A 57,671-nucleotide genomic window follows, 5' to 3' on the forward strand; every position below is an offset into this window, starting at 1 on the left:
CGTAATTGAATGACGTTCTAGAAGGAGACCGTATGGGCACGCCCGTGATCGTCGAAGCCGTCCGCACTCCGCTCGGCAAGCGCAACGGCTGGCTCGCGGGCCTCAAGGCCCAGGCCGTCATGGCGCACACGTACAAGGCGCTGATGGAGCGGTCCGGCATCGACCCGATCGAGGTGGGCCAGGTCTTCACGGGCTGCGTGACGCAGGCCGGCGAGCAGGGCGGCCACGTGGGCCGCTACGCCTGGCTGTACGCGGACCTGCCCTGGCAGACCGGCGTCACCACCATCGACGCCCAGTGCGGCTCGGCCCAGCAGGCCGTGCACCTGGCCGCCTCGCAGATCGCGGCCGGCGTGGTGGACGTGGCGATCGGCGCCGGCGTCGAGGTCATGAGCCGGACCCCGCTGGGCGCCAACGTGTACCCGCACAACCCCAAGCCGGACGACTGGTCGCTGGACATGCCGTCCCAGTTCGAGTCCGCCGAGCGGATCGCCAAGCGGCGCGGCCTGACCCGCGCCGACCTGGACGCGTTCGGCGCCGCCTCCCAGCAGAAGGCCGCCAAGGCGTGGGCCGACGGCCGCTTCGAGCGCGAGATCGCGCCGATCGAGGCGCCCGTGCTGGACGCCGAGGGCGGCCCGACCGGCGAGACCCGGACGGTCACCCGCGACCAGGGCCTGCGCGAGACCACCGTCGAGGGGCTGTCCAAGCTGCGGCCGGTGATGGAGGGCGCCATCCACACCGCCGGCTCGTCCTCGCAGATCACCGACGGCGCCGCCGCCGTGCTGGTCATGGACGAGGCGAAGGCGCGCGCCCTCGGGCTGCGCCCGCGCGCCCGGATCAAGGCGCAGGCGCTCGTCGGCGCCGAGCCGTACTACCACCTGGACGGCCCGGTACAGTCGACCGAGGCGGTGCTGAAGCGGACCGGCATGGCGATGTCCGACATCGACATCACCGAGATCAACGAGGCGTTCGCGTCGGTGGCGCTGTCGTGGGCGTCGGTGCACGAGCCCGACATGGACACCGTGAACGTCAACGGCGGCGCGATCGCGCTGGGCCACCCGGTCGGCGCGACCGGGGCGCGGCTGTTCACCACCGCGCTGCACGAGCTGGAGCGGCGGGACGCGTCCACCGCGCTGATCACGATGTGCTGCGGCGGCTCGCTGTCGACCGGCACCATCCTCGAACGCGTCTGAGCGGCCGGGCGACCGAAGAAAAGGGCGGAGACGAGATTTGCGCGTGCGACCAGATCCCGAGGACCTCGGCGGGGGCGTGTGGAGCGTCCCGGTGCCGATTCCCGGCAACCCCCTCGCGTACACGCTGGTGTACGCGCTGGAGAGCCCTCGCGGGCCGGTCCTGGTGGACGCGGGCTGGCACCACGAGGACGCCTGGGCCGCGCTCAAGGACGGGCTCGCCGCGTTCGGCATGGACGTGGCGGACGTGCACGGGGTGGTGGTCACGCACTTCCACCCCGACCACTCCGGGCTGGCCGGCCGGGTGCGCGAGGCGTCGGGCGCGTGGATCGCGATGCACCGCGACGACACCGCGGTCGTGCGGCGGTTCCACGACACCAACCGCCTTGAGGACGGCGGCCGCGCGTTCCACCTGGACTCGCTGCGCCAGGCGGGCGCGGACGAGTCCGACCTGGCCGAGTGGACCGGCGCGGGCCACATGGTGGACCCGCCGGCGCTGCCGGACCGGGAGCTGGCCGACGGCGACCTGGTGGACCTGCCCGGGCGGGCGCTGCGCACGGTGTGGACACCGGGGCACAGCCCGGGGCACATCTGCCTGCACCTGGAGGACGCGGACCGGATCTTCACCGGTGACCACGTGCTGCCGCGGATCACCCCGCACATCTCGCTCTACCCGTTCGACGAGGCGGACGTGGACCCGCTGGGCGACTTCCTGAAGTCGCTGGAACGGGTCGGCGGCCTGAACGTGGGCGAGGTCCTGCCCGCCCACCAGTACCGCTTCAACGGGCTGACCGACCGGGCGCGGGAGATCGCCGAGCACCACGAGGAGCGGATGACCGAGATCGCCGGGCTGCTGACCGCCGGCGAGCCCGCCACGCTGTGGCGGATCGCCGCCGGGATGGAGTGGCGCGGCGCCTGGGAGGACATGGAGATCGGCTCCCGGCGGATGGCCACCGCCGAGGCGGCCGCGCACCTGCGCACGCTCGAACGGCGCGGCGTCGTCCGCCGCGCCGGCGACGGCGACCCGATCAGCTTCGTGCTGGCCGGCTGACCGGCGCCTTTCCCGACCCCGTACGCGGACCGCGTGCGGGGTCTTCGGCGTGCCCCGGAACGGCCGCCCGAAGGAGGGCGGAACGCGGCGGGGTGACTCACGTCACCCCCTCCCGCCCCCTTGTTGAGACTGGAGTCTCATGTTAGAACGTGTTCTAGATTGCCTGCCCGAGCAAGCGCTCGACTCCAGGATCATGGAACGAGGTATGCCGTGACCGACCCAGATGTGAGCCTGGACGGGCGGGTGGCCGTGGTCACCGGCGCCGGCGGCGGGCTCGGCCGGGCCGAGGCCCGCGCGCTGGCGGGGGCGGGCGCCCGCGTCGTGGTCAACGACGTCGACGCCGGCGCCGCGCACGCCGTGGCCGAGGAGATCGCCGCGGCCGGCGGCGAGGCCGCCGTCCACGCCGGCGACATCGGCGCCTGGGACACGGCCGAGGGCCTGGTCGCGACCGCCGTCGGCACGTTCGGCGGCCTGGACGTGCTGGTCAACAACGCCGGGTTCACCCGCGACCGGATGCTGTTCAACATGTCCGAGGAGGAGTGGGACGCGGTGATCCGCGTCCACCTCAAGGGGCACTTCGCCACCTCCCGGCTGGCCGTCGCGCACTGGCGGGCACGGTCCAAGGAGACCGGCGCGCCGGTGTACGCGCGGATCGTCAACACCGCGTCCGAGGCGTTCCTGCTCGGCTCGGCCGGCCAGCCCAACTACGCCGCCGCCAAGGCCGGCATCGCCGCGCTGACGCTGTCCACCGCCCAGGCGTGCGGCCGGTACGGCGTGCGCGCCAACGCGATCTGCCCGCGCGCCCGCACGAACATGACCGCCGGGGTGTTCGGCCCCGCCCCCGAGGACGGCCCGGACCCGCTGTCGGTCGACCACGTCACCCCGCTGGTCGTCTACCTCGCCTCGCCCGCCGCCGCCGACGTCACCGGCCAGGTCTTCGTCGCGTACGGCGGCCGCGTCGCGGTCATGGCGCCGCCCACCGTCGCGCACCTCGCCGCCGCCGACGGTGGCGCCTGGACGCCCGCCACGCTCGCCGCCGAACTCGGCCCCAAGATCTCCACCGGTGCCGCCGGGTTCACCGCCGCCGGCGACCTCGCCGCCGCCTTCGAGCAGTGACCCCGCCGGCCGTACCCGCCGTTCCGCCCGTTCCGCCCGTTCCGCCCGTCCCGCCCCACGAACCGACGACCCGACGACCCACCCCCGGCACGAAGGATCGTTCCATGGCCCCTGAGCTCGGCCTCGTTCCCGACATCGACGTCATCGACCCCGGCGTGTACGAGCGGGACGGCATCCCGCACGACACCCTCGCGTGGCTCCGCGAGCACGACCCGGTCCACTGGCACCACGACCCGAACGAGGGCGTGCCCGGCTTCTGGGCGGTCACCCGGCACGAGGACGTCATCTACGTGTCGCGCCACCCCGAGCTGTTCTCCTCGCACACCCGGACGGCGATGTTCGAGGAGTTCACCGAGGAGGACATCGCCCTGTACGGGCAGATGATGCTCTTCCAGGACCCGCCGGACCACACCCGGCTGCGCAGCATGGTCAACAAGGGCTTCACGCCGCGGATGATCAAGAAGCTCGAGGACCACATCCGGCAGAGCTGCCACGAGCTGATCGACACGGCCGTCACGCTCGGCCGCTGCGACTTCGTCGAGCACTTCGCCGTCCCGCTGCCGCTCTACACGATCTGCGAGCTGCTGGGCGCGCCGATGGAGGACCGCGAAAAGATCTTCCACTGGTCCAACAAGCTGGTCGCGTTCAACGACCCCGAGTTCATCGGCGACCGGTCCGAGTCGGCCGCCTGCGCCGCCGAGTTCGCCGTCTGGGCGGGCGAGCTGGCCGCCGCGCGCGCCTCCGACCCGCGCGACGACATCGTGACCAAGCTGCTGTCGGCCGGCCCGGACGGCGAGCGGATCAGCGACGAGGAGTTCCAGCTCTTCGTGATCATGCTGTCGATCGCCGGGAACGAGACCACCCGCACCGCCACCGCCGGCGGCATGCAGGCGCTCTTCGAGCACCCCGAGCAGTGGGAGCGGCTCAAGAAGGACCGGAGCCTGCTGCCCACGGCCGTCGAGGAGATCGTGCGCTGGGTCAGCCCGATCAACCAGTTCCGCCGCACCGCCACCCAGGACACCGAGCTGGGCGGCAAGCAGATCAAGGCGGGCGACAAGGTCGTGCTGTTCTACGGCTCGGCCAACCGCGACGAGAAGGTCTTCGACGACCCGTTCCGCTTCGACGTGGGCCGCGACCCCAACCCGCAGATCGGGTTCGGCGGCGGCGGGCCGCACTTCTGCCTGGGAACCCACCTCGCACGGATGAATCTCCGGATCATCTTTGAGACGATTCTGGACCGGGTGCCCGACATCCGGCCGGCCGGCGAGCCCCGCCGGCTGCGCTCCAACTTCGTCAACGGCGTCAAGGAACTCCCCGTGGAGTTCACCCCCAGCGCCTCCGGGCGCACCTGACCCTCGCTCCGCCCGTGCCGACGAGGAGGTCCGCGGCGATGACCACCACCCCCGAGGTCCCGCTCACGAACATCGAACTGGTCGATCCGGACGTCTACGAGCGCGGCGGGATCCCGCACGAGCAGCTCGCCGAGCTGCGCGAGCGGGCGCCCGTCCACCGCCACCACGCCGATCCGAGCCGGGGCAACCCGGAGTTCTGGGCGGTCACCCGGCACGAGGACGTCGTCCACGTGTCCCGGCATCCGGAGGTGTTCTCGTCGTACGCGCGGCTCGCGCTGTTCGACGAGCCGGACCCGGAGCACCTGGACCTCCAGCGGATGATGATGCTCAACCAGGACCCGCCCGAGCACTCGGGCAAGCGGAGCATCGTCAACCGGGGGTTCACGCCGCGGGCCATCGGCCTGCTGGAGGAGCACATCCGCGACATCTGCCGCGACCTCGTCGGCGAGGTGGCGCAACGGCTGGAGGCGGGCGGCGAGGCGGACTTCGTCCGGGACATCGCCGCCCCGCTCCCGCTGTACGTGATCTGCGAGCTGCTCGGCGCCCCGGTCGAGGACCGGGACAAGATCTTCCACTGGTCCAACACGCTGATCGGCGCCGAGGACCCCGAGTTCCAGACGTCGCCGGAGGAGGGCCAGGCGGCGGCGACCGAGCTGTACGCCTACGCCGAGGAGCTGGCCGCGCAGCGCCGGGCCGAGCCGCGCGACGACATCGTCACCCGGCTGCTCCAGCCGGACGCCGAGGGCAACGAGCTGACGGGCAACGAGTTCGAGCTGTTCGTGATGCTGCTGTCGGTCGCCGGCAACGAGACCACCCGCAACGCCGCGTCCGGCGGGATGCTCGCGTTCTTCGAGCACCCGGACCAGTGGGAGCGGCTGCGCGCCGACCGGAGCCTGCTGCCCACGGCCGTCGAGGAGATCGTCCGGTGGGTGACGCCGGTCAACCTCTTCCGCCGGACCGCCATGCGGGACGTCGAGCTCGGCGGCGCGAGGATCGCGGCGGGCGACAAGGTCGTGGTCTTCTACGGCTCGGCCAACCGGGACGAGCGGGTGTTCGACGACCCGTTCCGCTTCGACGTGGGCCGCGACCCCAACCCCCACCTGGGGTTCGGCGGCGGCGGGCCCCATTTCTGCCTCGGTGCGCACCTTGCCCGGCTGGAGCTGAGTGTGCTTTTCGAAACACTTTTGGACTCCATGCCCAATATCGAACTCTCCGGTAACGTGCGGAGGCTAAGGTCTAGTTTCATCAACGGCATCAAGGGCATGCCCGTGCGGCTGCGCCCGAGGTCCCGTTGATCCGTCCTTCGGGCGAAGCTCCGGGGAGCCGGGGGTCCGCCCCCGGGGACGACACGAGTGACAGGAGTGGTGCGTGAGCAGGGACTGGCGTGGCTGAGGCAGGCGAGCCGTCGAGCGGCCCGCCGGAAGGGCCCCTGCGCGTGGCCCTGCTCTCGTACCGGAGCAAGCCGCACTGCGGCGGCCAGGGCGTCTACCTGCGGCATCTGAGCCGCGAGCTGGCCGACCTGGGGCATTCGGTCGAGGTGCTGTCCGGGCAACCGTATCCGGAACTCGACCGCGACGAGATCAGGTTGACCAAGATCCCGAGCCTGGACCTGTACCGGGACGAGGACCCGTTCCGCAACCCGGCCCTGGGCGAGTTCCGCGACTGGATCGACGTCCTGGAGTACGCCCACATGCGGACCGGCGGCTTCCCCGAGCCGCTGACGTTCAGCATCCGGGTGCTGCGCGAGCTGCGGCGCCGCCGCCGCGACTTCGACGTGGCCCACGACAACCAGGTGCTCGGCCTCGGCAACCTCGGCATCGGCCGGCTCGGCCTGCCGCTCGTGACCAGCATCCACCACCCGATCAGCGTCGACCGGCGGATCGAGCTGGAAGCGGCCAAGGGCATCCGGCAGCACCTCGGCAAGCGCCGCTGGTACGGCTTCGTCACCATGCAGAGCCAGGTGGCGCGGCGGATCGGGCCGGTGCTGACGGTCTCGGACTCCTCCAAGGTCGACATCGTCAAGGACTTCCGCGTCGACCCGCGCGACATCGAGATCCTGCCGCTCGGCGTCGACACCCGGATCTTCCACCCGCGCGGCGAGCGCGTCCCCGGCCGGATCGTCGCCATGGCCAGCGCCGACGCCCCGATCAAGGGCGTGGACGTGCTGCTGCGCGCGGTCGCCAAGGTCGCCACCGAGCGGGACGTGCACGTCGTGGTGGTCAGCAGGCCCAAGGAGGACGGCCCCACCGCCAAGCTCGTCCGCGAGCTGGCGCTGGGCGACCGGGTCCGGTTCGTCAGCGGCATCACCGACGACGAGCTGGGCGAGCTGCTCGCCTCCGCCGAGACCGCCGTGGTGCCGTCCCGGTACGAGGGATTCTCGCTGCCCGCGGTCGAGCACATGGCGTCCGGCACCCCGCTGGTCGCCAGCCGCGCCGGGGCGCTGCCCGAGGTCGTCGGCGACGCCGGGATCCTGGTCGAGCCCGGCGACGTGGAGGAACTGGCCGCGACGCTGCGCCGGCTGCACGACTCCCCCGCGGAGCGCGGCCGGCTGAGCGAGGCGGGCCTGGCCCGGGTCGAGACGCGCTTCGCGTGGCCGGCGGTGGCGCAGGCCACGGTCGGGCACTACCGCGAGGCGATCGCCCAGCAGCGCTACCGGCGGCTGGCCGCGGCCCGCTCCCGCCGGCGCGCCTGACGGGCCCGCCGCGGGGCCGGGCAGCCAGACCACAGCGGGACGAGATCCAGGGACCCGCGCCGCGCGCGGCGTCCCCCGTACGGAAGGAGCACCACCCTGCTGACCGTTGATTTCGGGCGGTTCCGCGTGAAGCCCGGAGAGCGCGTCCTGGACATGGGATGCGGCGCCGGGCGGCACGCCTTCGAGCTGTACCGCAGGGGTGCGCGCGTCGTGGCCTTCGACATGGACGCCGACGAGCTCGCCGGCGTCGACACGATGTTCAAGGCCATGCGGATGGAGGGCGGCCTGCCCGAAGAGGCCGCCGCCGAGACCGTGCAGGGCGACGCCCTCGAACTGCCGTTCCCCGACGACCACTTCGACAAGATCATCGCGTCCGAGGTGCTGGAGCACATCCCGGACGACATGCGGGCGATGCGCGAGCTGCTGCGGGTCCTCAAGCCCGGCGGGCAGCTCGCCGTGACCGTTCCCGCATGGCTGCCCGAACGGGTCTGCTGGGCCCTCTCGGAGGACTACCACACCGCCCCCGGCGGCCACATCCGCATCTACACGCGCGCGGAACTGGAGGCCAAGCTCAAGTCCATCGGCTTCCGCGTCGGCCCGCACCACCACGCGCACGGGCTGCACGCCCCGTACTGGTGGATCAAGTGCGCGGTCGGCGTGAACAACGACGACCACGTCGCCGCCAAGGCGTACCACCAGATCCTCGTGTGGGACATCATGAAGCGGCCGCTGGCCACCCGGCTCGCCGAGCGGGTGCTCAACCCGCTGATCGGGAAGAGCGTCGTCGTGTACTTCGCCAAGCCCCCCGCGACCGGTGCCGCCCCCGCGCCGGCGGAGGAGACCGCGGATGCGGTCTGAGCCCGCCGCGCCCCCGGCCGTGCCGGGCGTGCTCACCTCCGCCGAGATCGTCGCGACCGCGGGCAGCATCGCGGCCCAGCAGGAGGAGTCCGGGGCCATCCCGTGGTTCACCCCGACCGGCGGGGTGCCCGGGCACGTGGACGCCTGGAACCACGTGGAGGCCGCGATGGCCCTCACGGTGGCCGGCCTGCGCGAGCCCGCCCGCCGCGCGTACGAGTGGCTGCGCTCGGTCCAGCGCCCCGACGGCTCCTGGCCCGCCAAGTGGGTGCTGGGCGAGGTCACCGAGCCGGGCGGGGAGTCCAACCACGCCGCGTACATCGCCGTCGGCGTCTGGCACGAGCTGCTGATGACCGGGGACGAGGCGTTCGCGCGGCACATGTGGCCGTCCGTGCGCCGCGCGATCGACTTCGTGCTCGGGCTCCAGACCCGGCGCGGCGAGATCATCTGGATCCGGCACGAGGACGGCGCCGCGTCCGACCACGCGCTGCTGACCGGCTGCTCGTCGATCTACCAGTCACTGCGCTGCGCGGTCGCGCTGGCCGAGCACCTCGGCGAGCCGGAGCCGGAGTGGGAACTCGCCGCCGACCAGCTCGGCCACGTCGTGGCCGCGCACCCGGAGGCGTTCGCCGACAAGAGCCGCTGGTCGATGGACTGGTACTACCCCGTCCTCTCCGGCCCCGTCCGCGGCGCGGCCGCCGAGCGGCGGCTGGCGGAGCAGTGGGACACCTTCGTCGTCCCCGGCCTGGGCTGCCGCTGCGTGTCCGACCAGCCGTGGGTGACCGCGGCCGAGAGCAGCGAGCTGGTGATGGCCCTGGACGCCGCCGGCGACCGCGAACGGGCCCTGGAGCTGTTCGCCACCATCCAGCACCTCCGGCACGAGGACGGGTCGTACTGGACCGGCTGGCAGTTCGAGAACCGGCGGCACTTCCCCGGGGACCGCTCCACCTACACCGCGGCCGCGATCGTCCTGGCCGCCGACGCCCTGGAGGGCACCTCCCCCGGCGCCCGCATCTTCAAGGAGGTCGCCGGCCGCCCCCTGGGCCCCTCCGGCCCGGCCGACCCGGAGGCCTGCGGCTGCTCTCTTGTCATTGTGGGGTGACGACCCCCCACACCCCCCGCCCCGGGGTGGGCGCCCTGCGCTCGTTCCTCGCTCCGGGCACCCTCCCCGGGGCAGGGGACTCCGTCCCCCGCACCCCCTGCTGGGGGCTCCGCCCCCTCGTCCCCCCCGGGGCGGGGGCGGGGGCGGGGTGTAAGTCGCGGCTCAGTCCTTGGCGGTGATCGGGTCGGCGTCCGTGGTCCGCTCCAGGACGCGCAGGGAGCCTTCCACGCGGCGTTGGGTGAAGGCGCCGCTGCGCAGGGCCCGCTGGTGGACGTGGTACGGCGCCTGGCCGCCGTCCGCGGGGTCGGGGAAGACGTCGTGGATGACGAGCGCGCCGCCGACCGCGATCCAGGGCGCCCAGTTCTCGTAGTCGGCCTGCGCCAGGTCCTCGGCGTGGCCGCCGTCGATGAACAGCAGGGCGAGCGGGGTGTTCCAGAACGCGGCGACGGTACGGGACGTGCCCACGATCGCCACCACATGGTCCTCCAGGCCCGCGGAGCCCAGGGTGCGGCGGAAGGTCGGGAGCGTGTCCATCCGGCCCGTCAGCGGGTCGACCAGGGACGGATCGTGGTGCTCCCAGCCCGCCTGGTTCTCCTCCGAGCCGTGGTGGTGGTCGACGGTGACGACGGTCGTGCCGGTCTCCCGCGCGGCGGCGCCGAGGTAGATCGCCGACTTGCCGCAGTAGCTGCCGATCTCCAGCAGCGGGCCGGGCAGGTCCGGGCGCGCGCCGTACTCCAGCGCGGTCTCGTACAGCGCCTGGCCTTCGGGCTCCGGCATGAACCCCTTGGCCGCACGCGCGGCGCGGAGCAGGTCGCGCGGCATGGGCGCGGCCGGGGCGGGGGGTGGGGTCGTCCCCGGGTGGGTGGACGCCGTGGTGTTGGTCATCGATCTCCTCCGCCGGGCACTTTATCCCGATCTATCCTGGCCTGATGCAGGGTGTGCCCGGAACAGGGCCCCCCGATCCTGGCGCGGACGCGGCATCCGGATCACTTGAATGAGACTCCAGTCTTGCCGGACAAGACTGGAACGTGTTCTACTTTTCCGGTGAGCAAGCGTACCGAGATCGCACTGACCGAGGAGGAGACCCTCGGCCTCGTCGGCGGCCAGCGCAAGCTGCAGCTGGGGACGATCAACCCCGACGGCACCCCGCACATGGTCACCATGTTCTACGCGATGGTCGACGGCAAGATCGCTTTCTGGACGTACCGGAGCTCGCAGAAGGCCCGCAACATCGCGCGCGACCCGCGGGTGACGTGCCTGGTCGAGTCCGGCGAGGAGTACTTCGAGCTGGCCGGCGCCCTGATCTACGGGCGGGCGGAGGTCCTGACGGAACCGAACGACGTTCTGTATGTTGGCCGCGAGGTGGTCCGGAAGATGACCGGCCTCGAGGACGAGGAGGCCGTCACGGCCTTCGCGGAGGTCACCGCCGCCAAGCGGTACGCCTACCTCGTGGAGCCGGGCCGGGTCGCCTCCTGGGACCACAGCAAACTCGCCGGCCAGTGAAACGGAGACAGTGGCGATGAAGGTAAGCGTCGACCCCATGGTGTGCGAGGCCAACGCCGTCTGCGTGGGGCTCGCCCCCGAGGTCTTCGACCTCAACGACGACGACGAGCTCGACATCCTCAAGCCGGAGGTCCCCGCCGAGGAGGCCGACCGCGTCCGGCACGCCGTGCGGTCCTGCCCCAAGGCCGCGCTCACGCTCGACGAATAGCAGCTAAACCCACCCTTCCAGGGCGCCGTGCCCCGGCCGGCGCCCCATCCCACTGTGGAGGCATCCATGGCACGTGCCGCGGTTCTGCACGCGGTCGGCGACGCCGAGCTCGACCTGCGCGACGACGTCCGCACGGTCGACCCCGGCCCCGACCAGGTCAAGGTGAAGATCAAGGCGACCGGGGTCTGCCATTCCGACCTCTCCACCCTGACCGGCGTGCTGCCGTCGATGCCGCCCACGGTGGTGGGGCACGAGGGGGCGGGGATCGTCGCCGAGGTCGGCGAGCGCGTCACGAACGTGGCGGTCGGCGACCACGTCGTCGTCAACTGGACGCCCGACTGCGGCACCTGCCCCGAGTGCCTGCGCGGCGAGCCGTTCCTGTGCATGACGTACGTGGTGCAGTCGTTCAGCGTCCACAACTTCACGCTGGCCGACGGCAGCCCCGCGTACGGGATGGCCGGCACCGGCACCTGGGCCGACGAGGTCGTGCTCCCCGGCCGCGGCGTGATCAAGATCGCCGAGGACGTGCCGTTCGAGTACGCGGCGCTGCTGGGCTGCGGCATCCCCACCGGGGTCGGCGCGGCCATCAACACCGCCAAGGTCCACCCGGGCGCCACGGTGGCCGTGGTGGGCGCGGGCGGCGTCGGCCTGTCGGTCATCCAGGGCGCCAGGATCGCCGGCGCCTCCACGATCCTGGCGATCGACCCGAACGAGGCCAAGCACCCCCTCGCCAAGCAGTTCGGCGCCACGCACACCGCGACGCTGGACGACCTGGAGGAGGTCAAGGGGCTGCTCACCGCGGGCGCCGGCTTCGACTACGCCTTCGAGGTCGTCGGCAAGTCCGCCGCGATCACCACCGCGTGGAACTCCGTCCGGCGCGGCGGCGACGTCATCGTCGTCGGCGCGGGCGCGGCGGACGACGACTTCGAGATGAGCGCGTTCTCGCTGCTGTTCGAGGGCAAGAACATCAAGTCCTCGCTGTACGGCGGCTGCGACATGAAGCGCGACGTGCCGCGGTTCGTCGACCTGTGGCGCGCGGGCCGGCTCGAACTCGACGGCATGATCTCGCGGCGGATCCGGTTCGAGGACCTCAACGACGCCGTGGAGGCCCTCAAGGGCGGCGACGTCATCCGCCAGGTCGTCCTCTTCGACTGACACCGACTGACACCGACCGACACCGACCGACCCGGCGGGCCGTCTCCCCTGGCCTCCCCCCTGAGCCCACGGTTCCGGGGCCGGTACGCGCCACCGGCCCCGGAACCGTGTCCCGCAGACGGCGATTTCGCCCGACGCGGTATGTCATCCTTCTTCGTGTCCATTGGGCCGCGCTCTAGTACGAGATGGAGCTTGGGTGGCGTACGAAGGTGAGCCGGGACGGGCCCGGCGTACCCGGCCGGTCCGCGCGCTCGCGGCCGGAGCGTTCCTCGTCCTGCCGGTGGTCTGCGGGCCCCTCCTGGCGGCCCCGCCGGCCGGCGCCGCGGCACCGCCCGAGCGGCGGATCCGCGACATCCAGGGGGCGGGGCACGTGTCCCCGCTGAACGGCCGCACCGTGACCCGCGTCCCCGGCGTCGTGACGGCGGTGGCGGGCACCGGATTCTGGATGCAGGACCCGAGGCCCGACCGGAACGACGCCACCTCCGAGGGCGTCCACGTCTTCACCCGCGAGCGCCCCGCGGTCGCCGTCGGCGACTCCGTCCGGGTCGACGGCCGGGTCACCGAGTACCGGCCCGGCGGCGTCCGCTCGGCCGCCCTCGGCCGGACCGAGATCGACGCCGCCCGCACCGCCGTCGAGGCGCGCGGCGTCCCGCTCCCGGAGCCGGTGCTCATCGGCTCCCAGGGCCGCCGCGTCCCCGGCACGATCATGACCGGCCCCACCTGGGGCGCGGCGCGCGACATCGAGCGCGGCGGCCGCTTCGACCCGAAGCGGAACGCGCTGGACTTCTACGAGACGATCGAGGGCATGCGGGCGGGCGTGCAGAACGCGGTCGCCGCCGGCCCGTCCCGGTACGGCGAGGTCCCGGTGCTGCCGGCCGGCGGCGCGGGCGCGGGCGCGCGCACGTCCCGCGGCGGCGTCCTGGAGACCGCCACCGACGCCAACCCCGAACGGGTCGTCCTGGACGACACGCTCGCGGCGCTCCCGCGGATGAACGCCGGCGACCGGCTGCCCGGCGTGGCGGCCGGGGTGCTCGACTCGGCGTACGGGGCGTTCAAGCTGCTGGTCACCGCGGCCCCGCGGCACCGGGACGGCGGCGCGAAGCCGGAGGAGACCCGGGCGGCGCGGCCGGGCGAGCTCGCCGTCGCCACCGCCGACCTGGGCGGCCTCAGCCCGGACGCGCCGCGCGCGCGGATCGACGCGCTGGCCGCCGACCTCGTCTCCGGGCTCAAGTCGCCCGACCTGATCGCGGTCACCGGGCTGCGCGACAACAGCGGCACCCGCGACGACGGCACCGTGGCCGCCGACCAGACCGTCGCCGAGCTGATCACCGCGATCAGCGCCGCCGGCGGGCCCGGCTACGACTGGCGGTCCGTCCCGCCGCGGGACAACGCCGACGGCGGCGAGAAGGGCTCCAACGACCACGTCGGGTTCCTGTTCCGCACCGACCGGGGCCTGTCGTTCGTCGACCGGCCGGCGGGCGGCGGCGAGGGCGACGAGACCGCGGCCGGCGACGGAGCCGGGGCCGCCGAGACCGGCCCCGTGCGGGCGGTGCGCGAGCGTTCCGGCGTCCGGCTCAGCCTGAGCCCGGGCCGCGTCGCCCCCGGCGACGCCGCGTGGAGCCGCACGCGCAAGCCGGTCGCGGGCGAGGTGACCTGGAAGGGCAACCGCATCATCGTGGTCGCCAACCAGTGGTACCCGCGCTCGGGCGACGACCATCCCGCCTTCGGGCGCTACCAGCCGCCGACGCGGCCGACCGAGTGGCGCCGCATGGAACAGGCGAAGGTGATCGCGCGGTTCGTCCGGTCGGTCCGCGCCGCCGACCGGAACGCCGACATCATCGTGGCGGGCGACCTCGGCGAGCCGGAGCACGCGACGCCGGTCCGCGCCCTCGCCAAGGAGACGGGCCTGCGCGACCTGCCCGCCGCCCTGCCGGCGAAGGACCGCTACACCACCATCACCCAGGGGAACGCGCGGGCGACCGACCACATCATGGTGAGCCCGTCGCTGGCCGCGCGGAAGCACGAGTACGACATCGTCCACCGCAACGCCGACTTCGCGTCCCGCGCGGGCGACCACGACCCGGCCGTGCTCCGCATCGACATGTCCGGCGGCCGCACCGGCCGCTGAGAACGGCTCCGGAAGGCACCCGAAGGCACCGGGAAGCCACGGTGGCCGGCGAGCGCTGCCCAAAGTGCCGCCGGCCACCGGAGCGACAATCCGATTATCGCCGCGCGTGGCGGTTCCGCTACATCCGGGCGGGTTCTCTCCCCCGACGAAACGGCGGCGCCATTTCGGGACGGCCCGAAGGAACGCGGCCGGAACGGCCCGAATAGGGCCAGAGTTTCATTCGCGACGGTCCGGGCACCGGCCGTACGTCATGAGTCCCACCCCTTACGTGCGTGAGGAGAGAGCCCCCCATGGCGTCCAGGTACCGGCCCGGCATCAGCATCGTCGGGCTGATCTACATCATCATCGGCGTGTTCGTCGCCTGGGACCGCGGTTACATCGACGCGGAACTGCTGCGGCAGGTCGCCAGCGCGCTGCTGGCCATATTCCTGTGGTTCCTCATCCTGCTGGGAGTCGACCTGCACATCAACACATGACCAACACATGACCGCCGCGTGATGCCGCCGTCGCGGTGGCGGTCATAGACCGGCGAATCGGCCGAAGGTTACGTTCCGACCATGACACAAGGTGGATGCAGTTGTGGTCACGGCGGGAACTGCTCGTGCGCGAAAGGCTGCTCCTGCGGCTGCAACGGGTGATTCCGGCGAAGGCGAGTCCGGCCGGCGGGAGACCGCCGGCCGGTGGCCTGCCAGGGGCCCGCCCGTTCAGGGGGCGGGAGTGCGCCACAGCATCGGGACGTCGCCCCGGTGGCCGGTGCTGACGCCCGCGCCCACGACATCGTTCCCGGCCGGGGCGAGCGCCGTCAGGCGCTGGTCCCCGGGCCCGTCCAGGCCCGTGCCCGCCGCCGCCACGCGGCGCCAGGCGGCGCCGTCCGGGGACGCCCACAGCACGACGTCCTGACGGCCCGCCGCGCCGTCGGCGCCCGCGATCAGGAAGCCCTTCGCGGTCGCGGTCGCGGCGGTGAGCGCCGCCGTGGCGGTCCCGCCGGGCAGGGCCGCGGGCCGCCAGGTGCGGCCACCGTCGGCCGAGTGCGCGGCGAAGGCCCGCGCCGCGGCCGGTGCGCCGGGCGCGGCGGCGGCACGGCCCGTGCCGAGCGCCACCAGCGCGCCGCCGCGCGCCACGACCCGGGTGAACGCGCCGGACGCGACCCCGGCCGGGAGGGCCGGCGGCGCGGCGGCCGTCCACTTCTGCCCGTCGGGCGAGGTCCACACGGCGGGCAGTTCGCCGGGCGGCGGGCCGCCCTTCGCGGGGCGGGCGGCCTGCCGTCCGCCGACCGCCACGTACGCCGTGCCGGTCGAGGCCACGTCGCGCATCGCGGCCGGGCCGGCGAGGTCGCCGCGGCCCGCGCCCGCGCCGCGCCTCCAGCGCGCGAGGTCGGCGGACCGCCAGGCCGCGGGCACGTTCCCGGCCTGGCCGACGACGACGTAGCCGCCGGGGCCGGCCGCGGCGCCCGAGGTGGCCCGGCCGCCCGGCACGCCCGTACGGCGCCAGATCCGCCCGTCCTGGGACGCCGTCACCAGCGGGGCGGGCGTACCGTTCGGCGCGGCGGCGCGGCCGACGGCGAGCCAGCCGCGCGGGCCGTGGGCGACGGCGGTCAGCCGCGCCCCCGGCGCGGGCGCCGGCCCGCGGGTCCACGTGCCGGCCGCGCCCAGGTGCCAGGCGGCCGCGGCGCCGCCGGTGCTGCCGACCGCCATCGCCGTGCCGGCCGCGCCGGGGGCGAGGGCGGTGACCGCGCGCTCGGGCCGGACCGCGCCGGGGATCCGCGCGAGGTCCACGGGCGCGGCGGGGCCGCCCGCCGGTCCCGCGACGGCGAGGAGGCCGTCCTGGCCGCGCTGCCCGCCGGCCACGGCGGTTCCCCCGGCGGCGACGGCCAGCCCGCTCAGGGCCGCGCCGGGCACGGACCCGCCGGGCCGCCACGCGCGGCCGTCCGCGCTGTGCAGCACGGTGGCCGCCGGGCCCTTGCCCCGGACGATCGCCGCGAGCCCGGCGGGGGTCCCGGCGAGCCGCTCGACCCGGGCGTACCCCGGCGCGCCGAGCCGTCCGGCGGGCGCCCACGCGGCGCCGTCCCGGGAGCCGAAGACCACGCCGTACCGCGTCGTCCTGCGCTTCTTCTTCTTGCCCGTCGTCGTCCTGCCCTCGCGCACGGCGTGGAAGCCGCCCGGCCCGGCGGCCAGGCTCCGGACGGGGCCGTACGAGCCCTGCGCGTGCGGGACGGTCACCGGCGCCCAGGTGCGGCCGCCGTCCGCCGAGCGCCACAGGCCCTCGCCGCGCACGGTCGTGGTGACCTTCCGGGTGCCCTTCTTCTTGCCCTTGCGCTTGACGTTCTTCGTGACGGTACGGGCGTACGTCCCGTGCGCCACCAGCGTGTCACCGGACGCGGCCAGCAGGCCGAGGCCGGCGACGCCGAGCGGGGCGAGGTCGGGGCCCCGCCGCCACACCCTGCCCTCGGCCGACGTCCACACCACGCCGCGGGTGTCGCCGGCGAACTTCCCGCTCGGGGAGGTGACACCGGCAGCGACGAAGCCGCCGCTCGTGCGGGCGAGCGCGTTCACCCGGTCGTTCGGCGTGAACGGCAGGCCGGTGCCGGGCTCGCGGGTCCACTCCCCGGCGTCCACGCTCGTCCACAGGGCGGCCTCGCCGGGCACGGCGGTCTGCCCGATCGCGGCCCACGCGCCGGCGCCGCCGGCGAGCAGCCGGGGCCGGGCGCCCGGCGCGGGCTCGGCGCCGTCCGGCGCCCGCACCGCCGCGAGCCGCCAGGACCGGCCGGCGTCCTGGGAGACGAGGAACTCGGCGCGGTCCCGGCCCGGCGTCCCGTCGCCCGCGGTCTCGGTCCCGGTGGCCACGACCGTGGAGCCGGCCGCCGCCACGGCGGCGACGTTCTGGACGAGCCCGTCGGTACGGGCCGCGGGGTCGAGCGTGAACGCGCCCTCCGCGGGCTTCGCCGCCGCGACCTCCGATCGCGGCGCGGCGGCCCCCTCGTTCGCGGACACGGCGTACGCCCCGGCGGCGACGGCGACCGCCCCGCAGGCGGCGACCGCCACGACCGCGTGCCTGGGCCGCCGCAGCCCCCCGCCGGGCCGCCGGCCCGTGGCGGCGGCGTCACCGGCGGCCGACGCGGTCTCAGGGGCGGATGCCGGGCGGGCCGCGCCCTTCACAGCGCCCGCGGCGCTCATGGCGCCTGCGGGCTTCACAGCGCCCGCGGGCTTCACGGCATCCGCAGCCTTGGGGGCGTCCGCGGGCTTTCCAGCCTCCGCGGCGCCCGCGGCTTTCACGGCGCCCGCCGCCTTCACAGCGTCCGCGGCGCCTGCGGGCTTCATGGCATCCGTGGCCTTCGGGGCCTCCGTGGGCTTCCCAGCGTCCGCGGGCTTCTTGGCGTCCGCAGGCTTCTTGGTCGCCTTGGCGCTCGCCGTTTCGGGGGTGCGCGCCGGGCGCTCGGGGGCGCCTTCGGAGGGGGGCCAGGGGACGCCTGCCTGCTGCCAGGCGTTCTGGGCGCGCTGCCACGGGGACGGGGGCCTCTTCCCGCGCCTGCCCTGCGGGCGGGCGGGCTCCTCGCCGAGCGCCTCGGGGGTCCCGAACGTCAGCCGGCGGCGGATCCGCCGGGACGCGAGCGGGCCGGTGAGCTCGTCCCCGTCCTCCGTCGCCGGCGGGGCGCCGTCCTGCTCGGGGGTCCTTGCGGTCACGAACGCTCCTTCACCGACCGGCATGCCGTCTCGCGGATGACACACCATCAAACCGCGCTGAAACCACCGCTGTGCGGACATCGGCGCGATCTGTGCTGGAAATGGGTGCGGGAGCGTTTATATCGCCTCAGGACAGGCGAAGATGATCTATTACCTCGATCGGTCCTTTATAGGCGATCCCCTGCACGTGCACCACCGGTGCCGAGGGGGACGGCGCGCCACGGACCTCCGTGGAGACGCCCATGCCGCCGGCCTCCACCCGGACGCCCGGCGGCACGATGATCCGCACCGGCGACTTGTACGACACCACCCGGACGGTCGTGACGCGCGCGGACAGCTCGGCCTCGCGCAGGTCCAGCTCGCAGCCGCCCTTGTAGAGGACGGCCGTGTAGCGCTCGGGGAGCCGCCAGCGGCCGCCCCTGCGAAGCCTGCTCTTGTACGCCATCTGGAACCGCCCGGACGGTTCCGGGGCGGCCGCCTCCGGCCGTACGGCGGGCTCCTCGCGGGCGGGCAGTTCGGCGGCCAGGCGGCCGAGCTCGGCGGTCGTGCCGGCCGCCAGGACCAGGTCGATGCGCTCGTCGAGCTCGCGGTCGTCCAGCAGCCCTTCGGCGTACGCGGTGTGCAGCCGGACGAGGACCTGGTCGCGGTCGCGCTCGGAGGCTCGCGGGGCGGGGCCGGTCCGCTCTGTCATCATCACGTCCTCCTTCGAGGGGGTCGCCCCCGAGCCTGGAGCCTGCCGCGACTGGAAGGTCAAGTCGCGATGTATCTTAACCCGCTTCTCCTCCCTTTTGGAGAGAAGGCAGACGAAACGCCCCACCCGGCCACACCGTGCCGGGCGCGGCGGTCCAGTAGATTCGGACGGCAAGATCATCGGCGAGGGGGACGCCAATGGGTGCGGTGGCTGGGCACGCGCACGGCCCGTACACGCTCTACGATCTCGACGCGCTGCCCGACGACGGCCTGCGGTACGAGCTGGCCGACGGGTGGCTGACCGAGCTGCCCGGCGACCTGTGGCACGACCACGCCGCCGAGCGGCTGCGCGGCCTCCTGCGCGACGCCGCCGCCCGGGCCGGCGCCGACGTGCACGTCGGCGGGCCGCCCCGGGACGTCGGCACCGCCGCCGGGATCCGCCGCCCGGACGCGTTCGCGGTGGGCCGGGACGTGGCGCGCGCCGCGCTGGAGAGCCAGGCCCGCACCTACTACGGGCCCGACCTGCTGCTCGTCGCCGAGGTCGTCACGCCCCGCACCGGCAGCGAGCGGACCGACCGGGTGCGGAAGGTCGCCGAGTACGCGGCGACCGGCATCCCCCACTACTGGATCGTCGACCTGGAGCCCCGGGCCGCCGTGACGCTGCTGGAGCTGAGCCGGCCCGGGGCGGCGGACGCGCACTACCGCGTCCGCCGCAGGGTCCGGGCCGGGGAGGACCTCACGGCCGAGCGGCCGTTCCCGATCCGGTTCGATCCGGCGCGGCTTTCGGAGATGGAGTAGGCCCCGCCGGAGTACGCCCCGCTGGCAGGAGGCCGCGGCGGCGCAGGTAGTACGCGACCGTCACGATCGCCAGCAGCGGCCCCCAGGCGAGCGCCGGCAGGTAGCACAGCAGCATGATCCAGCGGGCGGCGCCCTGCGGCGCCTCCGGGTGGCCGAACGACTCGGGATCGTTCCAGCTCCCCGCGATCGGCATGCAGATGGCCATCACCGCGACCGCGCCCAGCGCCGCGACGCTCACCGCGCCGAGCGTCGGCACCGTGCGCCCGCCGATGACGGGCATCCAGCGCGGGAACACCTCGCCCCACGGCCGGACGAGCCCGAGCGTCAGCAGCGCGGCCCCCTCCGCCAGCAGGCTGAGCAGGATCACGTACGGCGTGAGCACCGGATCGGGCGCGTGGTAGAGGTCGGCCATCTCGCCGGAGAAGCCCACCGGCACGCCGAGGCCGAGGGCGAGCCGCCAGATGCCGGACGGCAGCACGGTCAGCGGGACCGCGCGGGCCGTCCAGTCGATCCAGCGCGGTGCGGGAAGCGTTGTCGTGTTCATGCCGCAATGCTGGCCGTGCCGCCACTTCCGCCACTTCCCTCGCGGGTTCCGATCCGCTCCCCCGGCAGGGGGAGGCGGGCGGTCCGGGGAGCGCGGCGGAAGGCCCCCGCGTCGCGGCGGCGATCACGACCCGCCCCGGCCGGCGGGCCGCCGCATCCCCCGATCCGGCCGGCCCGCCGCACAAGACGGCACGGCCCTGAACGCGGTGGCGGATTCCGCGGCGAACCCCGCGAACCCCGCGGACACCGGCACCGCGGCCCGAGGACCGTGCCCGACACACCCTGCCGTGCGCCGATCAACAGCCGATCAACGTCCGATCAACGGCCCCGGGGCCGCGTCAGTCGCTGGAGAACGCCGCGTCGAAGGACGCGTCCGGCAGCTCGATCGTGGCCAGCTCCCGGATGAACTCCAGCGACTCCGGCGCGCCGCGCAGCCGGTCCATGCCCGCGTCCTCCCACTCGATCGAGATCGGCCCGGCGTAGCCGATCGCGTTCAGCGCCCGGAAGCAGTCCTCCCACGGGACGTCGCCGCGCCCGGTGGAGATGAAGTCCCAGCCGCGCCGCATGTCGGCCCACGGCAGGTGCGACGACAGCCGGCCGCGCCGCCCGTCGCCGGTGCGGACCTTGGTGTCCTTGCAGTCGACGTGGTAGATGCGGTCCTTGAAGTCGAACAGGAAGTTCACCGGGTCGAGCTCCTGCCACACGAAGTGCGAGGGGTCCCAGTTCAGCCCGAACGCGGGCCGGAACCCGACCGCCTCCAGCGCCCGCTCCGTCGTGTAGTAGTCGTACGCGATCTCGCTGGGGTGCACCTCGTGCGCGAACCGCACCCCGACCTCGTCGAACACGTCCAGGATCGGGTTCCAGCGGGCGGCGAAGTCGGCGTACCCGCGCTCGATCATCGCGGGCGGCACCGGCGGGAACATCGCGACGGTGTGCCAGATCGACGAGCCGGTGAAGCCGACCACGGTCGACACGCCGAGCTTCGCCGCCGCCCGCGCGGTGTCCTTGATCTCCTCGGCGGCGCGGCGCCGCACGCCCTCGGGCTCCCCGTCGCCCCAGATGCGGGCGGGCAGGATCGCCTCGTGCCGCTCGTCGATCGGATGGTCGCAGACGGCCTGCCCGACGAGGTGGTTGGAGATCGCCCACACCTTCAGGTCGTACTTGGCGAGGGTCTCCAGCTTGCGCGGGACGTACGAGTCGTCGGCGAGGGCCTTGTCGACCTCGAAGTGGTCGCCCCAGCAGGCGATCTCCAGGCCGTCGTAGCCCCAGCCGGAGGCCAGCCGGCACACCTCCTCGAACGGCAGGTCCGCCCACTGGCCGGTGAACAGGGTGATCGGTCGTGCCATATTCGCGTCCTCCTGGTGCTCGTGCGTTGCGGGTGCGTGCGCCGCGGGTGCCGCGCCGCGGGTGCGTACGGTCAGCGGCGCGGGAACCGGACGGTGCGCAGGTACTCGAAGCCGACCCGCGCGGTCCGGAGCGGGTCGGGCTGGGTGTCGCGCTCGACGATGTACTCGGAGACCCCGGACCGGCACGCCGCGGTGAAGATCCGGCGGAAGTCGATGGTGCCGGTGCCCACGTCGGCGAACGACCCGTCGGCGGCCCGGTCCTTGACGTGCAGCTGCAGGACGCGGCGGCCGTGCTCGCGCAGCAGCGCGACCGGGTCGGCGCCGGCGGTCACCGCCCAGTACAGGTCGAGTTCCAGATGCACCAGGCGGGGGTCGGTGGCGGTGATGATGTCGAAGGGCCGCTCGCCGGTCGGCAGCCGCTCGAACTCGTGCGCGTGGTTGTGGTAGCCGAAGCGCAGCCCCGCGGCGCGCGCGGCGGCCCCGGCGGCCGTCAGCCGGTCGGCGAAGCGGCGCCACTCGTCCGCGGTGGCGAAGTTCGCCCACGGGTGCACGACGTACCGGTGGCCGAGGACGCGGGCGTCGGCGAGCGTCCGCTGCCAGCCGTCGCCGACGCTGACGTGGCCGGACGTGGCGTGCAGCCCGGCCCGGTCGAGGGCGGCGCGGAACTCGGCGGCGGTACGGCCGTGCGTCCCGGCGGCCTCGACCTTGCGGTAGCCGATCGCGGCCAGCGCCGCGAGCGTGCCGTCCAGGTCGGCGGCCAGCATGTCCCGGAGCGTGTAGAGCTGGATGCTGATCGACCCGCGCGGGATCCGCCCCCTGGAACCGTGCGCGTGGTGGCCGTGGCCCGCGTCGGCGGCGGCGGTCCCGGGGAGGGCGGCGGCGGTCCCCAGGCCGAGGGCGGTCAGCGCGGCGCCGCGCAGGACGGTCCGGCGTTCGAGGTTGTCCATCGGTCTTCCCTTCGGGGGGTGGGCCCGGCCGGGGGGGGGGGGGGGCCCGGCGGGGGCGGCGGCGCGCCGCCGCCCCGGCCGGGATGGAGGGGTCATCGCGTGGTGAAGGTGAAGTCGTCGAGGTCGAACAGGGATCCGCTCCCGCCCTTGAAGACCAGGTAGAGCGGGCCGGCCGCCGCCGGGGCGCCGCCGATGGCGCCCGTGACGTCGGCGTACGCGTCCCAGCCGCCGGTGGGGGCCACCTGCGCCGAGCCGATCAGCGTGCCGTCCGGCGCGCCGGCGCGCAGTTCGAGGGTGCCGCCGGCGCCGCCCGAGCTGACCCGCGCGGTGAACGAGGCGGCGTCGTCCAGCCGGTACGGCTCGAACATGATCCAGTCGCCGTTCTCCGCGTTCCCGACGCGCGCCGCGCCGTGCGCGCCCGCGGCCTGGACGCGGCTCACGCCGGAGCCGGTCTTGTAGTGCTCGGCCTGCCGGTTCTTCGGCTGGGTGTAGTTGATGTCGATGCCGCGGAGCGGGACCACGCCCTTTCTGCCGCCGGTGTCGGTGTACTCGGCCGCCCAGACGCCGTAGGTGTTCTCGGACGGGCCGTGGTCGCCGTCGCCGGGCGTCTGGAGGACGCCCTGGCAGCCGTACTGCTCGGCCAGCGCGTGCGAGTGCGTCGCGTGGCCGAGGAGGTAGGTCAGCTTCACCTTGGAGCAGTCGACCGGGTCGTCCTCGCGGTCGCGGACGGTGATCCGGTACGGCACCGCGGCGCCGAAGTCGACCAGCCGGCCGTGCTCGGGCAGGTCGAGCGTCACGACCGGGGCGGTGTTGCCGACGGTGACGAGCACGCTGTCGGTGGCTGTCTTGCCGCTGGCGTCGGTGACGGTGAGCGTGGCCGAGTACTGGCCGCGCTTGCCGTACACGTGCCGCGGGTTCGGCCTGGTGGAGGTGCGGCCGTCGCCGAAGTCCCAGCGGTAGCCGATCGCCGTGCCCTCCGGGTCATGCGTCCCGGCGGAGGAGAACCGCACCCTCAGCGGGCTGCGCCCGGAGGTGGGCTCGGCCGCGATCCGCACCTCGGGCCGCCGCCCGGTGGTGCTGATGTGCTCGAACCGGAACAGCCCGGCGTGGTCGTCGGTGGAGAAGTACTGCTCGCCGTACGTCAGCACGTACAGCGCGCCGTCCGGGCCGAACTCCAGGTCCATGACCTTGTAGCCGAGCGGCCACGGGAACGGCGTCACCGTCCCGGCCGAGCCGTCGGCGTTCACCGCGGCGTGCCGGATCCAGCGCCGCTCGAACTCGCCGAGGAAGACCTGCCCGTCGTACTCGGCGGGGAACTTGACCTGCGACGGGTTCGCCGCGTCGTACCGGTAGACGGGCCCGGCCATCGGCGACTCGGAGCCGGAGCAGCCCGACTCCGGGTTCATGGCGGGGTTGTCGCAGCCGCTGTAGCGGATCCACGCGGGCACCGGCTTCGGCAGCTGCGCGATGCCGGTGTTGCGCGGCGAGTCGTTGACCGGCCCGTTCTGGCAGTCGTACTTCGCGCCGACCGTGCCGGTGGCGAAGTCGTAGTCGGCGTAGGTGTCGGCGGGGGTGTTCTCGCCCGTGCAGTACGGCCAGCCGAAGTTGCCGGCGCCCGTCACCCGCGCGAACTCCACCTGCCCGGCGGGCCCGCGCGCGGGATCGTTGTCGTCGCCCTTGTCGGGCCCGTAGTCGCCGACGTACACCGCGCCCGTCGCCGGATCCACGGAGATCTTGAACGGGTTGCGGAACCCCATCGCGTAGATCTCCGGCCGGGTCCGCTCGGTGCCGGGCGGGAACAGGTTGCCGGCCGGGCTGGTGTACGTGCCGTCCTCGGCCACCTTGATCCGCAGCAGCTTGCCGCGCAGGTCGTTGGAGTTGGCCGAGGTGCGCTGCGCGTCGAACGCCGGGTTGCGGTCCGCCCGCTCGTCCAGCGGGCTGTAGCCGTCGGACTGGAACGGGTTGGAGTCGTCGCCGGTGGACAGCAGCAGGTTGCCCTGCGGGTCGAACTCGATGTCACCGCCGACATGGCAGCAGATCCCGCGGGTGGCCGGGACCTGGAGGATCTTCTGCTCGCTGGCCGTGTCCAGCTCGCCCGCGGCGGTCAGCTTGAACCGCGACAGCTGGTTGTGCCCCTCGTACGGGGCGAAGTCGGCCGCGGTCCCGGTCTCCGGCGCGTCCGTGCGGGGCGTGTCGAGCCGGGGCGCGTAGTACAGGTACACCCAGCGGTTCTCGGCGAACCCCGGATCGGCGGCCACGCCCTGGAGGCCGTCCTCGTCGTGGGTGTAGACGTTCAGCTGCGCGGCGACCTTCGTCCGGCCGTTCTGGTCGGTGAGGCGCAGCACGCCGTCGCGCGCGGTGTGCAGCACCGAGCCGTCGGGCAGCGGCTCCATGGCCATCGGCTCGCCGACCTCGTCCGGGCCCTGGGCGAGCGAGTACGGGTAGAAGTGCTCGGGCGGTGCCGCCTGCGCGGCGCCCGCGGCCGCCGGGACCGCGACGGCCGTCGCGGCGGCGGTCACCGCGGCCACCGCCACGGCGATGGCGCGGTTGATGCGATCAGCGTTCTTGACGGGGTTGACGGGATCGGCGGTATTGACGGGATTGGCTCTGGCTGGGAGCGACCTGAACACGATGGATCTCCTCCTCACCTGGGGGTGGGGCGCGAGGATCGGGGCGGTTCGGGACGGGCACCTCCTTCCGGTGATCCCACTTCGGGTGATCCCACTTCCGGTGGTCCCGGCGCGGGCCGCGCCGGGCGGACCGGGGCCCGGCGCGGTCGCCGCCGGGCCCCGTTCCGGCGTTCAGCCGTCCTCCACCGCGGTCCAGGCGCCGTTCCCGGCCGCGCTCCGCTCCACGGCGGCGAGCACCCGCTGCACCTGGAGGCCGTCGGCGAACGAGGGGGCGGGGTCGGTGCCCGCCGCGATGGCGGCCAGCAGGTCGGCGAGCTGGTGGGTGAAGGTGTGCTCGTACCCGAGCAGGTGCCCGGGCGGCCACCACGCCCCGGCGTACGGATGCTCGGGCTCGGTGACCAGGATCCGCCGGAACCCGGCGGTGGCGGCGTCCTCGGTGTGGTCGTGGAACCACAGCTCGTTCAGCGCCTCCAGGTCGAACGCCAGGCTGCCGGCCGAGCCGTTCAGCTCGATCCGCAGCGCGTTCTTGCGGCCGGCGGCGAACCGGGTGGCCTCGAACGTCGCGAGCGCCCCGCCGTCGGTCCTGGCGAGGAAGACCGCGGCGTCGTCCACGGTCACCTCGCCGGTGCCGTCGCCGCCGACCAGCGGCCGCTCCTTGACGAACGTCTCGGTGAGGCCGCTGACCCCGGTCAGCCGCTGGCCGGTGACGTGCTGGGCCACGTCGATGATGTGCGCGCCGATGTCGCCCAGCGCGCCCGACCCGGCCCGGTCCTTCTGCAGCCGCCACACCAGCGGCGCGCCGGGGTCGGCGAGCCAGTCCTGGAGGTACTGCGCCCGCACGTGGCGCAGCGTGCCGAGCCGGCCCGCGGCGACCATCTCGCGGGCCAGCGCGATCGCCGGGACCCGCCGGTAGTTGAACCCGACCATCGAGCGGATCCCCCGCTCGCGGGCCCGCTCGGCCGCGGCCACCATGGCCGCGGCCTCCTCCACGGTGTTGGCCAGCGGCTTCTCGCACAGCACGTGCTTGCCGGCGTCGAGGGCGGCGACCGCGATCTCGGCGTGGCTGTCGCCCGGCGTGCAGATGTCGATCAACTGGACGTCGTCGCGGCGCAGCAACTCCTTCCAGTCGGTCTCCACCGACGCCCAGCCCAGCTCGCGCGCCGCGGCCGCGGTGCGCTCCGCCGACCGGCCCGCCAGCGCGGCCATCACCGGGGTGAGCGGCGGGTCGAAGAACGGCCCGACGCTGCGCCACGCCTGGGAGTGGGCGCGTCCCATGAACGCGTGCCCCACCATCCCGACGCCGACCGTCGCCCTCTCGTTGGTCATTAGGTTCCCCCTCAGGAGTCGGTACGCCGCGTACTGTTCGCCGCCGGAGGCGGCGGCCTCAGGACTCGAAGCCGAGCGGCAGGTACGTGTCGACGTTGGCCTTGGTGATGGTCTCCGAGGCGAGCGTGATCGACTGCGGGACCTGCTGCTCCACCAGGTCGGCCATGCCCTTGCCCTGCGCGATCAGCCGGGCGGTCCGGACCGCCGAGCCGGCCATCGTCGGGCTGTAGGTGACGGTCGCCTCCAGCACCGACGAGCCGGCCTTGATCTCGCGCATGGCGTTGGCCGAGCCGGCCCCGCCCACCATGAAGAACTCCTTGCGGCCGGCCTGCTTGATCGCGGCCAGCACGCCCACGCCCTGGTCGTCGTCGTGGTTCCACAGCGCGTCGATCTTCTTGTGGGCCTGGAGCAGGTTGCTGGCCACCTGGTTGCCGGTCTCGACGGTGAACTTGGCGTCCTGCTTGGCCGTCACCGTGAACCCGAACGTCTTGAGCGCGTCCGCGAAGCCCTTGCTGCGCTCCTGGGTCAGCGGCAGCGTGGCGATCCCCTGGATCTCGACGATGACCGGGTTGGACACGCCCTTCTCCTTGAGGCGCCGGCCGACGTGGTGGCCGGCCGCGACGCCCATGCCGTAGTTGTCGCCGCCGATCCAGGTCCGGTACGAGAGCTTGTCGGGGAACACGCGGTCCAGGTTGACGACCGGGATCCCGGCGTCCATCGCCTTGCGGGCGACCTGGTTGAGCTGCTCGCCGTCGTTGGGCAGCAGCACCAGCGCGTTCACCTTGGCCGAGATCAGCGACTCGACGGCGGAGATCTGCTGGTTGATGTCGTTGGTCGGCTCGACCGGCTTCCACGTCACGTCCGAGTAGCGCTTGGCCTGCGCCTCGGCGTTCTTGGTGATGGCGGCGATCCAGCCGTGGTCGGCGGCGGGCGCGGAGAAGCCGATCGTGACCTTCTTGCCGGGCTTGTCGTTCTCGCCGTTGTTGCCGGCCTGCGCGGCGGGCGTCGTCTCCTCTGGCTCGTTGCCGGTGCAGGCGGCGGCGAGGCCGCCGGCCGCGACGACGCCCGCGCCGAACAGCAGGTTGCGGCGGCTGGGTCGGGTGCTCTCGGTCATTGCGTGCTCCTGGAAGGGGGGTGGGGATGCGGAACGGCGGGAGCGGGTCGAACGGCGGGTCGCGGGGCGGGGCGGGGTCAGGTGGGGCTTCTGAGTCCCCGCCGCTGCAGCAGGACGGCGGCCACGATGATCACGCCCTTGGCGATCAGCTGGTCGCTGGTCTGCAGGCCGTTGAGGATGAACAGGTTGGTGATGAGCGTGAAGACGAGCACGCCGAGGATCGACCCGATGAGCGTGCCGCGCCCCCCGGTGAGCAGCGTGCCGCCGATGATGACGGCGGCGATCGCGTCCAGCTCGTACAGGTCGCCGTGCGTGCTGGAGCCGGTGGTGGTGCGGGCCATGATGATGATCGCGGCGATGCCGCAGCACAGGCCGGACAGGCCGTACAGCGCCACGGTCTGGCGCCGGACGTTGATGCCGGCCAGCCGGGCCGCCTCGGGGTTGCCGCCGATCGCGAACGTCCGGCGGCCGAACGTGGTGCGGTTGAGCAGCACCCAGCCGGCCGCCGCCACCGCGGCGAAGATGTACACCACCAGCGGCAGGCCGAGCACCTTCGTGGTGGACAGCGCCTCGATCGCGTTGTTCTCCGGCCGGACCAACTGCGTCTTGCGGTCCGACATGCGCTGCGCGAGCCCGCGGGCGGCGACCAGCATCGCCAGCGTCGCGATGAACGGCACCAGCCGCCCGTACGCGATGAGGATCCCGTTCACGAGCCCGGCGCCGGTGCCGACGAGGATCGCGCACATCACCATCACGGCCGGCCCGTACGACTGGGTGGCCAGCGTGGTCGCCCACACCGACGCCAGCGCCATCAGCGCGCCCACCGACAGGTCGATCCCGCCACCGATGATCACGAAGGTCATCCCGACGGTGATGACGCCGATCGTGGCGGCCAGCGCGAGGATGCCGACGAGGTTCCCCGACGTGGCGAAGTTGTCGGGCTGGGTGACCACGCCGACCAGCGCCAGCAGCGCCAGCGCGGCGACCAGCCCCAGGTGCCGGATCTCCCCCGGCCCCCCGGCGGACCCGTTCGCCCGCTTCCAGGGCAGCCGGTTCCACGGCGGCCGCGGCCCGGTGCCGTCCGGCGACTTCTCGGGCGCCGGGCCGGCGGCCGCCTCGCGCCCCACTCCGGCCTCGGTCATAGGGCCCTCCCTTCCATGATCATGTTGAGTACGCGGCGCTCGTCCAGATCGCCGCCGGCGGCGCTGTGGATGACCCGGCCCTCGCGGATCACCAGCACCCGGTCGGCCAGCCCGAGCACCTCGGGGACCTCGCTGGACACCAGCAGGACCGCGACGCCCCGGCCGGCCAGCTCGCGGATCACCGCGTACAGCTCGGCGCGGGCGCCGACGTCCACGCCGCGGGTGGGCTCGTCCAGGACCAGCAGCTTCAGCCCCTCGCCGTTCCCGCCGGACGCGGCGCCGACCAGCCAGCGGGCCAGCACGACCTTCTGCTGGTTGCCGCCCGACAGCGTCGCGACCGGGCGGCGCGGATCGCCGGGGCGGATGTCCAGCGCCTTGATCTGGCCCTCGACGTCCGCGTTCTCGCGCTTGCGGTCGAGCCAGCCCAGCCGCGAGTAGCGGCCGAGCCCGGCGAGCGTGATGTTGCCCGCGACGGACTCCGACAGCAGCAGCGCCTGGCTCTTGCGCTCCTCGGGCGCCATGCCCATGCCGCGCCGCACCGCCGATCCGGTGTCGCCGGGACGGACCGGGCGGCCCTCCAGGAGCACCCGCCCGGCGGTGGGGCGGCGGGTGCCGTACACCGTCTCCAGGATCTCCGAGCGGCCCGACCCGACCAGCCCGGCCAGCCCGACGATCTCGCCCGCGCGGACGGTGAACGAGACGTCCTCGAACGACCCGTCCAGCGTCAGCCCCTCCACCCGGAGGACCTCGGGCCCCTCGCCGGTGCCGGTCCGGTCCGGGAACGCGTACTCGACGTCGCGGCCGGTCATCAGCGAGACGACCCGGGCGGTCGGGGTGTCGCGGGCGGGCAGGCCGTTGGCGACGGTGCGGCCGTCCTTGAGGACGGTGACCCGGTCGCCGATCTCGCGGATCTCCTCCAGCCGGTGCGAGATGTAGACGACCGCGACGCCCGCGGCGGTCAGCTCGCGGATGATCCGGAAGAGGTTGCTCACCTCGTCGTGCGCCAGCGCGGCGGACGGCTCGTCCATGATGATCAGGCGGGCCTCGTGCGAGAGGGCGCGGGCCATGCTCACCACCTGGCGACCCGCGGCGGGCAGCCGGCCGACCTCGCGGCGCGGCGGGATCTCGCCGTGCCCGAGCCGGCCGAGCAGCTCGGCGGCGGCCTTCTCGGCCTCCGCGCGGCGGGTGAAGCCGAGGGTGGCGCGCTCGTGGCCGAGGAAGATGTTGTCGGCGACCGAGAGCCCGTCGACGAGGTCGAGCTCCTGGTAGATGGTGGCGATCCCGGCGCGCATCGCGGCGGTGGGCCCGGCCGGCGCGAACGGCTCGCCGGCCAGGGTGATCTCGCCGCCGTCCGGGCGGTGCGCCCCGGCGAGCACCTTGATCAGGGTGGACTTGCCGGCCCCGTTCTGGCCGAGCAGGCAGTGCACCTCGCCCGCCCGCACCTCCAGGTCGACGCCGTCCAGGGCGCGGACGCCGGGGAACCGCTTGGTGATCCCGCGCATCCGCAGGAGGGGATCACCGGTGTGCTTCGCAGGGCCCACAGGGCCTCCTCTGCCGGGGGGTGGGGATCAGGCGGTGGCGAAGACGTGATCGCTGATGAGTCGGGCGCCGCCGATCACGCCGGCGGCGCCGGCGAGCTCGGACAGCACGATCGGAAGGTTGCCGGTCGCCAGCGGGAGCGACCGGCGGTAGACGACGCTGCGGATCTCGGCCAGCAGGGTGTGGCCGAGGCCCGCCACCCCGCCGGCGATGATGACCAGGCCCGGGTTGAAGAAGCTGACCAGCCCGGCGAGCACCTGCCCGACGTGGCGGCCGCCCTCGCGGATCAGCTGGACGGCGACCGGGTCGCCGGCGGCCGCCGCGTCGGCGACGTCCCGGCCGGTCACCTCGCCCGCCGCCGCCAGCCGTTCGGCCAGGTGCGCCGAGCGCCCCGAGCGCGCGGCGGCGGTGGCGTCGCGGGCCAGCGCGGCGCCGCCGAAGTACGCCTCCAGGCAGCCGGCGTTGCCGCAGGCGCACATCGGGCCGTCGTCGTCGACGCGGATGTGGCCGATGTCGCCCGCGCTGCCGGACACGCCCCGGTAGATGGCCCCGTCGACGACGATGCCGCAGCCGACACCGGTGCCGATCTTGACGAGCAGGAAGTCGTCCACCGAGCGGGCCAGCCCGGAGTGCAGCTCGCCGAGGGCCATGATGTTGACGTCGTTGTCGACCAGCACCGGGCAGCCCAGCTCCTGGCCGATCGCCTCCCGGACGGGGAAGCGGTCCCAGCCCGGCATGATCGGCGGCACCACCGGCATGCCGTCCCGGAAGCTGACCGGGCCCGGCACGCCGATCCCGGTGCCGTGCACCTGCGGGATCAGCCCCTCGTCGCGGAGCTTGCCGAGCAGGTCGAGGGCGCGGTCGAGGACGGCGGTGGCGCCGTCCCGTACCTGGCACGGCTCGCTGACGTGCCCGAGCACCTCCAGCTCGCCGTTGGTCACCGCCACGTCGATCGAGGTGGCGCCGATGTCGAAGGCCACGAACCGCAGCCGCGGCGACAGCCGCACGATGCCCGAGCGCCGCCCGCCCCGCGAGGCGGCCAGCCCGGCGCTCTCCACCAGCCCGAGCTCGGCAAGCCGGTCCAGCTCGACGGCCAGCTTCGACCGGGACAGCCGGACCACGTCGCCGAGCTCGGCCCGGGACCGCGGCCCCTCGTCGCGCAGCAGCCGCAGCAGGCGTGCCTGGTGCACGTTCTGCGGTCGAGCCGTCATGCGCATCACGCCGTCCTCTCGCGCTCACGAGCCGGTGGTGACGAGAAAAGTAACCCGCTTTCGCCACCCTGAGAAGACCTTTCCCCCAGAAAGATCAAACTTTCTCTACTGAGAGGACAAAGTCCGTCACGAAGAGGCCCCCACCGGCATCCGGTGGGGGCCTCATCCGTTCAGGAGAACACTGTCCTTAGCCAAGCCGTCAACGACCCCAGGCGTTGCGATCGCGTCCGAAGCCAGGTTCGAGCGCAAGCGAGAACCTGATCGTCGAGCGAGCCCCTGGGCGAGTCGAAACGATGCAGCGATCGCCGCAGTGCCCGCCGAAGGAGGGCCTCCAAGGCCCGACGCCAAGGGCAATGCCAATAAGAGAGCTCAGTAGGTCAGGGCTCCCGGGTCCCGCCGCCCGCTCATCGAGCGCATGATGTGCTCGACGAGGGCGATCAGGACCTGCTTGGCCGACTCGCGCTCCCGGACGTCGCAATTGATCACCGGCACGTCCGGCGACAGGTCGAGGGCGTCCCTGACCTGGTCGGCCGAGTGCCGGCCGGCGCCGTCGAACTGGTTGACGCCGATGATGAACGGGACGCCGCGGCGTTCGAAGTAGTCCACCGAGGCGAAGCAGTCGGCCAGCCGGCGGGTGTCGACGAGGACCACGGCGCCCAGGGCGCCCTTGGCCAGCTCGTCCCACATGAACCAGAACCGGTCCTGGCCCGGGGTCCCGAAGACGAACAGCACCAGGCCGTTCGGCAGCGTGATGCGGCCGAAGTCCATGGCGACCGTCGTGGTCGTCTTCTGCGACACCGCGGTGGTGTCGTCGATCCCGATGCTCTTCTCGGTGAGCGCCTCCTCGGTGCGCAGCGGTCGGATCTCGCTGACCGCGCTCACCAGCGTCGACTTGCCGACACCGAAGCCACCGGCAACGAGGATCTTGACGGTCAGCGCGGATTCGCCGGCCGTGGCGGCCGGGTCAGAGCGCACGGATTCCATCGATCACTTCCTTGAGTACGCGCTCGCTCGGGAACTGCGCCACCGGCGCGGGGCGCCGTACGCTGACGAGCGAGTGGTCGAGAAGGTCGCCGAGCAGCACCCGGACGACGCCCAGGGCGAGTTCCAGCTCCGACGCTATCTCGACGACCGACAGCGGGGTGCGGCAAAGCTCCAAGATCATTTCATGTTCCGGCTCCCGGGCCCAGCCGTCGGGCCCCGCGTGCGCGCTCCCGGCGCCGCCGTCGCCGTCCGCCGCCGGTTCCGCGACGATCAGCGCGACGAGGTCGAGCACATCGGAGTCGTACTGCGTACGGCCCCCGGTGAGGGCGTACGGCCGCACCACGGGGCCGGCCGCGTCGTCGTACCAGCCCGCCCCGCCCTGGCCGTAGTGCCGTGATCCGGACACCTCAGGCGCCACCCGCCTCGGCCGCCGCCACCCGCGGGTCGGCCGACAGGTGCTGCCCGACCCGGGTCACCAGCATCGCCATCTCGTAGGCGATCACCCCGAGGTCGGCGTCGGCGTCGGCCAGCACGGCCAGGCAGGCGCCGCGGCCGGCCGCGGTGACGAAGAGGAACGCGTTCTCCATCTCCACGATCGTCTGCCGGACGGCGCCGCCGCCGAACTGCTCGCCGGCGCCGCGGGCCAGGCTCTGGAAGCTGGCCGCCACCGCCGACAGGTGGTCGGACTCCTCGCGGGCCAGCCCCTTCGACGCGGCGATGCGCAGCCCGTCGCTCGACAGCACCGCGGCGTTCTGCACCTGCGCCACCCGCTGCACCATGCTGTCGAGCAGCCAGTTCAGATCGCCGGCGGCTCCCGCGGCGATGTCTCCCGCTGCCTGCTGCGCTTCGGTCATGGGGTGTCGTCCTCCTCGGCTCTGGCCTGGTCGCCGGGCCCGGCCTCCGCGGGCCCGGATTCGGCCTGTCCTGATTCCCTGCGCCCGCGCTCCCAGCCGCGCTGCATCGAGGACATGATCGAGCGCATCTCCTCGGGCGCGCGCGGCCGCGGGTCCGGCCACGCCGTCTCGGGTACGGCCGGGTCCGCCGCGCCGGCCGCCCCGTCCCGGCCGGCGGGGTCCGGCGCCGCCGGCTCCCAGCCGCGCGGGTGCGTCGCCACCGGCGACGCGTGCGGGCCCGTATCGCCGGGCACGGGCCGCCCCTCGGCGGCCAGGTCCGCGTCCACGCGCTCCTTCAGCTGGGGCGCCAGGTGGGTCTGCCGCCTGCGCCGCGGCAGCTCGCCGTCGGCCAGTGGCGGGGCCGGTTCCGCGGCCCGCGGCTCCGGCGGTGGCGGTGGCTGGGGCGCCGGTACGGGCGGCTCGCCCGCCGGGGGCGCCGGGCGGCGGTGCGCGCCGGACCGGGAGTCGCCGGCGTCGCCGCGGCGCCGCGGCAGCTCGCTGAGGCCGCCCTGGCGGGCGGGGCGCTCCTGCTCGGGCGCGGGCGCGGGCCGGGGGCCGGGGGCCGGCTCGGCCACCAGCCGGACGGGACCGGTGCCCGCCGCGGCCCGGCCGTTCCCGGCCGCGCCGACCCCGGCGGGCTGCCCCACGGCGGCCATCGCGCCGGTGGGGCGGCGGCCGACCTGGTCGGGCTCGGGCGTCTCGACGATCAGCGCGGCGGGGATGAGCGCGATGGCGGTCGTGCCGCCGTACGGTGACTGCCGCAGCGTGACCGAGATGCCGTGCCGGCGGGCCAGCCGCGCGACCACGAACAGGCCCAGCCGGGCGCTGTCGGACGGGTCGAACTCCGGCGGGTCGGCCAGCCGCTCGTTGGCGGCGCGCAGGTCCTGGTCGGTCATCCCGAGGCCGCGGTCCTCGACCTCGACGACGAAGCCGTTGGCCACCGCGTGGCCGCTGACCCGCACCGGCGACTGCGGCGGCGAGAACGTGGTCGCGTTCTCCACGATCTCGGCGAGCAGGTGGATGGTGTCGGCGACCGCGGTGCCCTGGAGGGCGAGCCGGGGCAGCGGCTGGACCCGGACCCGCGGGTAGTCCTCGACCTCGGCGACCGCGCCGCGGACGACGTCGACCATCGGCACCGGCCGGCGCCAGCCGCGCCCGGCGGACTTGCCGGCCAGGATGACCAGGCCCTCGGCGTGCCGCCGCATGCGGGTGGCCAGGTGGTCGAGGCGGAACAGGTCCGACAGCTCGGCCGGGTCCTCGGTGCGGCGCTCCATGGTGTCCAGCAGGCTGAGCTGGCGGTGCAGCAGCGCCTGGTTGCGGCGGGCGAGGTTGACGAACACCTCGCTGATGCCGCCGCGGATCGCCATCTCGCGGGCGGCGCCGGTGAGCACGGCCTCGCGGGCCCGGACGAACGACTCGGAGATCTGCCGGATCTCGCGGATCCGGTACTCGCGGTCCGGGACGTTCGCGGCCTCGTCGACCCGGCCGCCCTCCCGCACCGTGTCGGCCAGCGCGGGCAGCGCCCGCTGGGTGAAGTCGACCACGCCGCGGGCCAGCGTGCGGCACTCGTCCAGGAGCCGCCGCGACACCCGCACCGCGACCAGCACCGACACCACGATCGCGACCAGGCCGAGGCCGCCGGCGATGCCCAGCCGCCGCACCACGCCGAACGCGATGCCCTCGGCGCGGCCGGTGAGGTCGTCCAGGGCGGCGTTCTCGAACTCGAACAGCCGGCTGGTCACGGTGTCGACGCTCGCGCGCCAGTCGGCGGTCCCGACGTACGGGGTACGGGCCGTACGGCCGGCGGCCCCGCCCGCCGCGTCCTGCTCCTGCCCCGCCCGCCGGTCGCCGGGCTCGGCGCCGCGGATGAGCTGGTCCTCCAGCCGGCGCAGGTGGGCGTGCTCGGGGGTGGCCTCCAGCCGCCTGAGCCGGTCGCGCTGCTCGGCGTGCAGGCCGGGGGCGTTGTCGGCGTACAGGTACCGCTGGGCTCCGGCCAGCTGGGCGAACTGCGCGCGCTCGGCGGCGGTGAACCGGCCGCCCGGCGCGGCGCCGGTGAAAAGCGCGTCCTCGCGGGCCAGGAACTCCCGCGCCCGCCCCAGGGCGATCAGCGTCCGGCCCTCGCCGGCGATCTTCGCGTCCGCCGGGGCGACCGCGGCGTAGATCGCGAACGCGGAGTCGATCAGGCCGGAGTACTCGGCCAGGATCCCGCCCCGGTCGGCGGCCCGGCCGTCCACGGCGCGCCGGGCCAGGTCCAGCGAGCCGAGCCGGGTCACGAACGCGTCGATCCGCTGCCGGACCGGCGGGTCGATGGCCCCCCGCAGCCGCTTGTCCTTGCTGTGCCGGCGGACGAGGTCGCGCGCCTCGTCGGTGGCCTTCCGCTGCGCGGCCAGGGCCGTGCCGTCGGCGTCGGGGGCACCGCCGACGCGGCCCATCGACAGCCGGCGCTCCTTCTGCAGCGCGGCGATCAGGGCCTGGGTGGGCAGCAGAGACTTCTCCTGGAACTGGTTGCTCTGCTGGAGCTGCCGGGCGTCGCCATAGGTGATGTCGGTGGCGAACGCCCAGAGGCCGGCGAGAGAGATGAGCGGCACGAGGATCAGCAGGATGATCCTCGTCCGGATCGAGGAGAAGCGCCGGGACATCACCGCTGGTGAACCCTGCACCCGTCCGATGCGCTGAACTGCCGGAGGCGCGACATGCGGGAGAAACCTCTCGATTTATAGGTTAAAGGGGGGACTGCCGGAGCCTACTACGCCACCCGGAACGGGCCCACTCACGCGGCGGAACGGGCCCACGGCCGGTGCGGCGGATGATCAGGCGCCGTCGAATCCCGTGCCGGCGAACCGGGGGCTGGCCTGCAGATGCTGGCCGACCCGCTTGACCAGCACGGCCATCTCGTAGGCGATCAGTCCGGCATCGGCGTCGGCCGTCGCGAGGACGGCCAGGCAGGTGCCGTTCCCGGCCGCGGTCACGAACAGCAGCATGGAGTCCATCTCGATGATGGTCTGCCGGACGTTGCCGCCGCCGAAGTGCCGCCCGGCGCCGCGCGCCAGGCTCTGCACGCCCGCCGCCAGCGCGGACAGGTGCTCGGCGTCCTCGCGGCCCAGCTCCTGGGACGCCGCGACGGCCAGCCCGTCGCGCGACAGGATCACCGCCTGCCGGACCATCGGGACCCGCCCGGCGAAGTCGTTGAGCAGCCAGTTCAGTTCACCGGTCGCGGTGTTGTGCATCATCGCGCTTCCTCGTTCACACTCGTCAACACGGTCAAGTCAACACGGTCCCGGCACCGGGACGCGATCACGGCCCGCACCCGGTCCGGTGACGGGAGTGATGACATCATCGAACCCAGCATCGCCTCCTGGGGCAACATTCGCAGCCAGAATGCCACTTTCAGGAGCATCCTGGTCGTTCCGGGGCATCGTCCCATTGAGTGGAACCTGCCCGATCAGCGCCCCCGCAATTCTCAACGAATCCGGACAAACGCCTCGCTCGGCGACCCCTCGGCGATGTGTCGATCACGACTCGTTACGGGAACAAAGGGCCGGAGAATCACCGATGTGCCCGTTACGGCGTTACGATTCCCGCCGTGAGTCCCGAAAGCCAGGCATCCGAGGCACTTCCGTCCCGGCGCCGCCGAACCCCGAGGGGCGGCCGGCACCGCGGCGACGAATCCTTCCTGCTGCCCCACGGCTCCCCCGTCCTCGTTCTCGCCGTTCCCGGCACCGCCCGGGGCGCCGGCGGGGTCCCCGAGGAGCTCGCCAGGCTCGTCGAGCTCGAGCACACCGGCCAGCCCACGCTGGTCGGCTACCTGGAGGGGGACGAGGGGAACCTGGGCGCGCTCCTCGCGACGCTCGACCAGCAGCGACCCGACGAACCGGGGGCGGTGGTGGTACCCCTGGTCACCGGCCCCGAACCCGAGACCGAGCAGGCGATCCGCAAGATCGTCGCCGCGGCGCCGATCCGGGCGGTGGCGGCCGAGCCCCTCGGCCCGCACCCGCTGATCGCCGAGGCGCTGCACGACCGGCTGGCCGACGCCGGGCTGGCCCGCGCCGACCGGATCCGGATGATGACGATGGTCACCGCCGCCGGCGGCGTCATCGTGGTCACCCCGGGCGACGCGTTCGCCGTCCGGCAGGCCGAGGTGAGCAGCGTGCTGCTGGCCTCCCGGCTGGCCTCGCCGGTGTTCACCGCGCGGGTGGACGACCAGGCGGGCGTCCAGGCCGCCGCCGCCCAGCTGCGCGGCTCCGGCGTCCAGCGGCTCGCGGTGGCGCCGCAGCTGATCGGCTTCGAGCCGGACGCGCGGTACATCGCCGCCGCGGCCGAGGCGGCGGGCGCCGAGCACGCCGGCCCGCTGGGCGCGCACACCGCGCTGGCCCGGCTGGCCGCCCTCCGCTACGCCGAGGCCCTCTCGGCCGCCCTCTCGGGCTGAGACGTCCCCGCGCCGGGCCCACCCGACCGGGCCCGCGCGGGGCCGGCCAGGGCCGCCGCGGCCCGGACCGGCGGCACGCGCCGCCGCCGGAACGCCGCGCGCCCGGAAACGCCGCGCGCCCCGGAACACGGCAGGCCGGGGATCAGGGCGCCACGGGCTCCACGAGGGCCGCGCGCAGGCGGACGGCGACGTCCTCGGGGGCTCCCAGGGAGCCGAGCAGGCCGGCCATGCCGCCGTGCCGGGCCCGCAGGTCGGCGATCAGCTCGCCCATCGTCGCGGCGTCGGCGGTCATCACGTCGCGCGGAACGTACGCCGCGGTCCGCTCGTACGCGGGGTTGCCCGCCAGCCGGGCCTCGATCCTGGCCAGGTTGCGGCCGGTCATGGCGTAGTCGGCGATCACGTCCTCGTCGGCCACCCCGATCGCGCCCAGCACCACCGCGCTGAGCATGCCGGTGCGGTCCTTGCCCGCCGCGCAGTGGAACACCGCGGCGCCCCGCGCGGCCGCGATCGCGCCCGCGGCGTCCACCAGGGCGGTCCCGGAGCTCTCCATGATCCGCGCGTACCGCCGGGCGAGGCTCAGCGACGTGTCGGCCATGATCTCGGCGTTGTGCCGGTCGATGACGGGCGCCTCGACGATCTCGGCGATCCCGGCCAGCGGGTGCGGGCCGCCGCCGTCGTGCCGGCGCTCGAAGTCCGAGCGCAGGTCGATCACCGTGGCCAGCCCGATCTCGCGCAGCGCCGCCACGTCGGCGGCGGTCAGCTCGTGCAGCGCGTCGCTGCGGAACAGCCGCCGCCACCGCACCCGGCCGCCCTCGGCGCCGTACCCGCCGAGGTCGCGGAAGTTCACGCAGCCTTCGAGGACGATCTCACGCTGCACCCTGGACCCTCTTTCGTCGACTCGCGGCGCGCCGCCGCGCGGGCGGCACGCCGCAAGTCAACAGGACGGGCTAGCGGTTCCTGAACTCGGGGGCGCGCTTCTCCATCGTCGCGGCCATCCCCTCGGCGAGGTCCTCGGTGAAGAACGCCATCGTCTGGATCCCGGTCTCGGCCGCCAGCTGGCGGCGCAGGCCCGGGGCGTCCAGGGAGGCGTTGAGGAGCTCCTTGGTGCGCCGCAGCCCGTACGGGGACTTGGCGAGCAGCTCCCCGGCGAGCGCCAGCGCGCCCTCCAGGTCCTTGCCCTCCTCCGCGACCTCGGTGACGAGCCCGAGGCCGCGCGCGGCGTCCAGGTCGAGCCGCTGCGCCCGGTAGAAGATCTCGGCCGCGCGGGCCGTCCCCACCAGCCGCGGCAGCAGCCAGGACAGCCCGCAGTCGCCCGCCGACAGCCCCAGGTTCGTGAACGGCACCACGAACCGGGTGGTCGGGTCGGCCACCCGCAGATCGCAGGCCAGCGCCCAGGAGACCCCCATGCCGGCGACCGGGCCGTGCAGCGCGGCGATGACCGGCTGCGGGATCTCCCGCAGCCGGGCGGTCACCTCGCCGCCGCGGGCGATGCCGTGGTAGAGCCGCTGGACCCGGCCCTCGCCGCCGTCGCCCTCGCCGCCGCCCTGGAGGTCCATGCCCGAGCAGAAGCCGCGGCCCTCGCCGGTGAGGACGACCACCTGGGTCGAGGAGTCGCGCATCAGCTCGTTCAGGACGTCGAGCATCTCCTCGGTCAGCGCGCCCGTGACGGCGTTGAGCCGCTCCGGGCGGGCCAGGGTGATGACGAGCACCCCGTCCCGCCGGTCGATCCGGAGATCGCCCACGGGTCAGGAGCCGAGCTGCTGGATGAGCGGCCCCATCTGCGCGCCCATGTCGGCGGGGACGGTCAGCGGCTCGGTGGCGTTGATGGCCGCCCAGTTGTCCCGGACGTCCTCGACCGACAGCGTCTCCTTCTGGCCGTATCCGGGGCCCTCGGCCACCAGGACGCGCGCCACCCGGCCGCCGCCGACGGTGTAGACCTCGCCGGAGTCCTCCAGGCTCTCGTGCACGAGGTAGGCCACCAGCGGGGTGACCTGCTCGACGCCCAGCTTGTCGGCGAAGTCGGCCGGCAGCAGGTCCTCGGTCATCCGGGTCCAGGCGACCGGCGCGATGGCGTTGGCCTTGATGTTGTACTTCTTGCCCTCGTGGGCGAGCGTCTTGGTGAAGCCCACCAGGCCCATCTTGGCCGTGCTGTAGTTGGCCTGGCCGAAGTTGCCGAACAGGCCGGCCGGCGACGAGGTGTTGACGATCCGGCCGTACCCCTGCTCGCGCAGGTGCGACCAGGCGGCGCTCGCCACCAGGAACGAGCCGCGCAGGTGCACCGCGATGACCGCGTCGAACTCCTCGGGCGACATGTTCTTGAACGACTTGTCGCGCAGGATGCCGGCGTTGTTGATCACGATGTCGACCTTGCCGAAGGCGTCCAGCGCGGCCTGGACGATCGCGCCGGCGCCCTCGGGGGTGGCCACGTTGTCGGGGCTGGCGACGGCCTCGCCGCCGTTCTTCTTGATCTCCTCGACCACGTCCTGGGCCGGACCGGCCGACGACCCGGCTCCGGACCGGTCGCCGCCGAGGTCGTTCACCACGACCTTGGCGCCGCGCGCGGCCAGCTCCAGCGCGTGCTGCCGGCCGAGGCCGTGCCCGGCTCCGGTGATGACGGCGACGCGACCGTCGTAGCGCAGTTCCGACATCCTGTCTCCTCACTCGCGACGGCGGCCCGGGGGCCGCACCCTCCGGGTCCTAGGTAACCATCCGGGGGTTACCCAGTGGTACCACCTGACCGAATCCCGCTCGGATTCGGGGCCCGAGGCACGATTCCGCGCGCCGGCCCGCCGCCACGGGAAAAACGTGGAACAAACAGGGCGATCCACGAACGTTCGGCGTAGGCTCCTCCACCACGGACAGCCGGGAGGACCGTCGATGACCGCTCGCCCGTACCGGGTCGTGCAGTGGGCCACCGGGGCGCTGGGCCGCGCCGCCATCCGCGGCATGCTGGAACGCCCGGACTTCGAGCTGGCCGGCGTGCTGGTCTACGACCCCGCCAAGGTCGGCCTGGACGCCGGCGAGCTGGCCGGCCGGCCGCCCACCGGGATCACCGCCACCGCCGACCCGGCCGACATCCTCGCGCTCGACGCCGACTGCGTCATCTACGCCCCCGGCCCCGACGGCGACCCGCTCGGCGACAGCGGCACCGTCTGCGCCCTGCTCGCCGCCGGCAAGAACGTCATCGCCACGCACGGCTACGTCAACCCCCGCGCGCACGGCCCCCACCTGGCCGCCGAGCTGGAGGACGCCTGCAAGCGCGGCGGCACGACCATCCACGGCACCGGGGTCAGCGCCGGCTTCATGTCCGACCTGATGCCGCTCACGCTCTCCCGCCTCGCCCGCGGCATCAACCACGTCTACGTCCGCGAGTGCTCGGACTTCTCCGGCCACCCCTCCCGCCGGATGGTCCACCAGCTGCTCGGCTTCGGCAAGACCGAGGAGGCGTACCTGCGCACCCGGCGGACGATCCGCGGCGCGATGCGCACGCTGGTCTCCGAGAGCCTGCACCTGGTCGCCGAGGGCCTCGGACTGGAACTCGACGGCATCGACATCGACACCGACCACCGGCTCGCGCCCGCCGAGTTCGAGATCGCCGCCGGCACCGTGCCGCGCGGCGGCGTCGCCGCGTCCCGCTGGACGTTCAGCGCGATGGCGGGCGGCCGGCCGGTGATCACCATCGAGCAGATCCACAAGGCCGACGCCGCCCGCGTCCCCGAATGGGGCGCCCCCGGCTACGCGATCCGGGTCGACGGCCGCCCCTCGATCACGCTCAGCACCGAGGAGGACTGGGTCTCCAACGCCATCTCGGCCGGCGCGGCGCACGCCCTCAACGCCGTCCCGGTCGTCTGCGCGGCCGAACCGGGCATCCGCACGTTCCTGGACCTGCCGCCCATCTTCGGCCGCCCGTCCGCCCGGGTAGATTCCGGAGCATGACGACGGTCGAGAAGGAGATGGCCGCCGGGCGCTTCGTCCGGCAGCCCAACCGCTTCACCGGAGAGCTCACCGCCGAGCCCGGCCGCTACCGCCTGCTGGTCTCGTACGCCTGCCCCTGGGCGCACCGCACCCTGATCGTCCGCCGCCTCCTCGGCCTGGAGGACGCGATCGGCGTGGGCGTCGTCGACCCGATCCGCGACGAGCGCGGCTGGCGCTTCCCCGAGCCCGACCCGGTGACCGGCGCGACCTTCCTGTCCGAGCTCTACAAGGCCACCGACCCGGACTTCGACGGCCGCTACACCGTCCCCTGCGTCTGGGACGCGAGAACCGGAAGCCTGGCCACCAACGACTTCCCGGCGATCACCATCGCGATGGAGACGGCGTTCACCGCCCTGCACTCCCCCGGCGCCCCCGACCTCTACCCCGAGCGCCTCCGCCCCGAGATCGACGCCCTCAACGAGCGGATCTACGAGACCGTCAACAACGGCGTCTACAAGGCCGGCTTCGCCACCGCCCAGGACGCCTACGACGAAGCGGTGGAGGCCCTCTTCGCGACCCTCGACGCCCTGGAGGAGCGCCTCGCGGACCGCCGCTACCTCTTCGGCGCGGACCTCACCGAGGCCGACGTCCGCCTCTACCCCACCCTGGCCCGCTTCGACACGGTCTACTTCTCCCACTTCAAGTGCAACATCAGGCGCCTCGCGGACTACCCCAACCTCTGGCGCTACGCCCGCGACCTCTACGCGATCCCCGCGTTCGGCGAGACCACGGACTTCGACCACATCAAGCGCCACTACTACGCGACCCAGCGCATGATCAACCCGTCCGGCGTCGTCCCGAAGGGCCCGCTCATCGACTGGACGCTCACCGCGCCATGAACATCACCACGAGCGCCCCCGCGACGACGAGCGCGATCCCCACGTAGACGAGGACCCCGCCCACCCGCCACGGCGTGAACAGCGGCTCCGGCAGCCCCTCCGAACGCAGCACCGCCGGCGGGGCCGGCGCGGCGGGCGGGACGGCGGGCGGAGAGGGGACCCGGGCCGGAACGGGGATGCTGGGACGACCCGGCACAGGCCAGGACGGATCCGGGTCGTCCCCACCGGCCACGAGCAGGAGCGCCTCCACCACGCCGGCCGGCATCCGCCGCACCGGGTCCTTCTGGAGCAGGCCGTCCAGGACCGGCCGCAGCGGCCCCGCCCGGAGCGGCGGGTCCGGCTCCTCGGTCAGCACCGCGCCGAAAACGGCCACCGGATCGTCCCGGTGGAACGGCGTGCGTCCTTCGACGGCCGCGTACAGCGTCGCGCCCAGCGCCCACAGATCGGACTCGGGCCGGGCCCGCCCGCCGCGCATCCGCTCCGGCGCGATGTACGCCGGGGACCCCAGCACGCCGCCCTCCCGGGTCAGCGTCGCCTCCCCCTCGATCACCGCGATGCCGAAGTCCGTCAGCACCGTCCGGCCGTCGTCGGCCAGCAGCACGTTCCCGGGCTTCACGTCCCGGTGCAGGATCCCGACGGCGTGGGCCGCTCCCAGGGCCCCCAGCAGCTGCCGGCCGATCCGGGCGGCGCGATCGGGCGGGAGCGGACCCCCTCGCCGGATCTCCTGCCGCAGGGAGCGGCCCTCCACCAGCTCCATGACCACCCAGGGGCGGGCCTCCTCGACCACGACGTCGAAGACGGTCACCACCCCCCGGGTGGCTCAGCCGGGCGGCCGAACGCGCCTCGCGCACCGCGCGCTGCGAGAGCGCGGCCCGTTCGGCCTCGGTCAGCCCGGCCGGCATGAGCACCTCCTTGACGGCGACCTCCCTCCCCAGGACTTCGTCCCGGGCCCGCCAGACGACGCCCATGCCGCCGCGCCCCAGCTCCCCCAGCAGCCGGTAACGGCGCGCGACCAGGCGTTCGCCGGTCGTGCGCCCGGCCCGGGGCGCGGCGTCATCTCTCACACCTGTACTTCGCCGGGAACGCCCGCCCGGATTGCCCCGTCGGAGAATTAGTCCAAGACTGTCCCCGACCTGTCGTTATGCTGACGGGTCGCACTGGAGATCACTTCCCTCCGCGACACGAAAGGCCCGACCGCGATGCGCAGCAACTTCTTCAACAACATGGACCAGGGCCAGCAGCTGCCCGGTCATTTCGCCCTCCAGAACTCCAAGATGCTCCGGATCCACCTGAACGGCGACGTCCTGGCCCGCCAGGGCTCCATGGTCGCGTTCCAGGGCCAGATGGAGTTCGACTACGAGGGCTCCGGCGGCATGGGCAAGTTCCTCAAGAAGGCCCTGACGGGCGAGGGCGTCCCGACCATGCGCGTCAAGGGACAGGGCCTGCTGTTCGTCGCCAACGACGCCGACGACATCCACCTCTTCTACCTGGAGAACGAGGGCCTGACGGTCAACGGCTCCAACATCCTGGCCTACGACGCCCACCTCCAGTCCGACATCCAGCGCGTCCAGGGCGCGGGCATCGCCGCCGGCGGCCTGTTCAACACCACCCTCCAGGGCACCGGCTGGGTCGCCCTCACCACCCACGGCACCCCCGTGATGCTGGACTGCGGCCGCGCCCCCACGTTCGTCGACGGCCAGTCCGCCGTCGCGTGGAGCCAGGGTCTCCACGTGGGCGTCAACAAGACCTTCAAGGCGGGCGCCCTCATCGGCCGGGGCAGCGGCGAGGCCATGCAGCTGGCCTTCCAGGGCCAGGGCTTCGTTCTGGTCCAGGCCAGCGAAGGCCCCACGGTCGCCCCCCACACCCACTGAGTTGATTGCGCAGCCCTTGGCGTCAGGCGTTGGACGCCTTCCTTCGGCGGGCGACGCGGCGATCGCTGGCATCGCTCCGAACTCGCCTTGACGGCTCGCTGCGCGATCAGGTTCTCGCTCACGCTCGAACCTGCCTTCGGACGCGATCGCAACGCCTGGTGTAGTCGGCCTCAGCCACCGCCCGACAACGACCACCGGCGACCGAAACGTTGCGATCGCGTGCGAAGCCGGATTCGAGCCTGCGAGAATCCGATCGCGCAGCGAGCCTCTAGGCGAGTCGGAGCGATGCAGCGATCGCCGAGAGCCCGCCGAAGGAAGGCCCTTCAGGGGCCTGACGCCAAGGGCACTCAATCAAAGCGAGTAGCCTTGACCTGTCTCAGAACTCACCTGCGAGCTGCGGAAGAGGGCGATCTCCGCCGTGTCGACAGAGTCGTCGCAAACTAGTGCCGACCCCAAGATGACCGATTTCGGTGCCAACGAGTGGCTGGTTGACGAGCTGTACCAGAAGTACCTCGAAGACCCCAACTCGGTTGACGAAGCCTGGTGGAACTTCTTCGCGGACTACCAGCCGGACTCCCGGCCGGCCGCGACTCCCGCCTCCCCGGGGGCACCCCAGGCCACCGACGGTGCGGCCAAGGCCGCCAACGGCACCGCGGCCGCTCCGCCGACACCGGCCGAGCCGCCCAAGGCGGCGCCGGCGGCGAAGCCGGCCGAGAAGCCCGCTCCGAAGCCGGCGGAGAAGGCGAAGCCGGCGGCTCCGCCGGTGCCCGCGGGCGCCGAGGAGGTGCGGCTGCGCGGGGTGGCGGCGCGGACGGCCACCAACATGGAGTCGAGCCTGGCGGTGCCGACGGCGACCAGCGTGCGGGCCGTGCCGGCCAAGCTGCTGATCGACAACCGGATCGTGATCAACAACCACCTGAAGCGGGGGCGGGGCGGCAAGGTCTCGTTCACGCACCTGATCGGTTACGCGATCGTCCGGGCGCTGGCGGCGATGCCGGAGATGAACGCGGCGTTCACCGAGGTGGACGGCAAGCCGGTGCTGATCAGGCCGGAGCACGTGAACTTCGGCCTGGCGATCGACCTGCAGAAGCCGGACGGGCAGCGGCAGCTGGTGGTGCCGAGCATCAAGGCGGCCGAGACGCTCGACTTCCGCCAGTTCTGGGCCGCGTACGAGGAGATCGTCCGGAAGGCGCGCGGCAACAAGCTGACGCTGGACGACTTCCAGGGCACGACGATCAGCCTGACCAACCCGGGCACCATCGGCACGGTCCATTCGGTGCCGCGGCTGATGCCGGGCCAGGGCACGATCATCGGCGTGGGCGCGATGGAGTACCCGGCCGAGTTCGCGGGCGCCTCCTCCGAGACGCTGTCGCGGATGGGGATCAGCAAGGTGATGACGCTGACCTCCACCTACGACCACCGGATCATCCAGGGCGCGCAGTCCGGCGACTTCCTGCGCCGGATCCACCAGCTGCTGCTGGGCGAGGACGGCTTCTACGACGAGATCTTCGAGGCGCTGCGGATCCCGTACGAGCCGGTCCGCTGGGTCAAGGACATCTCGGCGTCGCACGACGACGACGTCGCCAAGGTCGCCCGGGTGCACGAGCTGATCCACGCCTACCGGGTCCGCGGCCACCTGATGGCCGACACCGACCCGCTGGAGTACAAGCAGCGCCGCCACCCCGACCTGGACATCCTGCAGCACGGCCTGACGCTGTGGGACCTGGAGCGGGAGTTCGCGACGGGCGGGTTCGGCGGCAAGCCGACGATGAAGCTGCGCGAGATCCTCGGCGTGCTGCGGATGGCGTACTGCCGGACCGTCGGCATCGAGTACATGCACATCCAGGACCCGGAGGAGCGGGCCTGGATGCAGGAGCGGATCGAGGTCCCGCACGAGAAGCCGTCGCGCGAGGAGCAGCTGCACGTGCTGCGCCGGCTGAACACGGCCGAGGCGTTCGAGACGTTCCTGCAGACGAAGTTCGTCGGGCAGAAGCGGTTCTCGCTGGAGGGCGGCGAGTCGGTCATCCCGCTGCTCGACTCGGTGATCTCGGCCGCGGCGAAGGCGAAGCTGGACGAGGTCGTCATCGGGATGGCGCACCGCGGCCGGCTGAACGTGCTGGCCAACATCGTCGGCAAGTCGTACGCGCAGATCTTCGGCGAGTTCGAGGGCAACCTGGACCCGCGGAGCGCGCAGGGCAGCGGCGACGTGAAGTACCACCTGGGCGCCGAGGGCGACTTCGTCGCGGCGGACGGGTCCCGGATCCGCACCGAGCTGGTCGCGAACCCGTCCCACCTGGAGACGGTGGACCCGGTGCTGGAGGGCGTGGTCCGCGCCAAGCAGGACATCCTGGACGTCGGTGAGGCCGGCTTCAGCGTGCTGCCGATCCTGATCCACGGTGACGCCGCGTTCGCCGGCCAGGGCGTGGTGGCCGAGACGCTGAACCTGTCGCAGCTGCGCGGGTACCGCACCGGCGGCACCGTGCACGTGATCATCAACAACCAGGTCGGGTTCACCACGGCGCCGGAGTACTCGCGTTCCAGCGTCTACTCCACCGACGTGGCGCGGATGATCCAGGCGCCGATCTTCCACGTGAACGGCGACGACCCCGAGGCGTGCGCCCGGGTGGCGCGGCTGGCGTTCGAGTACCGGCAGACGTTCAAGAAGGACGTCGTCATCGACATGATCTGCTACCGGCGGCGGGGCCACAACGAGGGCGAGAACCCCTCGTTCACCCAGCCGCTGATGTACGACCTGATCGACGCCAAGCGGTCGGTGCGCAAGCTCTACACCGAGGCGCTGATCGGCCGCGGCGACATCACGGTCGAGGAGGCCGAGGAGTCGCTGCGCGACTACCAGCTCCAGCTGGAGCGGGCGTTCACCGAGACCCGGGAGGCGGCCAAGAAGCCGCTGGAGCCGGGTGCGGTGATCAAGCCGGACGTCGAGGAGCGCATCCCGATCGACCACGGCTCGGCCGGGACGGCGATCAGCGGTGAGACGGTCAAGCGGATCATCGAGTCGCAGCTCAGCCTGCCGGAGGGCTTCAACGTCCACCCGCGGCTGCAGCCGATCCTGCAGCGCCGGGTGCAGTCGGTCGAGGACGACGCGATCGACTGGGCGACCGGCGAGATGCTGGCGCTCGGCTCGCTGCTGATCGACGGCCGGCCGGTGCGGCTGGTCGGCCAGGACACGCGGCGCGGGACGTTCGGCCAGCGGCACGCGGTGCTGGTGGACCGCAAGACCGGTGAGGAGTACACCCCGCTCAAGCAGTTCGGGCAGGGCGTGTCGAAGTTCTACGTGCACGACTCGCTGCTCAGCGAGTACGCGGCGATGGGCTTCGAGTACGGCTACTCCATGACCCGCCCGGACGCGCTGGTGGCCTGGGAGGCCCAGTTCGGCGACTTCGCGAACGGCGCCCAGTCGATCGTGGACGAGTACATCTCGTCGGGCGAGCAGAAGTGGGGGCAGCGCTCCAGCGTCGTGCTGCTGCTGCCGCACGGGTACGAGGGCCAGGGGCCCGACCACTCGTCCGCCCGGATCGAGCGCTACCTCCAGCTGTGCGCGCAGGACAACATGACGGTGGTCTACCCGACCACCTCGGCCAACTACTTCCACCTGCTGCGCTGGCAGGTGCTGTCGGGCCGGGGCAAGCCGCTGATCGTGTTCACGCCGAAGTCGCTGCTGCGGCTGAAGGCGGCGGCGTCGGCGGTCGAGGAGTTCACCGGCGGCGCGTTCAGGCCGGTCATCCCGGAGAGCGACCCGGCGATCGACCCGGCCGGCGTGCGGCGGGTGCTGCTGACCACCGGCAAGATCTACTACGACGTGGTGAACGCCCGTAAGGCGGCCGGTGCGAACGACACGGCCGTGGTGCGGGTGGAGCGGCTGTACCCGCCGCCGGTCGACGAGATCAAGGCGGAGCTGGCCAAGTACCCGGCCGGCACCGAGGTGGTGTGGGTGCAGGACGAGCCGGCGAACATGGGGGCCTGGCCGTTCATGGCGCTCAAGCTCTCGCACCACATCGAGGGGCTGAACATGAAGCGGGTGTCGCGTCCCGCCTCGTCGTCCCCGGCGGTGGGCTCCGCCAAGCTGCACCAGGCGGAGCAGGAGGCGCTGCTCGCGCGGCTGTTCGGCGACAAGCAGGACAAGCAGTAGGCCCAGTAGGTACCAGTAGGTACGCGGCGCGTCCCGAGGGCTCCGGCGGTCTGCCGGGGCCCTCGGCTTGTCGCGGCGGAACGAGAGAGAAGCGACGGCATGTACTTCACCGACCGGGGGATCGAGGAGCTGGTCGAGCGGCGCGGGGGCGAGGAAGTCAGCCTGGGCTGGCTGGCCGAGCGGCTGCGGGAGTTCGTGGATCTGAACCCCGAGTTCGAGACCCCGGTCGAGCGGCTGGCGACGTGGCTGGCGCGGCTGGACGACGAGGACGACGAGGACTGAGCCCGGCCGGGTCCGGCACCGCGAAACGCGATACATCTTGACTTCCCAGGGACGCGACATATCGTGTTTACTGGTACTTGCAGCCCCAAACCGTGACGCAGGCGCTCGGAAAGGCAGGGCACGATGTCGCGCTGGACGATCGACGAACCGGCGACGCTCGACTTCGACGGCGTGGTGGCGCTCAAGGCCACCCTCATCGCCGGGAGCATCTCCGTACTGGCGTCCGAGGAACGGCCGTCGGTGCTGGTCGGGGACGTCGAGGGGCCGCCACTGGTGATCGGGCACGAGGCCGGGATGCTGACGATCACCCATGAGCGGCTGTGGGAGGGCGTGCTGAGCTTCCTGCGCACCCACAAGACCCGGGCGGCGATCACCGTGACGGTACCGCGCGACTGCCCGGTGACGCTCAACCTGGTCTCCGCGGACGCCGTCGTCACCGGGATGACCGCCCGCACGTCCATCCGGAGCGCAGCGGGCGACGTGACGCTGGACGGGGTGACCGGCGACATCGACGCCAACACCGTGTCCGGCGCGATCGAGGCGCAGGGGCTGGACGGGAAGGTGTCGTTCACGTCGGTGTCCGGCGACCTGGCGCTGGCGGGCGGCGCCGTCGACACGCTCGCGGCGCGCACGGTCGGCGGCCGCATCGCCGCGGACGTGGACCTGGCCGCCAAGGGGCGGATCGAGGTCAACACGGTCTCCGGGGAGGTCGCGCTGCGGATCCCCGAATCGGCCGGCGCCGAGGTCTCGCTGCATTCGGCGGCGGGCCGGATCGAGACGTCGTTCGCCCTGGACCGCGAGGAGCGCGCCGTCACCAGGAGCGTGAGCGGCACGCTCGGCGACGGCTCCGGGAGGCTGTCGGTCAACACCGTCTCGGGGAGCGTCGCGCTGCTGGGGCGCGGCGACCCGTCCGAGATCGGCACACCCGGAATGGAGAAGTGAGTTGAGCCCCGTCTTCGGTCACGGCCGCCTGCGGCTGTACCTGCTCAAGCTGCTGGAGGAGAGCCCGCGGCACGGGTACGAGGTCATCCGGCTGCTGCAGGACCGCTTCCTCGGGGTCTACTCCCCCTCCCCCGGCACGATCTACCCGCGGCTCGCCCGGCTGGAGTCCGAGGGGCTGGTCTCGCACGAGGTCGTCAAGGGCAAGAAGGTCTACTCGCTGACCGACAAGGGCCGCGAGGAGCTGGAGCGCCGGATGGACGAGCTGGCCGACCTGGAGGACGAGATCTCCGCCTCGGCCCAGGAGTTCGCCCGCGAGGTGCAGCAGGACGTGCGGCAGACCGTGCGGTCGCTGCGCGAGGAGCTCACCCAGGCCGCCCGGACGATGCGCGACCAGGGGCGCACGACGCCCAAGGACACCAAGGACGTCTGGAAGGAGACCACCGAGCGGCAGAAGGACGAGTGGCGGCGCCAGCGGGACCACTGGCGCGAGCAGACCACGGCGTGGAAGGAGGAGTGGCGCCGCACCTGGGAGGACGCGTGGAAGACCGCGACCGGCTCGCACGAGGACGTCGCCCGCCTCAAGCTGGACCGGCTGCTGCACTCGTTCGTCGAGGACGTGCGCGCGCAGACCCGGCAGGCCCGCCTGGACGACGACGCGCTGGACGCCGTCCAGGCGATGCTGGACGAGACCCGCGACCGGATCCGCGACCGCTTCTAGCCTCTGACTTCTGGCGGGCGCCGCTCAGGGCGTGAAGACGATCTTGCCGAAGAGGTCGCCCTCGTTCATCGCGGCGAAGCCCTCGCGCGCCCGCGACAGCGGCAGCTCGCGGTCGATCAGCGGCCGGGCGCCGCTCTTGGCCAGGAACCGCGCGAGCCGCCCCAGCTGGTCGCGGGTGCCCATCGTGGAGCCCACCACCGACAGCTGGAGGAAGAAGACCCGGTTGAGCTCGGCGGGCGGCACCTGGCCGCTGGTGGCCCCGGAGACCACGATCCGGCCGCCGGGACGCAGCGACTTCAGCGAGTGCGACCAGGTCGCCTGGCCGACCGTCTCCATGACGGCGTCGACCCGTTCCGGCAGCCGCGCGCCGGACTCGAAGACCGCGTCCGCGCCCAGCTCCAGCGCCCGCTTGCGCTTGCCCTCGCTGCGGCTGGTCGCCCAGACCCGGTAGCCGGCCGCCGCGCCCAGCGTGATCAGCGCGGTCGCGACGCCGCCGCCGGCGCCCTGCACCAGCACGGTCGCGCCCGGCTGGAGGTCCGCCTTGTCGAACAGCATCCGGTACGCGGTGAGCCACGCCGTCGGCAGGCACGCGGCCTCGGCGAACGACAGCTCGGCCGGCTTCGGGACGAGGTTGCGCCGCGGCACCGCGACCCGCTCGGCGAACGTGCCGGGATGGGACTCCGACAGCAGCGACCGCTTCGGGTCGAGCGTCTCGTCGCCGCCGCCCCGGTCGGCGTCGCCGATCACCGAGTGGACGATGACCTCGTTGCCGTCCTCGTCCACCCCGGCCGCGTCGCAGCCCAGGATCATCGGGAGCCGCTCGGCGCTCAGCCCCACGCCCTTGAGCGACCACAGGTCGTGGTGGTTGAGCGCGGTCGCCCTCACCGTGACGGTGGTCCAGCCGGCGGGGACCTCGGGTTCGGGCCGGTCCCCCAGCGTCAGGCCGTTCAGCGGATCGTCTGCGTCGAATTGCGTAGCCGTGACTGCGAACATGCCCGAACCCTATTCCGCGGGGCGCGGCCACGCTCGTGCCGGGGCGCCCGCCCCTCCCGGGCGGGCCCCTGCGGGATCGGCCCTACAGGACCTTCGAGAGGAAGTCCTGCGTGCGGGGGTGCCGCGGGTTGGCCAGCACCTCGCGCGGCGCGCCCTGCTCGACGATCACGCCGCCGTCCATGAAGACCAGCGAGTCGCCGACCTCCCGCGCGAACCCGATCTCGTGCGTCACCACGACCATCGTCATGCCGTCCAGCGCCAGGTCCTTCATGACCTCCAGCACCTCGCCGACCAGCTCCGGGTCCAGGGCCGAGGTGGGCTCGTCGAACAGCATCAGCTTGGGCTGCATGGCCAGCGCCCGCGCGATCGCCACCCGCTGCTGCTGCCCGCCCGACAGCTGCGCCGGGTACGCGTCGACCTTGTCGGCCAGGCCGACCCGGTCCATCAGCTTCAGCGCGCGCTCGCGCACCTGCGCCTTGGACTCCCGCTTCACCCGGCAGGGCGCCTCCATGACGTTCTCCAGCGCCGTCATGTGGGGGAAGAGGTTGAAGCGCTGGAACACCATGCCGATGTCGCGGCGCTGCGCCGACACCTCGCGGTCGCGCAGCTCGTACAGCTTGCCGTTCTTCTCCCGGTAGCCGACCAGGTGCCCGGCCACCCAGAGCCGGCCGGCGTCGATCTTCTCCAGGTGGTTGATGCAGCGCAGGAACGTCGACTTGCCCGAGCCGGACGGGCCGATGACGCACATCACCTCGCCCGGCCGCACCGTCAGGTCGATGCCCTTGAGCACCTCCAGCCGGCCGAAGCTCTTGTGGACGTTCTCGGACCGGACCATGTAGTCGTCGACGACCTCGGTGGCCCCGGTGTCCACCGCGGACTGATCCGTCACGGCCCCTCCCCCTTCTTGAGGTCGATGCCGGCGGCCGCCGGAACGGGCCGCTCCGGCCCCGGGCCGTCCTGCCTCGGCCGCCGCCGCTGCCGCCCGCCGCCCGCCGCCGAGCCGCGGGCGAAGTGGCGCTCGATGTAGTACTGGCCCACCAGCAGGAAGCTGGTCAGGATCAGGTACCAGACGCACGCCGCGATCAGCATCGGGAAGACCTGGAACGTCCGGTTGCCGACCGCCTGGAGCTGGAAGAACAGCTCGTTGCTGACCGGCACGAAGGCCACCAGCGAGGTGTCCTTCAGCATCGCGATCGTCTCGTTGCCGGTCGGCGGGATGATCACCCGCATCGCCTGCGGCAGCACCACCCGGCGCATCGTCTGGAAGCGCGACATCCCGAGGGCCGCCGACGCCTCGCTCTGGCCGGGGTCGACCGACAGGATCCCGGCCCGGACGATCTCGGCCATGTACGCGGCCTCCGACAGCGCCAGCGCCAGCAGGCCCGCCATGAAGCCGGTCAGCAAAGTCCGCGCGTCCAGGCTGAACAGCGTGCCGTTCAGGTTCACGCCCAGCAGGTCGCTGAAGAAGCCCGCGAACGGGACGCCGCCGACGTCGTACTGGGCGTACAGGATGCCCATGTTGCCGAACAGGATCGCCAGCACCAGCCGCGGGACCGCCCGGAAGAACCAGGTGTAGAGCCAGGCCACGCCGCTGAGGACCGGGTTCGGCGACAGCCGCATGACCGCCAGGCCGACGCCCATCAGCACGCCGATGACCATCGACAGGACGGTCAGCAGGATCGTGGTGCGGACGCCCTCGATGATGTTGGGCCGGAACGCGTTGTCGATGATGAACGACCATTGGAACTTCTCGTTCGTCACCAGCATGTTGACGAACATCGCGGTCAGCACCGCGATGACCGCCACCGCGACCCAGCGCCCCGGATGCCGGACGGGCACGGCCGCGATGGCCTCCGGCCGTGCCCGCTCCGCCGAGGAGTCCTCGGTTGAATGCGTCATGGGATCAGGGGTTCACTGCCGAGTCGTTGATGGCGCCCGCCTGGACGTTCCACTTCTCCAGGATCTTCTTGTACGTGCCGTCCTGCTGCAGGGCCTTGGTCGCCTCGGAGATCGCCTGCGCGAACTGCGTCTCCTCCTTCTTGACCACGAACCCGTACGGCGCCGCCTCGTAGATGTCGCCGAGCAGGTCGAGCTGGCCGTTGGTCTGCTTGACCGCGTACGCGATGATCGGCGAGTCGGCCAGGCCCGCGTCGTCCTTGCCGGACACGATCGCGGCGGTGGCCTGGTCCTGGCCCTGGTACTGGTCGATCTGGATCTTCGGCTTGCCGGCGTCCTCGCAGGCCTTGGACTTCTTCTCGATGTCCTCGACCTGGACGGTGCCCTTCTGCACGGCGACCTTCTTGCCGCAGGCGTTGTCGGGCTGGATCCCCGCGGGGTTGCCCTTCTTGGTCGCCCACTGCGTCCCGGCGTTGAAGTAGCTCACCATCGTGACCTGCTGCTTGCGCTCGGGGTTGATGGTGAACGAGGACACGCCGGCCTCGTACTTGCCGGACTGCACGCCCGGGATGATGTCGTCGAACTTGGAGGTGACCCACTCGGCCTTGATGCCGAGCTTGGCGGCCACGGCGTCGAACAGCTCGCGGTCCCAGCCCTCGACGGTCTTGCCGTCGGCGGCCAGGAACTCGTTCGGCGCGTACGACGAGTCGACGCCGATGACGATCTTGCCGTCCGCCTTGATCGCGGCGGGGACCATGCCGGCCAGCCGGGAGTCGGCGCCGCCGGTCGGGGTGATCTTCTCGCCCGCCCCGGGCTCTTCCTTCTCCCCGCAGGCCGACAGGGCGAGGGCGCCCGTCAGCACAAGCGCGCTCGCCGTGACGATGTGGCGGCGCAGAGAACCAGTGGTCACAGGTCCCCTCCAGTCTGGTATCGGTGGATCTCGGAGGATCCAAACGGTGTTGCATAGTTTTGCGTACACCGGGCGTGATCTGGATAAAGGCTCCGAAACAATCGGACAACAAGGCTATTCGGGCGGCCCCGTGCACCGACCAAGATCTTCTCACGTGTCGCACCGGAGTCATCACTCCGTGTCACGGACGTGACGGCCACCACCCCCCGCGGCCCATGGGCGGCGGGCCGTACTGTGGCACAATCGGACAACGGGTGACCCCCGTACGTCGCGAGATGCCCTCCAGGTGACCGGCCACCACACCACACCACCGCGGCGGCATCGCCCGAAATCCCACATTTCACTGACAGGGGTCGCTGTGGCTGCTGAGCCCAATTCCACCGAACCGCATTCTTACGACGACGATCCGGCGTTCCCGCTGCACCGCGGCGGCAAGCTGGAGGTCCGCTCGACCATCCCGGTGCGCGACAAGGACGACCTGTCCCTCGCGTACACCCCGGGCGTGGCGCGGGTCTGCACGGCCATCGCCGAGAACCCCGAGCTGGCCCACGAGTACACCTGGACCTCCAAGGTCGTCGCGGTCGTCACCGACGGCACCGCCGTCCTCGGCCTGGGCGACATCGGCCCGGCCGCCTCCATGCCCGTGATGGAGGGCAAGTCCCTCCTCTTCAAGGAGTTCGCCGGCGTCGACTCGGTCCCGATCGCGCTCGGCTGCACCGGCGTGGACGAGATCGTCGACACCGTGATCCGGATGGCCCCCAGCTTCGGCGGCATCAACCTCGAGGACATCAGCGCCCCGCGCTGCTTCGAGATCGAGGACCGGCTGCGCGCCGCCCTGGACATCCCGGTCTTCCACGACGACCAGCACGGCACCGCGATCGTCACGCTGGCGGCGCTCAAGAACGCCGCCCGGCTGACCGGCCGCCCGCTGTCCGAGCTGCGCGCCGTGGTCGCGGGCGCCGGCGCGTCCGGCGTGGCCGTGACCCGGATGCTGCTGAACGCCGGCATCGGCGACATCGCCGTCTCCGACAGCAAGGGCCTCATCTACGCCGGCCGGGACGGGCTCAACCCGATCAAGGAGGCGCTGGCCGCCGACACCAACAAGGCCGGGCTCAAGGGCTCCACGGAGGAGGCGCTGCGCGGCGCCGACGTGTTCATCGGCCTGTCCGGCAGCACCGTCCAGGAAGCCTGCGTCGCCACGATGGCCGAGGACGCGATCGTCTTCGCGCTGTCCAACCCCACCCCCGAGGTGGAGCCGGACGTGGCCCGCAAGCACGCCCGCGTCGTCGCCACCGGCCGCAGCGACCACCCCAACCAGATCAACAACGTGCTCGCGTTCCCCGGCATCTTCAAGGGCGCCCTGGAGGTCCGGGCGCACACGATCACCGAGGGCATGAAGCTCGCGGCGGCCGACGCGCTGGCCGCCATCGTGGGCGACGACCTGGCCCCCGACTACGTGATCCCCGGGCCGTTCGACGAGCGGGTCGCCCCCGCCGTCACCGCCGCGGTGGCCGAGCAGGCCCGCGCCGAGGGCGTCAACCGCATCTGATTTTCACGGGTTTCGGCCTGTGTCGCCTGGTTCAGGGCGACACAGGCCGTAATCATGTGCAAAGTCGACGATCACGGCAGACGTGGATAACCTGCGGCGACTCCCGCCTCTCAACCGTGATATTCCCGTCTTGTCACGCTCCGCACCGGACGATATTTCATATCGGCCGCGACATAGGCCGGGCCGATTCGACGTACAGGGTGTAATACTCGGCAGGGGGGAATGACCGTACGTCCGATCAGGGTCGACTCCGTCAGGAGTTCATGTGGACCTCGCCTCTTACGCCGACCTGGCGATCGAGCTCGTCAACACCCAGGACCGCGCCGGCGACGGCCTGCGCGACCTCCAGGGCCTCACCGCCCTGGTGGCGCAGAAGCCGCATCTGGGCGGCCGCGTCGGGCACCGCGACCTCGACACCATGCGCGGCCTGCGCGACCAGCTGCGGGCCATCTTCGCGGCCGCCGGCGCGGGCGACGAGGACGGCGCCGTCGAGCGCCTCAACTCGCTGCTCATCCAGCACCCGATCCACCCGCAGCTGTCCCGGCACGACGACCACGGCTGGCACGTGCACCTCAACGAGGCCGGCTCCATCCCCGACCGGTACGCCGCGCGCGCCGCGATGGGCCTGGCCGTCAAGATCGGCGAGCAGGGCATCGACCGGCTCGGCACCTGCCGCGCCGAGGGCTGCGGCCGGGTCTTCTTCGACACCACCGCCAACCGCTCGCGGCGCTACTGCTCCGACCGCTGCGCCGCGAGCCGGCACGGCGTGGCCGCCGCCGACCGCCCGCAGCAGCCCCGGGTGACCGAACCGCTGGTGGCCCACCGCAACGGCCGCCGGGGCCCCGGTCACGACGACGGCGCGGAGCGTCCCGCGGGGAACACCGCGAGCCGCGACGGCGGCCAGTAGCGCGCCACCACGCGCCCCACCACCAGCCGGTCCGGCACGGCGCCGAAGTCCCAGCTGTCCTGCCGGCCCGGCGCGCGCTGGTTGTCGCTCTCCAGCCACCAGCCGTCCCCGTCGCGGTGCGCCGCCCGCTTGACCGTCAGCAGCCCGTCCCGTTCCGGGTGGCGGGCCACCACCAGGTCGCCCGCGGTCACATGCGCGGCGCCGTACCGTACGAGCAGCAGGTCGCCCGGCCGCAGCGCGGGCAGCATCGACTCCCCCGCCACCGCCATCGCCCGAAGCGGAGACCGCACCTCGGCATACCTCGCCCTCTATCGGTGAGACAGGTCACAGGACCGGCCGGACCCCGCGGGTCCTAGGCCGAAATACCGAGCGCCCTGGCCGTACGGCGCCGGGGCCACAAGAGTAATGTCGGGGCCCTGAGCATGATCCGAAACGAGGGAAGGGAAACGCAGGTGCTCGTCAACCTTCTGCGTCCGAAGACCACGGTCTCCGCGCACTGCGACCTGCCGTGCGGTGTCTACGACCCGGCGCAGGCCCGCATCGAGGCCGAGTCCGTCAAGGCGATCTGCGAGAAGTACGCCGCGAACGAGGACCCGGTCTTCCGCGCACGCGCCATCAACATCAAGGAGCAGCGCTCCGAGCTGGTCAAGGAGCACCTGTGGGTGCTGTGGACCGACTACTTCAAGCCGCCGCACTTCGAGAAGTACCCCCAGCTCCACGAGCTGTTCAACAAGGCCACGAAGCTGGCCGGTGGCGGTGGCGGCACCAAGTCCAGCATGGACGTGGCGGTCGCCGAGGAGCTGCTGAGCAAGATCGCGGAGATCGACAAGATCTTCTGGGAGACCAAGCAGGGCTGACGCCCGCTCCAGGGGCCGCCCGTCCGCCGGGCGGCCCCTTTCCCGTCCCCGGATAGCCTGGCGGGCATGATTCGCCCTGCTACGCCCGACGACGTTCCCGCCATCCTGAAGCTCGTCCGCGACCTCGCCGAGTACGAGCGCGCCCTGCACGAGGTGAAGGCCAC

General features: G+C 73.0%; 52 protein-coding genes (1 of these 52 running past the window's edge). 26 read left to right on the forward strand and 26 right to left on the reverse strand.

What is annotated here, in order from left to right; genetic code table 11:
- The first annotated feature begins 32 nt into the window (after positions 1-32).
- The 8 genes from ACA361_RS00260 to ACA361_RS00295 all read left to right on the forward strand — a co-directional run bounded on the left by ACA361_RS00260 (position 33) and on the right by ACA361_RS00295 (position 9,355).
- Positions 33-1,190 carry a steroid 3-ketoacyl-CoA thiolase gene (locus tag ACA361_RS00260; protein ID WP_375009673.1) on the forward strand — a complete coding sequence of 386 codons (1,158 nt, stop codon included), beginning with the start codon at positions 33-35 and terminating at the stop codon, positions 1,188-1,190.
- A 37-nt stretch (positions 1,191-1,227) separates the two neighbouring features.
- Positions 1,228-2,238 carry an MBL fold metallo-hydrolase gene (locus tag ACA361_RS00265; protein ID WP_375009674.1) on the forward strand — a complete coding sequence of 337 codons (1,011 nt, stop codon included), beginning with the start codon at positions 1,228-1,230 and terminating at the stop codon, positions 2,236-2,238.
- Between the two features lie 210 nt (positions 2,239-2,448).
- Positions 2,449-3,354 carry an SDR family NAD(P)-dependent oxidoreductase gene (locus tag ACA361_RS00270; RefSeq protein WP_375009675.1) on the forward strand — a complete coding sequence of 302 codons (906 nt, stop codon included), beginning with the start codon at positions 2,449-2,451 and terminating at the stop codon, positions 3,352-3,354.
- 104 nt (positions 3,355-3,458) lie between these two features.
- The gene (locus tag ACA361_RS00275; protein WP_375009676.1) at positions 3,459-4,706 is read left to right on the forward strand and encodes a cytochrome P450; all 1,248 of its coding nucleotides are present in this window, start codon (positions 3,459-3,461) and stop codon (positions 4,704-4,706) included.
- 38 nt (positions 4,707-4,744) lie between these two features.
- Positions 4,745-6,001: a cytochrome P450 gene (locus ACA361_RS00280; protein ID WP_375009677.1), complete on the forward strand. Its 1,257-nt coding sequence runs from the start codon at positions 4,745-4,747 to the stop codon at positions 5,999-6,001.
- Positions 6,002-6,090: 89 nt separating this feature from the next.
- Positions 6,091-7,398 carry a glycosyltransferase family 4 protein gene (locus ACA361_RS00285; protein WP_375009678.1) on the forward strand — a complete coding sequence of 436 codons (1,308 nt, stop codon included), beginning with the start codon at positions 6,091-6,093 and terminating at the stop codon, positions 7,396-7,398.
- A 96-nt stretch (positions 7,399-7,494) separates the two neighbouring features.
- Positions 7,495-8,256, forward strand: a complete 762-nt coding sequence (locus tag ACA361_RS00290) for a class I SAM-dependent methyltransferase (protein WP_375010866.1) — start codon at positions 7,495-7,497, stop codon at positions 8,254-8,256.
- A complete protein-coding gene (locus ACA361_RS00295) occupies positions 8,246-9,355 on the forward strand; it encodes a prenyltransferase (protein WP_375009679.1) in 1,110 nt (369 codons plus the stop codon). Before ACA361_RS00290 ends, ACA361_RS00295 begins: the two co-directional genes overlap by 11 nt.
- Before the next feature lie 162 nt (positions 9,356-9,517).
- Here the strand turns inward: ACA361_RS00295 and ACA361_RS00300 are convergent, their stop codons facing one another.
- Positions 9,518-10,240 carry a class I SAM-dependent methyltransferase gene (locus ACA361_RS00300; RefSeq protein ID WP_375009680.1) on the reverse strand — a complete coding sequence of 241 codons (723 nt, stop codon included), beginning with the start codon at positions 10,238-10,240 and terminating at the stop codon, positions 9,518-9,520.
- A 159-nt stretch (positions 10,241-10,399) separates the two neighbouring features.
- On the opposite strand from ACA361_RS00300, the gene ACA361_RS00305 reads away from it, so the two are divergent.
- The 5 genes from ACA361_RS00305 to ACA361_RS00325 all read left to right on the forward strand — a co-directional run bounded on the left by ACA361_RS00305 (position 10,400) and on the right by ACA361_RS00325 (position 14,825).
- Positions 10,400-10,858, forward strand: a complete 459-nt coding sequence (locus tag ACA361_RS00305) for a pyridoxamine 5'-phosphate oxidase family protein (RefSeq protein ID WP_375009681.1) — start codon at positions 10,400-10,402, stop codon at positions 10,856-10,858.
- Positions 10,859-10,874: 16 nt separating this feature from the next.
- A complete protein-coding gene (locus ACA361_RS00310) occupies positions 10,875-11,066 on the forward strand; it encodes a ferredoxin (protein WP_375009682.1) in 192 nt (63 codons plus the stop codon).
- 66 nt (positions 11,067-11,132) lie between these two features.
- A complete protein-coding gene (locus ACA361_RS00315; protein WP_375009683.1) occupies positions 11,133-12,221 on the forward strand; it encodes an alcohol dehydrogenase catalytic domain-containing protein in 1,089 nt (362 codons plus the stop codon).
- A 196-nt stretch (positions 12,222-12,417) separates the two neighbouring features.
- A complete protein-coding gene (locus ACA361_RS00320; protein ID WP_375009684.1) occupies positions 12,418-14,349 on the forward strand; it encodes an endonuclease/exonuclease/phosphatase in 1,932 nt (643 codons plus the stop codon).
- Positions 14,350-14,639: 290 nt separating this feature from the next.
- Entirely contained in the window at positions 14,640-14,825 is a 186-nt protein-coding gene (locus ACA361_RS00325; RefSeq protein ID WP_366620280.1) for a hypothetical protein, read from the forward strand.
- Between the two features lie 228 nt (positions 14,826-15,053).
- On the opposite strand, the gene ACA361_RS00330 is transcribed toward ACA361_RS00325, so the two are convergent.
- Together ACA361_RS00330 and ACA361_RS00335 are read right to left on the reverse strand one after the other, a co-directional pair.
- On the reverse strand, positions 15,054-18,029 hold the full coding sequence (locus ACA361_RS00330; RefSeq protein WP_375009686.1) for a hypothetical protein: 2,976 nt from the start codon (positions 18,027-18,029) through the stop codon (positions 15,054-15,056).
- Between the two features lie 127 nt (positions 18,030-18,156).
- Complete coding sequence (locus ACA361_RS00335) at positions 18,157-18,723, reverse strand: DUF1707 domain-containing protein (protein ID WP_375009687.1); 567 nt, start codon at positions 18,721-18,723, stop codon at positions 18,157-18,159.
- Positions 18,724-18,917: 194 nt separating this feature from the next.
- On the opposite strand from ACA361_RS00335, the gene ACA361_RS00340 reads away from it, so the two are divergent.
- Complete coding sequence (locus ACA361_RS00340) at positions 18,918-19,517, forward strand: Uma2 family endonuclease (protein ID WP_375009688.1); 600 nt, start codon at positions 18,918-18,920, stop codon at positions 19,515-19,517.
- On the opposite strand, the gene ACA361_RS00345 is transcribed toward ACA361_RS00340, so the two are convergent.
- From ACA361_RS00345 to ACA361_RS00410, 14 genes are all read right to left on the reverse strand, one after another.
- Positions 19,456-20,061 carry a hypothetical protein gene (locus tag ACA361_RS00345; protein WP_375009689.1) on the reverse strand — a complete coding sequence of 202 codons (606 nt, stop codon included), beginning with the start codon at positions 20,059-20,061 and terminating at the stop codon, positions 19,456-19,458. The two genes, ACA361_RS00340 and ACA361_RS00345, sit on opposite strands and share 62 nt — an antisense overlap.
- Positions 20,062-20,398: 337 nt before the next feature.
- Positions 20,399-21,406 (reverse strand): sugar phosphate isomerase/epimerase family protein, encoded by a 1,008-nt coding sequence (locus tag ACA361_RS00350; protein WP_375009690.1) that lies wholly within the window; start codon positions 21,404-21,406, stop codon positions 20,399-20,401.
- Positions 21,407-21,477: 71 nt separating this feature from the next.
- Positions 21,478-22,353 carry a sugar phosphate isomerase/epimerase family protein gene (locus tag ACA361_RS00355; protein WP_375009691.1) on the reverse strand — a complete coding sequence of 292 codons (876 nt, stop codon included), beginning with the start codon at positions 22,351-22,353 and terminating at the stop codon, positions 21,478-21,480.
- Positions 22,354-22,445: 92 nt separating this feature from the next.
- Positions 22,446-24,983, reverse strand: a complete 2,538-nt coding sequence (locus ACA361_RS00360) for a PQQ-dependent sugar dehydrogenase (protein ID WP_375009692.1) — start codon at positions 24,981-24,983, stop codon at positions 22,446-22,448.
- 171 nt (positions 24,984-25,154) lie between these two features.
- A complete protein-coding gene (locus ACA361_RS00365; protein WP_375009693.1) occupies positions 25,155-26,309 on the reverse strand; it encodes a Gfo/Idh/MocA family protein in 1,155 nt (384 codons plus the stop codon).
- A gap of 58 nt (positions 26,310-26,367) precedes the next feature.
- A complete protein-coding gene (locus ACA361_RS00370) occupies positions 26,368-27,423 on the reverse strand; it encodes an ABC transporter substrate-binding protein (RefSeq protein ID WP_375009694.1) in 1,056 nt (351 codons plus the stop codon).
- A gap of 77 nt (positions 27,424-27,500) precedes the next feature.
- Entirely contained in the window at positions 27,501-28,565 is a 1,065-nt protein-coding gene (locus ACA361_RS00375; protein WP_375009695.1) for an ABC transporter permease, read from the reverse strand.
- Positions 28,562-30,106, reverse strand: a complete 1,545-nt coding sequence (locus ACA361_RS00380) for a sugar ABC transporter ATP-binding protein (RefSeq protein ID WP_375009696.1) — start codon at positions 30,104-30,106, stop codon at positions 28,562-28,564. The genes ACA361_RS00375 and ACA361_RS00380 overlap by 4 nt, the downstream gene beginning before the upstream one ends.
- A gap of 27 nt (positions 30,107-30,133) precedes the next feature.
- A complete protein-coding gene (locus ACA361_RS00385) occupies positions 30,134-31,315 on the reverse strand; it encodes an ROK family protein (RefSeq protein ID WP_375009697.1) in 1,182 nt (393 codons plus the stop codon).
- Between the two features lie 369 nt (positions 31,316-31,684).
- Complete coding sequence (locus ACA361_RS00390) at positions 31,685-32,299, reverse strand: ATP/GTP-binding protein (RefSeq protein ID WP_375009698.1); 615 nt, start codon at positions 32,297-32,299, stop codon at positions 31,685-31,687.
- A complete protein-coding gene (locus ACA361_RS00395) occupies positions 32,280-32,705 on the reverse strand; it encodes a DUF742 domain-containing protein (protein ID WP_375009699.1) in 426 nt (141 codons plus the stop codon). Before ACA361_RS00395 ends, ACA361_RS00390 begins: the two co-directional genes overlap by 20 nt.
- A 1-nt stretch (position 32,706) precedes the next feature.
- A complete protein-coding gene (locus tag ACA361_RS00400) occupies positions 32,707-33,153 on the reverse strand; it encodes a roadblock/LC7 domain-containing protein (protein ID WP_375009700.1) in 447 nt (148 codons plus the stop codon).
- Positions 33,150-35,852 (reverse strand): nitrate- and nitrite sensing domain-containing protein, encoded by a 2,703-nt coding sequence (locus ACA361_RS00405; RefSeq protein ID WP_375009701.1) that lies wholly within the window; start codon positions 35,850-35,852, stop codon positions 33,150-33,152. The genes ACA361_RS00400 and ACA361_RS00405 overlap by 4 nt, the downstream gene beginning before the upstream one ends.
- Positions 35,853-36,002: 150 nt before the next feature.
- Positions 36,003-36,419, reverse strand: a complete 417-nt coding sequence (locus ACA361_RS00410) for a roadblock/LC7 domain-containing protein (RefSeq protein ID WP_375010867.1) — start codon at positions 36,417-36,419, stop codon at positions 36,003-36,005.
- A 356-nt stretch (positions 36,420-36,775) separates the two neighbouring features.
- Here ACA361_RS00410 and ACA361_RS00415 point away from each other — a divergent pair, with 356 nt between their 5' ends.
- Complete coding sequence (locus ACA361_RS00415; protein WP_375009703.1) at positions 36,776-37,618, forward strand: sirohydrochlorin chelatase; 843 nt, start codon at positions 36,776-36,778, stop codon at positions 37,616-37,618.
- A 142-nt stretch (positions 37,619-37,760) separates the two neighbouring features.
- On the opposite strand, the gene ACA361_RS00420 is transcribed toward ACA361_RS00415, so the two are convergent.
- The 3 genes from ACA361_RS00420 to ACA361_RS00430 form a co-directional block, all read right to left on the reverse strand.
- Entirely contained in the window at positions 37,761-38,495 is a 735-nt protein-coding gene (locus ACA361_RS00420) for a tyrosine-protein phosphatase (RefSeq protein WP_375009704.1), read from the reverse strand.
- Positions 38,496-38,565: 70 nt separating this feature from the next.
- Positions 38,566-39,360, reverse strand: coding sequence for an enoyl-CoA hydratase/isomerase family protein (locus tag ACA361_RS00425; protein WP_375009705.1), 795 nt, complete (start codon positions 39,358-39,360; stop codon positions 38,566-38,568).
- Between the two features lie 3 nt (positions 39,361-39,363).
- Positions 39,364-40,266, reverse strand: a complete 903-nt coding sequence (locus tag ACA361_RS00430; protein WP_375009706.1) for an SDR family oxidoreductase — start codon at positions 40,264-40,266, stop codon at positions 39,364-39,366.
- A 229-nt stretch (positions 40,267-40,495) separates the two neighbouring features.
- Here ACA361_RS00430 and ACA361_RS00435 point away from each other — a divergent pair, with 229 nt between their 5' ends.
- Positions 40,496-41,554, forward strand: a complete 1,059-nt coding sequence (locus ACA361_RS00435; RefSeq protein WP_375009707.1) for a dihydrodipicolinate reductase — start codon at positions 40,496-40,498, stop codon at positions 41,552-41,554.
- The gene (locus ACA361_RS00440) at positions 41,551-42,432 is read left to right on the forward strand and encodes a glutathione S-transferase family protein (protein WP_375009708.1); all 882 of its coding nucleotides are present in this window, start codon (positions 41,551-41,553) and stop codon (positions 42,430-42,432) included. Before ACA361_RS00435 ends, ACA361_RS00440 begins: the two co-directional genes overlap by 4 nt.
- On the opposite strand, the gene ACA361_RS00445 is transcribed toward ACA361_RS00440, so the two are convergent.
- The gene (locus ACA361_RS00445) at positions 42,419-43,237 is read right to left on the reverse strand and encodes a serine/threonine-protein kinase (protein ID WP_375009709.1); all 819 of its coding nucleotides are present in this window, start codon (positions 43,235-43,237) and stop codon (positions 42,419-42,421) included. The genes ACA361_RS00440 and ACA361_RS00445 overlap by 14 nt on opposite strands.
- A 394-nt stretch (positions 43,238-43,631) precedes the next feature.
- On the opposite strand from ACA361_RS00445, the gene ACA361_RS00450 reads away from it, so the two are divergent.
- The 5 genes from ACA361_RS00450 to ACA361_RS00470 all read left to right on the forward strand — a co-directional run bounded on the left by ACA361_RS00450 (position 43,632) and on the right by ACA361_RS00470 (position 50,395).
- Positions 43,632-44,303, forward strand: a complete 672-nt coding sequence (locus ACA361_RS00450; RefSeq protein ID WP_375009710.1) for an AIM24 family protein — start codon at positions 43,632-43,634, stop codon at positions 44,301-44,303.
- Positions 44,304-44,760: 457 nt separating this feature from the next.
- Positions 44,761-48,453: a multifunctional oxoglutarate decarboxylase/oxoglutarate dehydrogenase thiamine pyrophosphate-binding subunit/dihydrolipoyllysine-residue succinyltransferase subunit gene (locus tag ACA361_RS00455; protein WP_375009711.1), complete on the forward strand. Its 3,693-nt coding sequence runs from the start codon at positions 44,761-44,763 to the stop codon at positions 48,451-48,453.
- 99 nt (positions 48,454-48,552) lie between these two features.
- Positions 48,553-48,735 carry a DUF6104 family protein gene (locus ACA361_RS00460; RefSeq protein WP_375009712.1) on the forward strand — a complete coding sequence of 61 codons (183 nt, stop codon included), beginning with the start codon at positions 48,553-48,555 and terminating at the stop codon, positions 48,733-48,735.
- Between the two features lie 123 nt (positions 48,736-48,858).
- A complete protein-coding gene (locus ACA361_RS00465) occupies positions 48,859-49,677 on the forward strand; it encodes a DUF4097 domain-containing protein (RefSeq protein ID WP_375009713.1) in 819 nt (272 codons plus the stop codon).
- Between the two features lies 1 nt (position 49,678).
- The gene (locus ACA361_RS00470) at positions 49,679-50,395 is read left to right on the forward strand and encodes a helix-turn-helix transcriptional regulator (protein ID WP_375009715.1); all 717 of its coding nucleotides are present in this window, start codon (positions 49,679-49,681) and stop codon (positions 50,393-50,395) included.
- Between the two features lie 24 nt (positions 50,396-50,419).
- Here ACA361_RS00470 and ACA361_RS00475 read toward each other — a convergent pair whose 3' ends face one another.
- From ACA361_RS00475 to ACA361_RS00490, 4 genes are all read right to left on the reverse strand, one after another.
- Positions 50,420-51,388 (reverse strand): zinc-binding dehydrogenase, encoded by a 969-nt coding sequence (locus tag ACA361_RS00475; RefSeq protein WP_375009716.1) that lies wholly within the window; start codon positions 51,386-51,388, stop codon positions 50,420-50,422.
- An 82-nt stretch (positions 51,389-51,470) separates the two neighbouring features.
- Positions 51,471-52,223, reverse strand: a complete 753-nt coding sequence (locus ACA361_RS00480; protein ID WP_375010868.1) for an amino acid ABC transporter ATP-binding protein — start codon at positions 52,221-52,223, stop codon at positions 51,471-51,473.
- Between the two features lie 50 nt (positions 52,224-52,273).
- Positions 52,274-53,287: an amino acid ABC transporter permease gene (locus ACA361_RS00485; protein ID WP_375009717.1), complete on the reverse strand. Its 1,014-nt coding sequence runs from the start codon at positions 53,285-53,287 to the stop codon at positions 52,274-52,276.
- 4 nt (positions 53,288-53,291) lie between these two features.
- A complete protein-coding gene (locus ACA361_RS00490; RefSeq protein WP_375009718.1) occupies positions 53,292-54,194 on the reverse strand; it encodes an ABC transporter substrate-binding protein in 903 nt (300 codons plus the stop codon).
- A gap of 358 nt (positions 54,195-54,552) precedes the next feature.
- Between ACA361_RS00490 and ACA361_RS00495 the strand changes: the two genes are divergently transcribed.
- Together ACA361_RS00495 and ACA361_RS00500 are read left to right on the forward strand one after the other, a co-directional pair.
- Positions 54,553-55,743, forward strand: coding sequence for an NADP-dependent malic enzyme (locus ACA361_RS00495; protein WP_375009719.1), 1,191 nt, complete (start codon positions 54,553-54,555; stop codon positions 55,741-55,743).
- 265 nt (positions 55,744-56,008) lie between these two features.
- The gene (locus ACA361_RS00500; RefSeq protein WP_375009720.1) at positions 56,009-56,650 is read left to right on the forward strand and encodes a CGNR zinc finger domain-containing protein; all 642 of its coding nucleotides are present in this window, start codon (positions 56,009-56,011) and stop codon (positions 56,648-56,650) included.
- On the opposite strand, the gene sodX is transcribed toward ACA361_RS00500, so the two are convergent.
- Positions 56,590-56,940: a nickel-type superoxide dismutase maturation protease gene (gene sodX / locus ACA361_RS00505; RefSeq protein ID WP_375009721.1), complete on the reverse strand. Its 351-nt coding sequence runs from the start codon at positions 56,938-56,940 to the stop codon at positions 56,590-56,592. The two genes, ACA361_RS00500 and sodX, sit on opposite strands and share 61 nt — an antisense overlap.
- 132 nt (positions 56,941-57,072) lie before the next feature.
- Here sodX and sodN point away from each other — a divergent pair, with 132 nt between their 5' ends.
- Together sodN and ACA361_RS00515 are read left to right on the forward strand one after the other, a co-directional pair.
- The gene (gene sodN / locus ACA361_RS00510) at positions 57,073-57,507 is read left to right on the forward strand and encodes a superoxide dismutase, Ni (protein ID WP_375009722.1); all 435 of its coding nucleotides are present in this window, start codon (positions 57,073-57,075) and stop codon (positions 57,505-57,507) included.
- 66 nt (positions 57,508-57,573) lie between these two features.
- Positions 57,574-57,671, forward strand: the 5' end (the start) of a protein-coding gene (locus ACA361_RS00515) for a GNAT family N-acetyltransferase (protein WP_375009723.1). The gene runs 373 nt beyond the window's last position; the window shows 98 of its 471 coding nt (coding positions 1-98); the start codon lies at positions 57,574-57,576; its stop codon lies beyond the right edge, outside the window.

The organism is Actinomadura sp. 21ATH (assembly GCF_041951345.1).
GTDB lineage: Bacteria > Actinomycetota > Actinomycetes > Streptosporangiales > Streptosporangiaceae > Spirillospora.

Coding starts and splice junctions, on each gene's coding strand:
- ACA361_RS00260 (WP_375009673.1), top strand. CDS start 33: ATGGGCACGCCCGTGATCGTCGAAGCCGTCCGCACTCCGCTCGGCAAG.
- ACA361_RS00275 (WP_375009676.1), top strand. CDS start 3,459: ATGGCCCCTGAGCTCGGCCTCGTTCCCGACATCGACGTCATCGACCCC.
- ACA361_RS00280 (WP_375009677.1), top strand. CDS start 4,745: ATGACCACCACCCCCGAGGTCCCGCTCACGAACATCGAACTGGTCGAT.
- ACA361_RS00295 (WP_375009679.1), top strand. CDS start 8,246: ATGCGGTCTGAGCCCGCCGCGCCCCCGGCCGTGCCGGGCGTGCTCACC.
- ACA361_RS00300 (WP_375009680.1), bottom strand. CDS start 10,240: ATGACCAACACCACGGCGTCCACCCACCCGGGGACGACCCCACCCCCC.
- ACA361_RS00310 (WP_375009682.1), top strand. CDS start 10,875: ATGAAGGTAAGCGTCGACCCCATGGTGTGCGAGGCCAACGCCGTCTGC.
- ACA361_RS00315 (WP_375009683.1), top strand. CDS start 11,133: ATGGCACGTGCCGCGGTTCTGCACGCGGTCGGCGACGCCGAGCTCGAC.
- ACA361_RS00325 (WP_366620280.1), top strand. CDS start 14,640: ATGGCGTCCAGGTACCGGCCCGGCATCAGCATCGTCGGGCTGATCTAC.
- ACA361_RS00335 (WP_375009687.1), bottom strand. CDS start 18,723: ATGATGACAGAGCGGACCGGCCCCGCCCCGCGAGCCTCCGAGCGCGAC.
- ACA361_RS00340 (WP_375009688.1), top strand. CDS start 18,918: ATGGGTGCGGTGGCTGGGCACGCGCACGGCCCGTACACGCTCTACGAT.
- ACA361_RS00345 (WP_375009689.1), bottom strand. CDS start 20,061: ATGAACACGACAACGCTTCCCGCACCGCGCTGGATCGACTGGACGGCC.
- ACA361_RS00350 (WP_375009690.1), bottom strand. CDS start 21,406: ATGGCACGACCGATCACCCTGTTCACCGGCCAGTGGGCGGACCTGCCG.
- ACA361_RS00355 (WP_375009691.1), bottom strand. CDS start 22,353: ATGGACAACCTCGAACGCCGGACCGTCCTGCGCGGCGCCGCGCTGACC.
- ACA361_RS00365 (WP_375009693.1), bottom strand. CDS start 26,309: ATGACCAACGAGAGGGCGACGGTCGGCGTCGGGATGGTGGGGCACGCG.
- ACA361_RS00370 (WP_375009694.1), bottom strand. CDS start 27,423: ATGACCGAGAGCACCCGACCCAGCCGCCGCAACCTGCTGTTCGGCGCG.
- ACA361_RS00375 (WP_375009695.1), bottom strand. CDS start 28,565: ATGACCGAGGCCGGAGTGGGGCGCGAGGCGGCCGCCGGCCCGGCGCCC.
- ACA361_RS00385 (WP_375009697.1), bottom strand. CDS start 31,315: ATGACGGCTCGACCGCAGAACGTGCACCAGGCACGCCTGCTGCGGCTG.
- ACA361_RS00390 (WP_375009698.1), bottom strand. CDS start 32,299: ATGGAATCCGTGCGCTCTGACCCGGCCGCCACGGCCGGCGAATCCGCG.
- ACA361_RS00400 (WP_375009700.1), bottom strand. CDS start 33,153: ATGACCGAAGCGCAGCAGGCAGCGGGAGACATCGCCGCGGGAGCCGCC.
- ACA361_RS00410 (WP_375010867.1), bottom strand. CDS start 36,419: ATGCACAACACCGCGACCGGTGAACTGAACTGGCTGCTCAACGACTTC.
- ACA361_RS00430 (WP_375009706.1), bottom strand. CDS start 40,266: ATGTCGGAACTGCGCTACGACGGTCGCGTCGCCGTCATCACCGGAGCC.
- ACA361_RS00435 (WP_375009707.1), top strand. CDS start 40,496: ATGACCGCTCGCCCGTACCGGGTCGTGCAGTGGGCCACCGGGGCGCTG.
- ACA361_RS00440 (WP_375009708.1), top strand. CDS start 41,551: ATGACGACGGTCGAGAAGGAGATGGCCGCCGGGCGCTTCGTCCGGCAG.
- ACA361_RS00450 (WP_375009710.1), top strand. CDS start 43,632: ATGCGCAGCAACTTCTTCAACAACATGGACCAGGGCCAGCAGCTGCCC.
- ACA361_RS00455 (WP_375009711.1), top strand. CDS start 44,761: ATGACCGATTTCGGTGCCAACGAGTGGCTGGTTGACGAGCTGTACCAG.
- ACA361_RS00460 (WP_375009712.1), top strand. CDS start 48,553: ATGTACTTCACCGACCGGGGGATCGAGGAGCTGGTCGAGCGGCGCGGG.
- ACA361_RS00465 (WP_375009713.1), top strand. CDS start 48,859: ATGTCGCGCTGGACGATCGACGAACCGGCGACGCTCGACTTCGACGGC.
- ACA361_RS00475 (WP_375009716.1), bottom strand. CDS start 51,388: ATGTTCGCAGTCACGGCTACGCAATTCGACGCAGACGATCCGCTGAAC.
- ACA361_RS00480 (WP_375010868.1), bottom strand. CDS start 52,223: ATGGTCCGGTCCGAGAACGTCCACAAGAGCTTCGGCCGGCTGGAGGTG.
- ACA361_RS00485 (WP_375009717.1), bottom strand. CDS start 53,287: ATGACGCATTCAACCGAGGACTCCTCGGCGGAGCGGGCACGGCCGGAG.
- sodN (WP_375009722.1), top strand. CDS start 57,073: ATGATCCGAAACGAGGGAAGGGAAACGCAGGTGCTCGTCAACCTTCTG.